45 protein-coding genes and 1 pseudogene (1 of these 46 running past the window's edge) are annotated in these 57,671 nt (G+C 73.2%); 14 read left to right on the forward strand and 32 right to left on the reverse strand.

Going from position 1 to position 57,671, the window contains the following annotated elements:
• Window positions 1-158: 158 nt before the first annotated feature.
• The 7 genes from ACFYUZ_RS20720 to ACFYUZ_RS20750 all read right to left on the reverse strand — a co-directional run bounded on the left by ACFYUZ_RS20720 (window position 159) and on the right by ACFYUZ_RS20750 (window position 8,606).
• Entirely contained in the window at window positions 159-1,241 is a 1,083-nt protein-coding gene (locus ACFYUZ_RS20720) for an aldose epimerase family protein (RefSeq protein WP_389311271.1), read from the reverse strand.
• Window positions 1,242-1,335: 94 nt separating this feature from the next.
• Window positions 1,336-2,343 (reverse strand): galactofuranose ABC transporter, permease protein YjfF, encoded by a 1,008-nt coding sequence (gene yjfF / locus ACFYUZ_RS20725; protein ID WP_389311273.1) that lies wholly within the window; start codon window positions 2,341-2,343, stop codon window positions 1,336-1,338.
• Window positions 2,340-3,461, reverse strand: a complete 1,122-nt coding sequence (locus tag ACFYUZ_RS20730; RefSeq protein WP_389311275.1) for an ABC transporter permease — start codon at window positions 3,459-3,461, stop codon at window positions 2,340-2,342. Before ACFYUZ_RS20730 ends, yjfF begins: the two co-directional genes overlap by 4 nt.
• The gene (locus tag ACFYUZ_RS20735) at window positions 3,458-5,020 is read right to left on the reverse strand and encodes a sugar ABC transporter ATP-binding protein (RefSeq protein WP_389311277.1); all 1,563 of its coding nucleotides are present in this window, start codon (window positions 5,018-5,020) and stop codon (window positions 3,458-3,460) included. Before ACFYUZ_RS20735 ends, ACFYUZ_RS20730 begins: the two co-directional genes overlap by 4 nt.
• Window positions 5,021-5,087: 67 nt before the next feature.
• Entirely contained in the window at window positions 5,088-6,089 is a 1,002-nt protein-coding gene (locus ACFYUZ_RS20740; RefSeq protein ID WP_389311279.1) for an ABC transporter substrate-binding protein, read from the reverse strand.
• Window positions 6,090-6,821: 732 nt separating this feature from the next.
• Window positions 6,822-7,343, reverse strand: a complete 522-nt coding sequence (locus ACFYUZ_RS20745; RefSeq protein WP_389311281.1) for a universal stress protein — start codon at window positions 7,341-7,343, stop codon at window positions 6,822-6,824.
• Window positions 7,344-7,346: 3 nt separating this feature from the next.
• Complete coding sequence (locus ACFYUZ_RS20750) at window positions 7,347-8,606, reverse strand: SLC13 family permease (RefSeq protein WP_389311658.1); 1,260 nt, start codon at window positions 8,604-8,606, stop codon at window positions 7,347-7,349.
• Window positions 8,607-8,988: 382 nt separating this feature from the next.
• On the opposite strand from ACFYUZ_RS20750, the gene ACFYUZ_RS20755 reads away from it, so the two are divergent.
• The 4 genes from ACFYUZ_RS20755 to ACFYUZ_RS20770 all read left to right on the forward strand — a co-directional run bounded on the left by ACFYUZ_RS20755 (window position 8,989) and on the right by ACFYUZ_RS20770 (window position 15,196).
• The gene (locus ACFYUZ_RS20755; protein ID WP_389311283.1) at window positions 8,989-11,136 is read left to right on the forward strand and encodes a glycoside hydrolase family 9 protein; all 2,148 of its coding nucleotides are present in this window, start codon (window positions 8,989-8,991) and stop codon (window positions 11,134-11,136) included.
• A gap of 265 nt (window positions 11,137-11,401) precedes the next feature.
• Window positions 11,402-12,286, forward strand: coding sequence for an alpha/beta fold hydrolase (locus ACFYUZ_RS20760; RefSeq protein WP_389311285.1), 885 nt, complete (start codon window positions 11,402-11,404; stop codon window positions 12,284-12,286).
• Window positions 12,287-12,522: 236 nt separating this feature from the next.
• Window positions 12,523-13,257, forward strand: a complete 735-nt coding sequence (locus ACFYUZ_RS20765) for a D-Ala-D-Ala carboxypeptidase family metallohydrolase (protein WP_389311287.1) — start codon at window positions 12,523-12,525, stop codon at window positions 13,255-13,257.
• 187 nt (window positions 13,258-13,444) lie between these two features.
• Window positions 13,445-15,196, forward strand: coding sequence for a glycoside hydrolase domain-containing protein (locus tag ACFYUZ_RS20770; RefSeq protein WP_389311289.1), 1,752 nt, complete (start codon window positions 13,445-13,447; stop codon window positions 15,194-15,196).
• A 126-nt stretch (window positions 15,197-15,322) separates the two neighbouring features.
• On the opposite strand, the gene ACFYUZ_RS20775 is transcribed toward ACFYUZ_RS20770, so the two are convergent.
• The 4 genes from ACFYUZ_RS20775 to ACFYUZ_RS20790 form a co-directional block, all read right to left on the reverse strand.
• A complete protein-coding gene (locus tag ACFYUZ_RS20775) occupies window positions 15,323-16,387 on the reverse strand; it encodes a LacI family DNA-binding transcriptional regulator (protein WP_389311291.1) in 1,065 nt (354 codons plus the stop codon).
• 109 nt (window positions 16,388-16,496) lie between these two features.
• Entirely contained in the window at window positions 16,497-17,330 is an 834-nt protein-coding gene (locus tag ACFYUZ_RS20780) for an ATP-binding cassette domain-containing protein (RefSeq protein ID WP_389311293.1), read from the reverse strand.
• Window positions 17,327-18,322 (reverse strand): ABC transporter permease, encoded by a 996-nt coding sequence (locus ACFYUZ_RS20785; protein ID WP_389311295.1) that lies wholly within the window; start codon window positions 18,320-18,322, stop codon window positions 17,327-17,329. Before ACFYUZ_RS20785 ends, ACFYUZ_RS20780 begins: the two co-directional genes overlap by 4 nt.
• 225 nt (window positions 18,323-18,547) lie before the next feature.
• Window positions 18,548-19,561: a sugar ABC transporter substrate-binding protein gene (locus ACFYUZ_RS20790; RefSeq protein WP_389311297.1), complete on the reverse strand. Its 1,014-nt coding sequence runs from the start codon at window positions 19,559-19,561 to the stop codon at window positions 18,548-18,550.
• 300 nt (window positions 19,562-19,861) lie between these two features.
• Between ACFYUZ_RS20790 and ACFYUZ_RS20795 the strand changes: the two genes are divergently transcribed.
• From ACFYUZ_RS20795 to ACFYUZ_RS20805, 3 genes are all read left to right on the forward strand, one after another.
• The gene (locus ACFYUZ_RS20795; protein ID WP_389311299.1) at window positions 19,862-20,833 is read left to right on the forward strand and encodes a carbohydrate kinase; all 972 of its coding nucleotides are present in this window, start codon (window positions 19,862-19,864) and stop codon (window positions 20,831-20,833) included.
• A gap of 224 nt (window positions 20,834-21,057) precedes the next feature.
• Window positions 21,058-23,613, forward strand: a complete 2,556-nt coding sequence (locus ACFYUZ_RS20800; RefSeq protein WP_389311301.1) for a GH32 C-terminal domain-containing protein — start codon at window positions 21,058-21,060, stop codon at window positions 23,611-23,613.
• Between the two features lie 431 nt (window positions 23,614-24,044).
• Window positions 24,045-24,548 carry a MarR family winged helix-turn-helix transcriptional regulator gene (locus tag ACFYUZ_RS20805; protein ID WP_389311303.1) on the forward strand — a complete coding sequence of 168 codons (504 nt, stop codon included), beginning with the start codon at window positions 24,045-24,047 and terminating at the stop codon, window positions 24,546-24,548.
• A gap of 43 nt (window positions 24,549-24,591) precedes the next feature.
• Here ACFYUZ_RS20805 and ACFYUZ_RS20810 read toward each other — a convergent pair whose 3' ends face one another.
• The 3 genes from ACFYUZ_RS20810 to ACFYUZ_RS20820 all read right to left on the reverse strand — a co-directional run bounded on the left by ACFYUZ_RS20810 (window position 24,592) and on the right by ACFYUZ_RS20820 (window position 27,900).
• Window positions 24,592-25,146: a DM13 domain-containing protein gene (locus ACFYUZ_RS20810; protein ID WP_389311305.1), complete on the reverse strand. Its 555-nt coding sequence runs from the start codon at window positions 25,144-25,146 to the stop codon at window positions 24,592-24,594.
• Window positions 25,147-25,462: 316 nt separating this feature from the next.
• The gene (gene zapE / locus ACFYUZ_RS20815) at window positions 25,463-26,602 is read right to left on the reverse strand and encodes a cell division protein ZapE (RefSeq protein WP_389311307.1); all 1,140 of its coding nucleotides are present in this window, start codon (window positions 26,600-26,602) and stop codon (window positions 25,463-25,465) included.
• A gap of 257 nt (window positions 26,603-26,859) precedes the next feature.
• Complete coding sequence (locus ACFYUZ_RS20820; protein WP_389311309.1) at window positions 26,860-27,900, reverse strand: hypothetical protein; 1,041 nt, start codon at window positions 27,898-27,900, stop codon at window positions 26,860-26,862.
• Between the two features lie 161 nt (window positions 27,901-28,061).
• Here ACFYUZ_RS20820 and ACFYUZ_RS20825 point away from each other — a divergent pair, with 161 nt between their 5' ends.
• The gene (locus ACFYUZ_RS20825) at window positions 28,062-28,868 is read left to right on the forward strand and encodes a hypothetical protein (protein ID WP_389311311.1); all 807 of its coding nucleotides are present in this window, start codon (window positions 28,062-28,064) and stop codon (window positions 28,866-28,868) included.
• A gap of 79 nt (window positions 28,869-28,947) precedes the next feature.
• Window positions 28,948-29,571, forward strand: a complete 624-nt coding sequence (locus ACFYUZ_RS20830; protein WP_389311313.1) for a hypothetical protein — start codon at window positions 28,948-28,950, stop codon at window positions 29,569-29,571.
• 76 nt (window positions 29,572-29,647) lie between these two features.
• Here the strand turns inward: ACFYUZ_RS20830 and ACFYUZ_RS20835 are convergent, their stop codons facing one another.
• Window positions 29,648-30,223: a TetR/AcrR family transcriptional regulator gene (locus tag ACFYUZ_RS20835; protein ID WP_389311315.1), complete on the reverse strand. Its 576-nt coding sequence runs from the start codon at window positions 30,221-30,223 to the stop codon at window positions 29,648-29,650.
• A gap of 128 nt (window positions 30,224-30,351) precedes the next feature.
• Between ACFYUZ_RS20835 and ACFYUZ_RS20840 the strand changes: the two genes are divergently transcribed.
• Window positions 30,352-31,197, forward strand: coding sequence for an SDR family NAD(P)-dependent oxidoreductase (locus ACFYUZ_RS20840; RefSeq protein WP_389311317.1), 846 nt, complete (start codon window positions 30,352-30,354; stop codon window positions 31,195-31,197).
• Window positions 31,198-31,409: 212 nt separating this feature from the next.
• Here the strand turns inward: ACFYUZ_RS20840 and ACFYUZ_RS20845 are convergent, their stop codons facing one another.
• The 7 genes and pseudogenes from ACFYUZ_RS20845 to ACFYUZ_RS20875 form a co-directional block, all read right to left on the reverse strand.
• The gene (locus ACFYUZ_RS20845; RefSeq protein ID WP_389311319.1) at window positions 31,410-34,421 is read right to left on the reverse strand and encodes a M48 family metalloprotease; all 3,012 of its coding nucleotides are present in this window, start codon (window positions 34,419-34,421) and stop codon (window positions 31,410-31,412) included.
• 6 nt (window positions 34,422-34,427) lie between these two features.
• Window positions 34,428-34,976, reverse strand: a complete 549-nt coding sequence (locus ACFYUZ_RS20850) for a hypothetical protein (RefSeq protein WP_389311321.1) — start codon at window positions 34,974-34,976, stop codon at window positions 34,428-34,430.
• Between the two features lie 215 nt (window positions 34,977-35,191).
• Window positions 35,192-35,752 carry a TetR/AcrR family transcriptional regulator gene (locus tag ACFYUZ_RS20855; protein ID WP_389311323.1) on the reverse strand — a complete coding sequence of 187 codons (561 nt, stop codon included), beginning with the start codon at window positions 35,750-35,752 and terminating at the stop codon, window positions 35,192-35,194.
• Window positions 35,753-35,906: 154 nt separating this feature from the next.
• Window positions 35,907-36,448: pseudogene (locus ACFYUZ_RS20860) on the reverse strand (3-hydroxyacyl-CoA dehydrogenase NAD-binding domain-containing protein).
• Entirely contained in the window at window positions 36,445-37,620 is a 1,176-nt protein-coding gene (locus tag ACFYUZ_RS20865) for an acyl-CoA dehydrogenase family protein (protein ID WP_389311324.1), read from the reverse strand. The pseudogene ACFYUZ_RS20860 and the gene ACFYUZ_RS20865 overlap by 4 nt, the downstream one beginning before the upstream one ends.
• 85 nt (window positions 37,621-37,705) lie before the next feature.
• The gene (locus ACFYUZ_RS20870) at window positions 37,706-38,284 is read right to left on the reverse strand and encodes an acetate--CoA ligase family protein (protein ID WP_389311326.1); all 579 of its coding nucleotides are present in this window, start codon (window positions 38,282-38,284) and stop codon (window positions 37,706-37,708) included.
• A 414-nt stretch (window positions 38,285-38,698) separates the two neighbouring features.
• Window positions 38,699-41,374 carry an FAD/NAD(P)-binding protein gene (locus ACFYUZ_RS20875; RefSeq protein WP_389311660.1) on the reverse strand — a complete coding sequence of 892 codons (2,676 nt, stop codon included), beginning with the start codon at window positions 41,372-41,374 and terminating at the stop codon, window positions 38,699-38,701.
• A 222-nt stretch (window positions 41,375-41,596) separates the two neighbouring features.
• On the opposite strand from ACFYUZ_RS20875, the gene ACFYUZ_RS20880 reads away from it, so the two are divergent.
• Complete coding sequence (locus tag ACFYUZ_RS20880) at window positions 41,597-42,058, forward strand: RrF2 family transcriptional regulator (RefSeq protein ID WP_389311328.1); 462 nt, start codon at window positions 41,597-41,599, stop codon at window positions 42,056-42,058.
• 42 nt (window positions 42,059-42,100) lie between these two features.
• Window positions 42,101-42,670, forward strand: coding sequence for a SixA phosphatase family protein (locus ACFYUZ_RS20885; protein WP_389311330.1), 570 nt, complete (start codon window positions 42,101-42,103; stop codon window positions 42,668-42,670).
• A 48-nt stretch (window positions 42,671-42,718) separates the two neighbouring features.
• Here ACFYUZ_RS20885 and ACFYUZ_RS20890 read toward each other — a convergent pair whose 3' ends face one another.
• Window positions 42,719-43,777, reverse strand: a complete 1,059-nt coding sequence (locus ACFYUZ_RS20890) for a hypothetical protein (RefSeq protein ID WP_389311332.1) — start codon at window positions 43,775-43,777, stop codon at window positions 42,719-42,721.
• A gap of 316 nt (window positions 43,778-44,093) precedes the next feature.
• Window positions 44,094-44,639 (reverse strand): patatin-like phospholipase family protein, encoded by a 546-nt coding sequence (locus tag ACFYUZ_RS20895; RefSeq protein WP_389311334.1) that lies wholly within the window; start codon window positions 44,637-44,639, stop codon window positions 44,094-44,096.
• 214 nt (window positions 44,640-44,853) lie between these two features.
• Between ACFYUZ_RS20895 and lanKC the strand changes: the two genes are divergently transcribed.
• Both lanKC and paaI read left to right on the forward strand, forming a co-directional pair.
• Window positions 44,854-47,454, forward strand: coding sequence for a class III lanthionine synthetase LanKC (gene lanKC / locus ACFYUZ_RS20900; protein WP_389311336.1), 2,601 nt, complete (start codon window positions 44,854-44,856; stop codon window positions 47,452-47,454).
• A gap of 371 nt (window positions 47,455-47,825) precedes the next feature.
• On the forward strand, window positions 47,826-48,269 hold the full coding sequence (gene paaI, locus ACFYUZ_RS20905; RefSeq protein WP_389311338.1) for a hydroxyphenylacetyl-CoA thioesterase PaaI: 444 nt from the start codon (window positions 47,826-47,828) through the stop codon (window positions 48,267-48,269).
• Between the two features lie 71 nt (window positions 48,270-48,340).
• Here the strand turns inward: paaI and ACFYUZ_RS20910 are convergent, their stop codons facing one another.
• From ACFYUZ_RS20910 to ACFYUZ_RS20945, 8 genes are all read right to left on the reverse strand, one after another.
• Window positions 48,341-49,597, reverse strand: a complete 1,257-nt coding sequence (locus ACFYUZ_RS20910) for a phenylacetate--CoA ligase family protein (RefSeq protein ID WP_389311340.1) — start codon at window positions 49,595-49,597, stop codon at window positions 48,341-48,343.
• Window positions 49,597-50,496, reverse strand: a complete 900-nt coding sequence (locus tag ACFYUZ_RS20915) for an SDR family NAD(P)-dependent oxidoreductase (RefSeq protein WP_389311342.1) — start codon at window positions 50,494-50,496, stop codon at window positions 49,597-49,599. The genes ACFYUZ_RS20910 and ACFYUZ_RS20915 overlap by 1 nt, the downstream gene beginning before the upstream one ends.
• Entirely contained in the window at window positions 50,493-51,794 is a 1,302-nt protein-coding gene (locus tag ACFYUZ_RS20920; RefSeq protein ID WP_389311344.1) for an MFS transporter, read from the reverse strand. The genes ACFYUZ_RS20915 and ACFYUZ_RS20920 overlap by 4 nt, the downstream gene beginning before the upstream one ends.
• Complete coding sequence (locus tag ACFYUZ_RS20925) at window positions 51,791-53,008, reverse strand: phenylacetate--CoA ligase family protein (protein WP_389311662.1); 1,218 nt, start codon at window positions 53,006-53,008, stop codon at window positions 51,791-51,793. The genes ACFYUZ_RS20920 and ACFYUZ_RS20925 overlap by 4 nt, the downstream gene beginning before the upstream one ends.
• A gap of 5 nt (window positions 53,009-53,013) precedes the next feature.
• The gene (locus tag ACFYUZ_RS20930; protein WP_389311346.1) at window positions 53,014-54,057 is read right to left on the reverse strand and encodes a RimK family alpha-L-glutamate ligase; all 1,044 of its coding nucleotides are present in this window, start codon (window positions 54,055-54,057) and stop codon (window positions 53,014-53,016) included.
• Window positions 54,054-55,484: a KamA family radical SAM protein gene (locus ACFYUZ_RS20935; RefSeq protein WP_389311348.1), complete on the reverse strand. Its 1,431-nt coding sequence runs from the start codon at window positions 55,482-55,484 to the stop codon at window positions 54,054-54,056. The genes ACFYUZ_RS20930 and ACFYUZ_RS20935 overlap by 4 nt, the downstream gene beginning before the upstream one ends.
• A gap of 11 nt (window positions 55,485-55,495) precedes the next feature.
• Entirely contained in the window at window positions 55,496-57,202 is a 1,707-nt protein-coding gene (locus tag ACFYUZ_RS20940) for a class I adenylate-forming enzyme family protein (protein ID WP_389311350.1), read from the reverse strand.
• Window positions 57,203-57,605: 403 nt separating this feature from the next.
• Window positions 57,606-57,671, reverse strand: partial view of a flavin monoamine oxidase family protein gene (locus ACFYUZ_RS20945; RefSeq protein ID WP_389311352.1) — the 3' end only. 1,311 nt of this gene lie beyond the right edge of the window; only the last 66 of its 1,377 coding nucleotides appear in the window; the start codon falls outside the window, past its right edge; its stop codon occupies window positions 57,606-57,608.

Raw genomic sequence — 57,671 nt, forward strand, 5'->3', positions numbered from 1 at the left:
CAGCTGCTCAAAAGGGGCGGGGGGGGGCGGGGGGGGGGCGGTTTCCCGGGCGGCCCCCCCCCCCGGGGGGCGGCGCCCCCCCCCCCCCCCCGGGGGCCGGCCCCGCGGGGGCCCCCCCCCCGGGGGCCACGGCCACGTCGTGTGTACGGGTCGAGGGTTCAGGCGCCGGTACGGAACCGCAGGACCGTCCTCGACCGGAACTCCTCGCCGGGGAGCAGCACCGTCGACGGGTCGTCGGGGCGGTTCGGGGAGTCGGGGAAGTGCTGGGTCTCCAGGGCGATCCCGGCGCCCGCGCGGTACGGCGTACCGCTCTTGCCGAGGACCGTGCCGTCGAACTGCCCCGCGCTGTAGACCTGGATGCCGGGCTCCGTGGTGAGCACCTCCATGCGGCGGCCGGTGGCCGGCGCATGGAGGACGGCGGCGCGGCGGAGGGCGCCGTCGGCGCGCGGGCTCAGGACGAAGTTGTGGTCGTACCCGCCGTCCGTGCCGGGCCGCGCGAGGGCCTCGGCGATCCCGAGCGGCCGACGGAGGTCGAACGCGGTTCCGGCGACGGGGAGATGGTCGCCGGCGGGGATGAGATCCGCGTCGACCGGGGTGTAGTGGGAGGCGTCGACGGCCAGTTCGTGGCCGAGGATGTCGCCGGAGCCCTCTCCCTCCAGGTTGAAGTAGGCGTGGTTGGTGAGGTTGACCAGGGTGGGAGCGTCGGTGACCGCCGCGTACGAGAAGGCGAGTTCGTCCCCGCGGCCGACGAGACAGCTGACGGTGACGTCGAGGTTGCCCGGGAAACCCTGGTCGCCGTCGGGGCTGCGCAGGTGCAGGAGCACGCCGGTCCACTCGGGGGTGTGCACGCTCTCGGCTTCCCAGAGCCGGGTGTCGAAGCCGTCCGTACCGCCGTGCAGGCTGTGGCCGCCCTCCTGCGTGGTCAGCTGGTACGTCTCCGTCCCCAGGGAGAAGCGGCCGTGCGCGATGCGGTTGGCGTAGCGGCCGATGGTGGAGCCGAAGTACCGGGCGGCGGTGGCGGTGAGGGCCGGGTCGCGGGGAGAGAGGACGACGTCGGCCGGGGTGCCGTGGCGGTCGGGCACCCACAGTGCGTGGAGGCGGGCGCCGCGGGTGTGCACCTCCGCCGTGAGTCCGCCGGGGAAGCCGAAGGTCCAGCGCTCCCCCGCGTCCGGGCAGAGTTCGCGGACCGGCGGTCCTCCGGTGAAGGCGGGCGCTGCGGAGGCGGGCGTCGACGGGTTCATGGGAGTTCCTTGTCCGGAGTGGGGTGCGGCCCGGAACGGGGGCAGGGAGTCCCTGCCCCCGTTCCGGGCGCGGTCGTCAGGTGGCCGGGGCGGGTCATTCCGCCGTACGGGCTCCGCCGAAGAGGCGCTGGAGGAGGATGAAGACGAACAGCAGGCCGCCGATGACGATGCGCGTCCACCAGGAGCTGAGCGTGCCCTGGAAGCTGATGATGGTCTGGATCAGGCCGAGGACGGTCACGCCCAGCGCGGTTCCCAGGACGAAGCCGGAGCCTCCCGTGAGCAGCGTCCCGCCGATGACGGCGGCGGCGATGGCGTCGAGTTCCATGCCGACGGCGTGCAGGGCGTAGCCGGACAGCATGTAGAAGGTGAGCAGCAGGCCGCCGAGGGCGGAGCACAGACCGCTCACGGCGTAGACCGCGATCTTGGTGCGTCCCACGGGCAGGCCCATGAGGCGGGCCGAGGACTCGTTGCCGCCCAGGGCGTAGACGGTGCGGCCGAAGCGGGTGTGGTGCAGGACGACGAAGGCGACGGCCAGGACCACCAGGGCGATGACCACGGCGGGCGAGACGAACAGGCCGCCGGGCAGGAGCACCCGGGTCTGCGCGATCCGCGTGGTCGTCGGGTCCGTGAGGGAGATGGACTCGGTGCTGATCATGTAGCAGAGGCCGCGGGCGAGGAACATGCCCGCGAGGGTGACGATGAACGGCTGGATCTCGAAGGCGTGGATGACCCAGCCCATGAGGGCTCCGCCGCCGGCCCCGACGAGCAGGACCACGGGCACCGCGAGGGCGAGCGGCAGGCCGTTCTGTTCGACGAGCCAGGCCGTCAGCATGGTGGAGAGGGCCACCATGGAGCCGACGGACAGGTCGATGCCGCCGGTGAGGATGACGAAGGTCATGCCGATGGCGACGACGAGCAGGAAGCCGTTGTCGATGAGGACGTTGAGCAGGACCTGCGCGGAGAAGAAGCCTTCGTAGTTCAGGGAGCCGACCGAGAACATCGCGACCAGCAGGGTGGCCGTCACGATGAGCGGGAGGCGGGTGGCGTGCCGCGCCGAGAACCGCTGGAGCGGCTTGGTGAGGGAGCCGGGGGTGGTGCTCACGGGTGGACCTCCTGCCGGCGGGCCGTCACGTCGGCGGCGGGGGCCGGCACCGGTGCGACCGGTCCGCGCCTGCCGCGCTTGCGGGAGAGCCGTGCGCGGAACGCGGGCGACTGGACGAGACAGACGACGATGACGACCAGCGCCTTGAACACGAGGGTGGTCTCCGGCGGTACGCCGAGGGTGTAGATCGTGGTCGAGAGGGTCTGGATGATCAGGGCGCCGAGGACCGTGCCGCCGAGGGAGAAGCGGCCGCCGGTGAGGGCGGTGCCGCCGACGACGACGGCGAGGATCGCGTCGAGTTCGATCCAGAGGCCCGCGTTGTTGCCGTCGGCGCTGGACACGTTGGAGCTGATCATCAGGCCGGCCACCGCGGCGCACAGGGCGCTGACGACGTACACGGTGACGAGGAGTCCGGACGCCCGGATGCCGACGAGACGGCTCGCCACCGGGTTGCCGCCCACCGATTCGATGAGCATGCCGAGGGCGGTCCGCCGGGTGACGAGGGATGTCAGGGCGACGAGCGTGGCGGCGAGCAGGACGGCGAAGGGGAGGGTGAGCCAGTAGCCGCCGCCGATCATCTTGTAGGCGGGGCTGGACACGCTGATGATCTGACCGTCGGTGATGAGCTGGGCCACCCCCCGCCCGGCGACCATGAGCACCAGTGTGGCGACGATGGGCTGGACGCCGAGACGGGCGACGAGGAAGCCGTTGAGCAGGCCGATCGCAGCGGCGACGCCGAGCGCGATCACGATCGCGGTGAACACGGTGGAGAGGCTGCCGGGATCGGCCGCCGAGGCGATGTGCTCGCACGCGAGGGCTCCGGCGATGGCGACCGTCGAGCCGACCGAGAGGTCGATGCCCCGGGTCGCGATGACCAGCGTCATGCCGAGCGAGACGAGGATCAGCGGGGCGCCGAACTGGAGGATGTCGACGAGGCTGCCGTACAGGTGCCCGTTCTGGACGCGGACGGCGAGGAAGTCGTGGGTGAGCGCGACGTTTCCGAGCAGCAGGGCGGCGAGGACGGCGGCGGGCCAGAACAGAGGGTGTCCGGTGAGCCGCCGGGTGCCGGGGGCCCGGGCCGGACGCGTACCGGCGCCGGTGTCGTCAGGTGGGGTCATGAGGTGGCTCCGGTGGCGATGGTGCCCAGGATGCGGTCGGGCGTCAGGGTCGTGTCGTTGGGGAGGGTGGCGACGAGGCGGTGGTCGCGCAGGACGCCGACCCGGTGGCTCAGCCGCAGGACTTCCTCCAGCTCGGCGGAGATGTAGAGGACCGCCGTTCCCTCCGCGGCGAGCCGGGTCACCAGGCGCTGGATCTCCGTCTTCGCGCCGATGTCGATGCCCCGGGTGGGTTCGTCCAGGATGAGCAGCTCGGGATCGGTGAGCAGCCACCGGGCGAGGAGCACCTTCTGCTGGTTGCCGCCGCTGAGGTTGCGGACCTGGGCCTCGGGGGCGGCCGGGCGGATGTCGAGGACCTCGATCCACCGGGCGGCGATCTCGTCCTGCCGGGCGCGGGAGAGGGGTTTGGTCCAGCCGCGCGCGGCCTGGAGGGCGAGCACGATGTTCTCGCGGACGGTGAGTTCGCCGATGAGGCCCTCGGCCTTGCGGTTCTCCGAACAGAAGGCGATCTTGCGGGCGATGGCGGTGCGCGGGGAGCGCAGCGCGGTGGGTTCGCCGTGGATCCGCAGCTCTCCCTCGTCGGCGTGGTCGGCGCCGAAGAGGAGCCGGGCCGCCTCCGTGCGTCCCGAGCCGAGGAGTCCGGCGAGGCCGATGACCTCGCCGCGGTGGATGTCGAGGTCGTACGGCTGGACTGACCCGGCCCTGCCGAGTCCGGCGGCGCTCAGGAAGGGGACGTCCGTCCGGTCGCCGGTGGTGGCGGTGCCGGTCTGGGAGGTCTCGGCGAGCTCGTCCAGGGTGCGGAGTTCGCCGCCGACCATGCGGTGGACGAGGGTGACGGGGGTCAGCTCGTCGATCCGGTACTCGCCTTCGAGGCGGCCGTTGCGCAGGACGGTGACCCGGTCGCACAGGTCGAAGACCTGGTCGAGGAAGTGGGTCACGAAGAGGATCGCGACGCCCCGGTCGCGGAGCCGGCGTACGAGCGTGAAGAGCTGGGCGACCTCGTCGCGGTCGAGGCTGGAGGTGGGCTCGTCGAGGACGAGGACCTTCGCCTGGACGTCCACGGCGCGCACGATCGCGACGAGCTGCTGCACGGCGATCGAGTGCGCGCTCAGCGGCGCGCGGACGTCGAGGTCGAGTTCGAGCTCGGTGATGAGCCGCTCGGCGCGCGCGTGGAGGGCCTTCCAGTGGACGAGTCCCAGGCGCCGGGGTTCACGGCCGATGAGGATGTTCTCGGCGACGGAGAGGTTGGGGCACAGGTTCACCTCCTGGTAGACCGTGCTGATTCCGGCGTGCTGGGCCTCCAGGGGTTCGGAGAACCGCCGCTGGTCCCCGTCGATGGTGACGGTTCCCGCGTCGGGCGGATGGACCCCGGTGAGCACCTTGATGAGGGTGGACTTGCCGGCGCCGTTCTCGCCCATGAGCGCGTGGACCTCGCCCGGGAAGAGGCGCAGGTCCACGCCGTCGAGGGCGAGGACGCCGGGGAACGCCTTGCGGATGCCGCGGGCCTCCAGGACCGGCCGGTCGGTGCGGGTGGGTGTGCGGGGGGTGGGTGGGGCTGCCATCCGCCCTCCTCTCCTGAGGGGTCCGGGGGCGGCGCGAGGGCCGCCCCCGGTGCGTGCGGGCGGTGGGTCAGTACTGGCGGCCGGGCAGGGCGGCGGCGGCCTGGTCCTGCGTGAAGACGCCCTCCTCGGTCTCGACCCGTCGCGGCACGTCCTCGCCGGCCGCGACCTTCTTGGCGAGTTCCATCAGCTGGTCGCCGAGGAGCGGGTTGCACTCGACCACCACGTTGATCTTCTTCTCCTGCATGGCGACGAAGGCGTCCTTGATGCCGTCGACGGAGATCACCTTGATGTCGGTGCCCGGCTTCCTGCCCGCCTCCTCGATGGCCTGGATGGCGCCCAGGGCCATGTCGTCGTTGTGGGCGTACAGGACGTCGATGTCCTCGTGGGACTTGAGGAAGGCCTGCATGACCTCCTTGCCCTTGGCGCGGGTGAAGTCCCCGGTCTGGGAGGCGACGACCTTGAACTTGGGGTCGCCCTTGATCGCCTCGGCGAAGCCCGCCTTGCGGTCGTTGGCGGGGGCGGAGCCGGTCGTGCCCTGGAGCTCGACGACGTTGACCGGGTCGGAGGTTCCCTCGTACTCCTTCACGAGCCACTTGCCGGCCTCCTGCCCCTCCTTGACGAAGTCGGAGCCGAGGAAGGTCCGGTAGAGGGAGGTGTCCTGCGAGTCGACGGCGCGGTCGGTGAGGATCACCGGGATGCCGGCGTTCCTGGCCTCCTTCAGGACGGTGTCCCAGCCGGACTCCACCACCGGCGAGAAGGCGATCACGTCCACCTTCTGCTGGATGAAGGTGCGGATCGCCTTGATCTGGTTCTCCTGCTTCTGCTGCGCGTCGGAGAACTTCAGCGTGATGCCGGCCTTCTCGGCCGCCTCGCGTACGGACTTGGTGTTGGCGGTGCGCCAGCCGCTCTCGGCTCCTACCTGGGCGAACCCGAGCACCAGCTTGCCGTCGGAGGAGCCCTTGCCGGTGCCGCCGGTGGTGCCGGTGGTCGCGGGCTCGGTGGTGCAGGCGGTCAGCACACCGCCGGCCAGGGCGGCGGCGGCGATGACGCGGAGGGCTCTGTGGGCCATGTCGTGGTTCCTCTCGGGACGTGCGTCGTACCAGGCGGAGCCCCGAAGGAGACGGGCCCCGTGAAGGCGTGGCTGCGCAGGGGTGGTTGAGCCGGGCGGGGCAGGACGAAGCGCGGCCCCGACGCTCGGTGAGCCGGCGAACGCGACACATTGTGAGCGCTAACAGACTTGTAACTCAAGGGCTCGTACGGCTGTTACCCGTTCTTGACGCACGGGAGCGAATCGGCCGGTGGAGCACGGGAAGACCCGGGAAGCCAGGAGGGTGCCCAGTGGCCGGGGGCTCCTCGACCCTCCGAACGGCCCGCCCGGATCGAGGCATCCCTGCCTCACCCACAGTCCCGATGCGCCCTGACGTCGAGGATCGACCTAAAAGTTGTGAGCGTTAACACCCGTAGCTGTCCTTCCGTGCACGCGAGCCGGAGGAGGCGTCGACTTGCGTCGCGCTCACGCGCCCCCGCCGGAGGGCCGGCACCGTCACCGCGGCGGGAGGGGGCGCGGCCGCCGTTGTCCGCGAGGCGTGCCCGCTGCCCGGTTCACGGGCGGCCTCATCGGATCCGGTGCCCTCGGCCCGTCCACCCGGGCGTTCCGGTCCCTGTCGACGTCCTCGACACCGGGCCGCGGCGAGCGTCCCCCGTCCGCGTCGGCCACGGGAAGCCTCTCGCCCGTGGGCCGGATGCGCACGGGATCGGGTCGCGCGGCCGGCCACGCCGGTGGCCGGCGGTTCGTCGCCCGTCAGCCGGTGCGGGGCGGAGGAGGGGGCGGCATGGTGGGCAGCCCCGGCGGCGGTTCGGGCCACACGAGCAGCACCGGACAGGGGGCGTGGTCCACGACGAAGCGTGCGGCGGGGCCGAGGCTGTGCGGTCCGAGGTGGGTGCGGTCGCCGTCCCTGGCCAGGATCAGCAGGTCGCCGCCCTCGGCCGCGGCGACGACCTCGCGTTCGACGCGGCCGGTGCGTTCGGTACGCGTGCAGGGGCGGTCGAGGCGGTCGGCGGCGTCCTGGAGCAGCTGCCGCGCGGAGGCGGCGGCGAGGTGTTCCAGTCGCGTGCCGGGGTCCCTCCCCCAGCCTTCGGCCGGGCGGTGCCCCGCGGGGTGGCCGCGGCCGAGGAGCCCGGCGAAGGCGCCGTGTGCGGCGCCCGGGACGTCGGCGGGGGTGACGTGCAGGAGGACGACGTCGGCGTCCGCCGGGGTGTGCGCGCGGGCGGCGTCCACGCAGGCGCGCCAGGTGCCCTCGACGATCCAGACGACCACGGCCATGGGTCAGCCTCCTCCGATGACGGTCAGCGAGAGCCACAGTGACAGTACGGCGGCGACCAGGCTCGTGGGCACCGCGTACACGCCGAGCCGGGTGAACTCCTTCAGCTCCACCTCGCCGTCGTGGGCGTGGACGATGCGCCGCCACAGCAGGGTGGCCAGCGAGCCGGCGTAGGTGAGGTTGGGGCCGATGTTCACCCCGAGCAGGACGGCGAGGACGGCACCGGGCCCCGACGGGGCGGTCAGCGGCAGGAGGACCAGGACCGCGGGCAGGTTGTTGATGACGTTCGCGAGGACGGCGGCCAGTCCGGCGAGGGCGAGAAGTTCCGGCAGGCCGGTGCCGTCGGGGATCAGGTGTCCCAGGGCCTCGTCGAGACCGTTGTCCACCACTGCCAGGACCACGACCCCGAGGGCCAGGACGAAGGCGAGGAAGGGCACGGAGGCGGCGCGGACCAGCGCGCGGGGAGTGGTGCGGCGACGGACGAGGGCCCGTACGGCGAGGGCGAGCGCCCCTCCCAGGGCGGCCCACGCCGGGTCGACGCCGACCACCGAGGTCAGTACGAAGCCCGCGAGCGTGCATCCCACGGTCACCAGGGCGAACAGCGGCAGCGGCGGCGGTTCGACGGCGGCGGGGGCCTGTGCTCCCGCGTCCAGGTCGGTGGCGAAGAAGCGCCGGAAGACCAGGTACTCGACGGCGATCGCGGCTGCCCACGGCAGGGCCATCAGGGCGGCGAACCGGGTGAAGGTGAGCCCGCTGGCCGCGAAGGCCAGGAGGTTGGTGAGGTTGGAGACGGGAAGCAGCAGGGAGGCCGTGTTCGACAGGTGGGTGCAGGCGTACACATGCGGCTTCGGGCGGGCGCCGATGCGGGCCGCGGTGGCGAAGACCACCGGGGTCAGGAGCACGACCGTGGCGTCCAGGCTGAGGACGGCGGTGATCGCCGATGCCGCCAGGAACACCTGGGCGAGCAGCCGGCGCGGCCGGCCCGCCGCCGTGCGCGCCATCCACGCCCCGCAGGCCTGGAACAGCCCCTCGTCGTCGCAGAGCTGGGCCAGCACCAGTACGGCCGCCAGGAAGCCGATCACCGGCCCGAGCCGTTCCGCCTCGGCCAGGGCGTCGTCGAGGGAGATGGCCCCGGTGACGATCACCAGGGCCGCGGCCGGGACGGCCACGACCGCCTCCGGCCACCCGAAGGGGCGGATGACCGCACAGGCCAGCACGAGGACGAGCAGGGCCACGGACAGGGCCTCCGCGAGCTGGGGGTTCAGAATCGGGTCCTTCCGTCGCGGCGGTCGACCGCCTGCACCATTGCGCCGAACGCTACCCGCACGAGCGTCGCGTCCCGGGGACCGGCCGGGCGGCCGGCTTCGCGCCGCCCCCGTCCCTCCCGTTGACGGTGGGGGGCGGGCCTCACTAATGTGCGCTCAGATCCCCCTCCCTCGACCGGTGTTCGACGCCCCCTCGCTTGGGAGCGCTCCCACCCAGGAGGGGGAGAGGGTCTGCTTGACATGCTCACCTCATTAAGGCGCGGTCCTCCGGCGGTGTCCCGGCCGGGCGGAGGGGACCGCCTCCGGCTTCCCGACGGACGGGCCTGCTCACGCGGACCGACTCGCCCTGCTGATTCCCCCCGACGACACACAGGAGCCGCACATGCCACCCTCGCGTTCGTCACGCCTCTCCGCCGCCCTGCTGACGGGCACCCTCCTCCTGGGCGGCCTCGCGTCCTCGCCGGCCGCCGCGGACGTCCCCGCCGCCACCGCGGCGACCACGGCCGTACGCGTCAACCAGGTCGGCTACCTGCCCGACGGGCCCAAGCGCGCCACCGTCGTCACCACGGCGACGCAGGCGCTCCCCTGGCAGCTGCGGAACGCGTCCGGTGCCCTGGTCGCCTCCGGATCGACCGTCCCGCACGGCGCGGACACCCCCTCCGGGCAGTCCGTCCAGGTGGCCGACTTCTCCTCGTACCGGAACACGGGCTCGGGATACGTCCTGTCCGTGGACGGCGGCAGCAGCGCACCCTTCGACATCCGCGCGGACCTCTACGACACCTTGCGTTCCGACTCGATGGCGTTCTTCCACCACCAGCGCAGCGGCATCGCGATCGACGCCTCCCTGGTGGGTTCCGCCTACGCGCGCCCGGCCGGACACCTCGGCACCGCGCCCAACCAGGGCGACACGGCCGTGCCGTGCCAGGCCGCCGTGTGCGACTACACGCAGGACGTCAGGGGCGGCTGGTACGACGCGGGCGACCACGGCAAGTACGTGGTCAACGGCGGCATCTCCGCCTGGCTGGTCGTCAACTCCTTCGAGCGGGCCAAGCGGGCCGGCGGGGAGGCCGCGCTGGGCGACTCGACCCTGCGCGTCCCCGAACGCGGCAACGGAATACCCGACGTCCTCGACGAGGCGCGGTGGGAGCTCGACTTCCTGATGCGCATGCAGGTGCCCGAGGGGAGGCCGTACGCGGGCATGGCCTTCCACAAGGTCCACGACGCGGCCTGGACCGGCATGCCGCTGCGTCCCGACCAGGACCCGCAGCCCCGCGAACTGCACCGGCCGTCCACGGCGGCGACCCTCAACCTGGCGGCGGCCGCCGCGCAGTGCGCCCGGGTCTTCCGTCCGTACGACTCCGCGTACGCCGACCGGTGCCTGTCGGCCGCCCGCCGGGCCTGGACCGCCGCGCGGACCGACCCCGCCCTGTACGCGCCGGGCTCGGACGGCACGGGCGGCGGAGCCTACGACGACACGCGGGTCACCGACGAGTTCTACTGGGCGGCCGCCGAGCTGTACGCGACGACCGGCGAGAGCGCCTACCGGGACGCGGCCACCTCCTCGCCCTGGCACACCTCCGCCGACGCGTTCAGCCCGTACGGCTTCGGCTGGGCGGACACCGCCGCGCTCGGCCGGCTCGTCCTGGCCACCGTCCCCAACGGCCTGCCCGCGTCCGACCTGGCCCGGATCAGGGCCTCGGTGACGGCGGCCGCCGACGGCCACCTGTCCAGGATGGCCGCCCAGGGCTTCGCCGTGCCCGTCCCGGCGGACGGGTACTTCTGGGGCTCGAACGGCGAAGTCGCCGGCGACGCGATCGTCATGGCCGTCGCCGGCGAGCTGACGGGCGACGGGCGCTACCGAGCCGGCGCGCTGGAGACCATGGACTACCTGCTCGGCCGCAACGCCCTCGGCGTGTCGTACGTGACCGGCCACGGCGAGAGGTCCTCGCAGAACCAGCACCACCGCTTCTGGGCCCACCAGTTGGACGCCTCCCTGCCCCACCCTCCGGCCGGGTCGCTCGCGGGCGGTCCCAACAGCGCGCTCCAGGACCCGGTCGCGCAGGAGGAACTGACCGGCTGCGCGCCCGCCGCCTGCTACATCGACGACATCGGCTCGTACTCCACCAACGAGGTGGCGATCAACTGGAACGCCCCGCTGGCCTGGCTCGCCGCCTACGCCGCCGAGCGGACCTCCACCGGCGGCGAACCGCCCACCGCCGCCTGCACGGTGACGTACGCGGTGAACAACGTCTGGAACACCGGCTTCACCGCGACCGTCACCGTCAAGAACACCGGTCCGACGGCCGTGGACGGCTGGCAGCTGGCCTGGGCGTACCCGGGCGGCCAGCGCGTCACGAGCGCCTGGAACGCCACCGTCACCCAGAGCGGCACCGCCGTCAGCGCCCGCGACGCCGGCTGGAACCGGGCGATCGCCCCCGGTACGAGCGTGAACTTCGGTGTGCAGGGCACCCACACAGGCTCGAACCCCTCCCCCGCGGGCTTCACTCTCAACGGGAACGCCTGCGTCTGATCCGCGGCCGGCCGGGGCCGGGGGGATGCTTCCGCCCGGTCCCGGCCGGCGGCCTTGCCGTGCTCGTCGGCGGAGGCACCCGCCGGGGAGGGCCGGCCATCGGCGGTGCGGTCCTCACCGGCCGCGGCCGGTGGCTGCCGGCCCGGGGCCCAGGCCTTGAACCCGTGCCCGGTCTCGGGACACGCTTCGTGCCGACCGTCTCCAGGGCCGCGGGCGGTCTCGCCGCGCCGGCCAGGAGGAGACCGAACAGATGGGAGAGGTCCGCATGACCACGCGCACTCCGGAGGAACTCGCCGTCCCCGTACGAGGAGGCGACCTCGCCGTGACCCGCTGGCCGGGCGACGGGCCCGCGGTCGTCGCCGTGCACGGCATCACGGGCAACAGCCTGATCTTCGGTGCCGTCGCCGAGCGGCTCGGCGACATCGACCTGTACGCCCCGGACCTGCGCGGCCGGGCCCACAGCGCCGGTCTGCCGGCTCCCTACGGCATCCAGGCCCACGCCGAGGACGTCCTCGCCCTCCTCGATCACCTGGGCCTGCGTCAGGCACTGCTCCTCGGCCACTCCCTGGGGGGCTTCACCACCGCGGTGGCCGCCGCGCGGCACCCGGAGCGCTTCCCGCGCGTGGTCCTCGTCGACGGTGGCCTCGGATTCCCGATTCCGGGCGGCGCGAACCTCGACGAGGTGATCGAGTCGGTCATCGGCCCGGCGATGCGCCGGCTCAGGACGACCTTCCCGGACGGGGAGGCGTACCGCGCGCTCTTCCGTGAGCACCCGGCCTTCACGGCCCACTGGGGCCCGCACGTCGAGGCGTACGTGGACCGCGACGTGGCCGGCGAGCCGCCCGAGATACGCAGCAGCTGCGTGCTGGACGCGATCCGTGCCGACGGCGCGGGCCCCATCGGCGACCCCGAGACGCTGGCCGCCATCCACCGGCCGGAGGTGCGCGGCACCATGCTCTGGGCGGAGCGAGGAGTGATGAACGAGCCTCAGGGGCTCTACGACGAGGGGCGTCTGGCCGCGGGCGACCTCTCCCCTGACCGGATCACCACCCGCCGGGTCGACGACACCAACCACTACACGATCCTGTTCGCGGAGCACGCGACGGCGGCCATCGCGGAGGCGGTGTACGCCGAGCTGAAGCAGATGTAGCACCGGACCCGATGTGACACACCGGGCCGAGCGCGCGTCCGATTCCGCGGAACGGCGCACGTCCGGCCCGGTGCGCGACCGGCGTCACCATGACCGGCTGCGTGCGGACGGGTGGTTCCGAAGGTCTGGTCCTGTGGCGGACGGTGACGTTGTGGACACGCAGCGCTCACAGGCCTCACACTCGCCTCAGCCCCTCGGCGGGGAATCGGAACTCAGGAACTCAGGACGGAGACGCGATGCTTCGGCGCACGATCCAACTCACCCTCTCGATTGTCATGGTCATGGTGGCAATGCTGGGTGGGATGCTGTCCACGGCCGGTTCCGCCCAGGCCGACGAGTGCTACACCTGGGGCCGCACCCTGTCCGAGGGCATGTCGGGCTCCGACGTGACGCAGCTGCAGATCCGCGTGGCCGGACATGCCGCGTACGGCGAGGTCATCGCCGCCGACGGCTCCTTCGGCCCGGCCACCAAGGCCGCGGTGACCCGCTTTCAGCAGGCGTACGGGCTGCCCGCGGACGGCGTCGCCGGTCCCCAGACGTTCAGCAGGATCTACGCCCTGCAGGACCCGGACTGCACCCCTGTCCACTTCACCTACGCCGAGCTGAACAAGTGCAACTCCGACTGGTCCGGTGGAGCGGTCGGCGCCGCGACGGCCAAGGCCAACGCCCTACGGACGATGTGGAAGCTGGAGGCCATGCGCCACGCCCTGGGTGACGTGCCGCTGACCGTGACCAGCGGATTCCGCTCGCACGCCTGCAACAGCGCGGTGGGCGGCGCCTCGAACAGCCGGCACCTGTACGGTGACGCCGCCGACCTGACCGGCAGCCCGTCGCTGTGCACGCTGGCGCAGCGGGCCCGCCACCACGGTTTCGGCGGAATCTTCGGCCCCGGCTACCCCGACCACAACGACCACACCCACGTGGACGGACGCACCAGCCGCTCCTGGTCCGCGCCCGACTGCGGCGTCTGACCCGCACGCACGACACGGACGCCGGGCCCTCCCCTGACCGGCTCCGGCCCCGGGGAGAGCTCGCACCGCCCGCGGGGCGCACGGCCGGCAAGGCTCAGGCCCCGCGGACGGGCACCGCTCATCCCTGCCCCGAGCAGACCCGCCCCACCCCTCTCTCCCCCTCCCCGCATCGAGTAGGAGTGCCCTGATGTCCTCCCGCATCCCCTGGCGCGTCCGTGCCGGAACGGCCGCGCTGGCGGTGCTCGCCGGATCCGGCGCGCTCGCCGTGCCCGGATCCGCCTCGGCCGCCTCCCCGCCCGGGGCCGGCCGACAGGCCGTCAGCTACCACGGCTACCGCATCGAGGTCCCCGCCGACTGGCAGGTCGTCGATCTGGCCGAGAGTCCGCGGGCCTGTATCCGATTCGACCGGCCCGCCGTCTACCTGGGCGAGCCCGCCGAGCAGAGCGACTGCCCCGCACACCTCGTGGGCCGTACGGCGGGCATCGTCGTGGAGCCCCTCACCGCCCGTTCCGCCGGGCAGGCGACGGCGGCGACCGCGAGGACCCCGCGCGGCAGGGCCACCGCCCCGACCGCCGTGTCCAGCAACGACACCATCCAGATCGCGGTCGAGGACGCCGGTGTGCTCGTCACCGCCGCCCACACCCCGGCGACCGAGCACCTGGTGCGGGGCGTCCTGGCCTCGGCGGAGCTCACCCCGGGTGCCAGGCGCACCGAGCTGCCCCGCACCGCCCAGCGGCCCGACGCCACTCCCCTGACCGCGGCCGGGCCGCAACCCGGCAGCTACCTGGGCAAGGGCTTCGACACCTGCGCCGCGCCGTCCCAGGCCGCCATGAACGCCTGGCAGGCCGGCTCGCCGTACAGTGCGGTCGGCGTCTACATCAGCGGCTCCTTCCGCGGCTGCGCGCAGCCGAACCTGACCGCGAGCTGGGTGACCGCTCAGACCGGCAACGGATGGCGGCTGATCCCCATCGACGTCGGCCGCCAGGCCCCGTGCACCAGCTTCTCGCTGAAGATGTCCACCGACCCCGCCACGGCCAAGTCCCAGGGCGTCGCCGCGGCGGCGGCCGCCCTCACCGCCGCGGCGAACCTCGGCATCCCGGCGGGCAGCGCCGTCTACAGCGACATCGAGGGGTACGCCTCCACGGCCTCCTGCAAGGCGTCCGTCCTGTCGTACCTGTCCGGCTGGACCGAGCGGCTGCACAGCGGCGGCTATCTGTCGGGCTTCTACTCCAGCGCGTCCTCCGGCATCAAGGACGCCGCCAGCGAGTACGGCAACAGCGCCTACACGCGGGTCGACGACATCTTCTACGCCTGGTGGAACGGCGCCGCCGACACCAACACCGGTTCCTACGTTCCGTCCGCCTACTGGGCCGGCCACCAGCGCGTCCACCAGTACGCGGGCGAGGTCACCGAGTCCTACGGCGGCTACTCGATCAACATCGACCGCGACTACCTGGACGTGGGCACCGGCACACCGCCCGCGCCCACCTGCACAGGGACGAACCTCGACTTCACCGCGTACCCCACCGTCCAGAGCGGCTCGACCGGTGACCGGGTCAAGGCGGCCCAGTGCCTGCTCAAGGCCGCCGGATACGACCCGGGCGCCCCGGACGGGATCTTCGGCGCCTCCACGACCACCGCCACCGAGGACTTCCAGACCGGCACGGGACTCACCGCCGACGGAGCGATCGGGCCGAAGACCTGGACCGCCCTGCTGTCCCGCGGATCCACCCCCACCGTCCAGAACGGCTCGACGGGAGAAGCCGTCACCCGACTCCAGCGCGCCCTGACCGCCGCGCTCGGCCGGACGGTGGCCGTCGACGGCGCCTTCGGCCCGGGGACCGACCAGGCCGTGCGCGACTACCAGTCCTCACGCGCCCTGACGGTCGACGGCATCGTCGGCGCCGGCACCTGGGGCGCCCTCCAGTCGGGGAGGTGAGCGGGGCGGGGCCGTCCACTCGGTGGCGAGGTCGCGGATGACGTCGGCGGCCTCGCCCGCGCCGCCCGGACGACCTCGCCGCGGCGGTGTCCGAGGTCCGGCGGTCCGACCGTGTGCGCACCCGGCTCATCGGCGCGCCGGGCGAAGATCCCGTCCGGCCGGTGCCTGCCCGGCGGGGCGCGGCGGCAGTTCGCTGGAGCCGCGGACCACCAGACGGGTGGGGACCATGACGGTCCGGGCGCGGGAGCGGTCGCCGTCCAGGCGGGCGAGGGCGGTCCTGGCCGCCGCCTCGCCTATGGCCGCGGGGTCCTGGGCCACGACGGTCAGGGCCGGTTCGAGGACTTCGGCGAGCGGCAGGTCGTCGAAGGTCACCAGCGCGACGTCCTTGCGTCCCGCGCGGGTGAGCTGGGCGATGACTCCGAGGGCCGTCATGTTGTTCGCCGCGAACAGGGCGGTGGGGGGATGCGGCAGGTCGAGGAGGGCGGTGGTCTCGGCGGCGGCTCCGTCCTGGCTGTGGGCGCCGGTCACCAGGGTCCGGTCGTAGGGCAGGTCGGCCTCGGCGAGCGCCTCGCGGTAGCCGGCGAGCCGCTCGCGCCGGGTGTAGAGCTTGGCGGGAAGGTCTCCGACGAAGCCGATCCGGCGGTGGCCGCGGGCGATGAGGTGGGAGACGCCCGCGTGGACGCCGGCCCGGTTGGAGCTGACCACGCAGTCGGCGGACAGCCCGACGCCCGGCCGGTCGAGGAACACCACCGGCAGACCGGCCGCGCGCGCCGCCTTGAGATGGCCGTGATCGGCTCCGAACGCGGGGACGACCATCAGCATGCTGACGCGCCGGGCGAGGAAGGTCTGGATCAACGCCCTTTCCCGCTCCGGGTCTTCGTCCGACGAGCCCATGAGCAGGGTGAGCCCCCGGCTGCGCACGAGGTCCTCTATGCCGCCGGCGACGGTTCCGAAGAAGGGGTTGCCGAGGTCGGGCACGACCAGGCCGACGGTGGTGTCGGGGCCTCCGACGCGGATGTTGCGGGCCATCAGGTTCGGCTGGAAGCCGAGCTTGGCGACCGCGGCGTGCACGCGTTCGCGGGTCTGCGGGGAACTCGGCCCGTCCTCGTTGAGCACCCGGGACACCGTCTTGGCGCTGACGCCCACTTCTCTGGCGACATCGGCCAGGGTGGGGCGGCGGTTCGCGGCCATGTTCCACCGTTCCTGTGCGTTCGTCGGGCCCGGCCCCTGCCCGGGGCCGGGCCCGCTGTCCTGACTGTGCGGCGCCCCTGTGGTCGGCGCGCGTTGCCCCGGCGGCGACTCAGTGGGCGGACACGCCTGCCGCCTGGGCGGCATCCGCGTCGGCAACGACGGTACCTCCATCGTCGCTCACCCTGAGCGCCCCCGTCATGATGGCGACGACCTCCGCCATGGAATGGTCGGACGGCTTGATCAGCGCCTCGCGGCGGCCGAGCCGGTGGATGTGGATGCGGTCGGCGATCTCGAAGACGTGCGGCATGTTGTGGCTGATCAGGACCACGGGCATGCCCTTGTCGCGGACTCGGCGGATCAGGTCGAGGACCTGCCCCGACTCCTTGACGCCCAGCGCGGCGGTGGGCTCGTCCATCACGACGACGCTCTTGGCCCAGGCGACGGAACGCGCGACCGCCACGGCCTGGCGCTGACCGCCGGAGAGCGTCTCCACCGGCTGGGTCAGCGACCGCAGTCCGATCTTGAGGTCGGCCATGTGGGCGGCCGCCTCCTGGCGCATGCGCTTCTTGTCGAGCATGCGCAGCGCGCTGCCGAGGAAGCCCGGCCGGCGCAGTTCGCGCCCGAGGAACATGTTGGAGGCGATGTCCATGGAGGCGGCGACGGCCAGGTCCTGGTAGACGGTCTCGATGCCGTGCTGCCGGGCGCTCTGGGGCCCGGTGAACCTGACGGGTTCGCCGTTCAGCCGGATCTCGCCCTCGTCGGGGGTGAGCGCGCCGGTGAGGGCTTTGATCAGGCTCGTCTTGCCGGCGCCGTTGTCGCCGATGACGGCGAGGACCTCGCCGGGCAGCAGGTCGAAATCGGCGCCGTCGATGGCGGTGACATGGCCGTACCGCTTGACCAGGCCGCGGGCCTGCAGCACGGGCGTGACGTCGGCAGTGCTCATCGTGCCTTCCTCCGGGAGATCTGGTCGACGGTCACGGCCAGGATCACCAGTACGCCGGTGATCAGGGTCTGGTAGACGGAGGCGACGCCCATCAGCTGGAGGCCGTTGCGGAACACACCGACGATGAGGACGCCGATGAAGGTGCCGAGGACGGAGCCGCGTCCGCCGAAGAGGCTGGTGCCGCCGAGGACGACGGCGGTGATGCTGTCCAGGTTGTCGGTCTGTCCGGCCTGCGGGTCGCCGACGCCGGTGCGGGAGATCAGGAGCAGCGCGGCGATCCCGTAGACGACTCCGGCCAGGGCGTAGAGGCCGATCGTCAGCCGGGAGGTGCGGATGCCGTTGAGGCGGGCGGCCTCGGAGCTGTTGCCGAGCGCGTACACGTGCCGGCCCCAGGACGTGCCGCTCAGCGCGTAGGCGAAGAGCAGGAACAGGGCGATCGTCACGAGCGAGCCGTAGGTGATGTCGGTGTTGCCGAGCGGGAACGTCTCGCCGAGGGCGGTCAGCGGCGTCGGGAGGTCGGTGATCGTCTGCTCGGCCGAGTAGACGTGGGTGAGGGCGAACGCCACGTTCAGCATGCCGAGGGTGACGATGAAGGGCGGGAGCGGGATCATCTGCACCAGCAGGCCGTTGACCAGGCCGAAGCCCGCGCAGACGACCAGTCCGAGGGTGATCGCGGCGAGGGGTGGCAGGCCGCCCTCGGCAGCCGTCTTGGCGATGACGATGCTGCCGAACGCCATGACGGCGCCACACGAGAGGTCGATGCCGGCGGTGAGGATGATCAAGGTCTGACCGATGGCCAGTGTGCCCACGACCATGACCTGCTGGACGATCAGCGAGAAGTTGCCGCCGGAGAGGAACTGCTCGGTCGTCAGGGAGAAGAAGGCACAGGCCGCCAGCAGGGCGAGGAGTGGGCCCGTGGTCGGTGTGGCGAGCAGCCGGCGGACCGCGGTCGGTCCTTTCAGCTGGTCGTAGGGCAGGGGTGTGGCAGTCATGGTGGTCCTTGCCGGTGGATGGGTGGTCGGCGGAGCGGGGTTCGTCAGGGGCCGCGTGCCGGAGGGCTGTCCGCCGCGGGCGTGCCGCGAGGGTGCTCCCCGAAGGGCACGGACGGACCGGCCCCGGGGAGGGGAGGTCGGGTGCGGGGCGTGGGGCCGCGGGTCCGTCCGGCCTCGGAGCGACCGGACGGGAGAGGCTTCCGCGGCGTGCCCTGACGCCGGGGGTCAGCCCCAGCACTTCTCCAGGCCGTACGCGGTGTCCTCGGCGTCGACACCCGGCTCGGCCGCGTCGGTGATGAGCGTGACGCCGGTGTCGGTGTAGCCGGAGGTCTTCTTGCCGCCCTTGGCGAAGTCGGCAACCGCCTTGACGCCCTGCGACGCCATCTCGAGCGGGTACTGCTGCGAGGTCGCCGCGATCTTGCCCTCCTTGACGGCCTTCGTGCCGGTGCAGCCGCCGTCGACGGAGACGACCAGCACCTTCTTCTCCAGGCCCTTCGCCTTCAGCGCGGTGTAGGCGCCCAGCGCGGCCGGCTCGTTGATCGTGTAGACGACGTTGATGTCCGGTGACTTCTGGAGGCAGTTCTCCATCGCCGTCTGCCCCTTGGCCTGGTCGCCGCCGGTGTCCTGCATGCACACGACCGACGGGGCGCCCTCCGCGACGCCGAAGCCCTTGAGGAAGCCCTGGTGGCGCTGCACACCCACCGCGACGCCGGGCGCGAGGTCCAAGGTGGCGATCTTCGCCTCCTTGCCGGCCATGGCGGCCTTGGCGTACCGGCCGATCAGCTCGCCCGCCTTGACGTTGTCGGTGGCGAAGAGGGCGTCGGTGGCGTCCTGCGGATCGGTCGGACTGTCGAGCGCGATGACCAGGATGCCCTTGGCACGCGCCTTCTCGAGGGCGGGGACGATCGCCTTGGAGTCGTTGGGCGTGATGAGGATGCCCTTCACCCCGGAGTTGACCATGTTCTCGATCGCGGTGACCTGACCCGCGTTGTCGCCGTCGAACTTGCCCGCCGCGCTGACGAGTTCGACGCCGTTGTCCTTCGCGGCCCGCTCGGCGCCCTCCTTCATCTTCACGAAGAACGGGTTCGTGTCCGTCTTGGTGATCAGCCCGACCTTGGTCCCACCGCCTCCGGTCCCGCCCTGCGCACCGGAGCCGCAAGCCGTCAGGGCCAGCGCCGAGACGGCGGCGAGAGCGGTGAACCCGGTGGAGGCGCGGAGGACGCGGTTTCTGCGAAGCATGACTGATCTCCTGCTGGACGAGGGCGGAACGGCCGCGCGGTTCGAAGAGCCGCGGCGCAAGGGGACTGCTGTGGTCGAACACATGGGAGGTGATGTCATCGTTGACAGATGTCATCGTTGACACTGCTTGCGGAGGATGATGAACTCCGTCACCCGGAAACGTCAATGCCTTGTCGCCGTCACAAATCGGCAACGCCGTCGCCCGCACCGCCTCACATCGAGAGCAGCGCTCTCCGTGAGTTTCCTCAAGGCCCCCCGCACCGCAGCCTTCTCGCGCTGCCCACCTGGAGAGAACGAGTCATGCGCCTGCCTCTGGTCACCGTCCTCGGAGAATGCGTCGCGGACGCCTTCACCGTCCCCGCCTCCACGCCGGGCGAGCTCGCCCTGCGGGTCCTGCCGGGCGGCGGTCCGGCGAACACGGCGGTGGCGCTCGCCCGCCTGGGCACTCCCGCCCGCTTCCTGGCGCGGCTGTCCGGCGACGCCTTCGGCCGCCTGTTCCGCGATCACCTCGAGGCGTCGGGCGTCGATCTCACGTCCGCCGTCCACGCGCCCGAGCCCAGCACCCTGGCCGTCGCCGAACTCGACGCCCAGGGCCAGGCCACGTACTCCTTCCACGCCCAGGGCACCGCGGACTGGCAGTGGACGGCGGACGAACTCGCCGCGACGGACCTCGCCTCCACGGCCTGCCTGCACTCGGGCTCCCTGGCCCTGGTGCGCGAGCCCGGCGGCACGGCCGTGGAGGAGTTCCTCGCCCGCGCCTCCACCACGGCCACGATCTCCATCGATCCGAACGTCCGACCGCTGCTCGTGGGGCCCGAGGTCTACCGCGAACGCCTGCCGCGCTGGTGCGCCCTCGCGGACGTCCTCCGGCTGAGCGAGGACGACCTGGAACTGCTGCTTCCCGGGTACACGATCGAGCGAGCCTGCGACGCCTGGCACGCGGCGGGCGCCCCGCTCGTCGTGATCACCCGCGGGGAGCGCGGCGCGGTCGCCTCGCTGGACGGCGAGCGGGTCGCCGTGCCGGCGCCCCCGACCGACGTGGTCGACACCGTCGGCGCGGGCGACTCCTTCACGGCGGGGCTCCTGCACCACCTCGGCGCCAGGGGTCACCTCGGTGGACGGCTGACGGACCTGCGGGCCGACGACGTCTTCGACGCCTGCGCCTTCGCCTCCCGGGTGGCGGCGCTGACCTGCGGCGTCATCGGGCCGAACCCGCCGTGGGCCGGCCAGTTGCGGCCGGCGGCACCCGCGATCGGACGCGCCGCCGGCTGAACGGCCGGCCGGACCGGCGGCCGGGACGAACTCGGGCCAAGCCATTGACGCGCCGCCCGCAGCCCGCACATCATCACTCCCCAGCGGATGTCATCGCTGTCACATGTCATCGATGACATTCGCTTCCCGGGTCGCCCCCACCGCCCGGCACTGCGAATCCCCCGGCGTCGCACCACCGCGGCGGACGCGGGCACGACGCCGCCGCCCACAGTGCAGGAGAAACCATGAGCCGAGTCCCCGCACGCCGTCGTGCCCCGCTGCGCCTCGTCGCCGCGGCCGCCGCGACCTGCGCACTCGCCGTCACCGCCGTCGCCCCGCAGGCGGCGGCGGAGGACAGCCGGCCGTACACGGAGCCGTACCGCCCGCAGTTCCACTTCAGCCCCGCGAAGAACTGGATGAACGACCCCAACGGTCTGGTCTGGTTCCAGGGCGAGTACCACCTCTTCTACCAGTACAACCCCGACGGCAACACCTGGGGCGACATGTCCTGGGGCCACGCCGTCAGCAAGGACCTGGTGCACTGGCAGGAGCTGCCCCTCGCCCTCTCGCACGACGACGAGGAGATGGTCTTCTCCGGCAGCGCCGTCGTCGACCACGACAACACCACGGGGTTCGGGACCGAGGAGAACCCCGCAATGGTGGCCGTCTACACCAGCCACCACAAGGACGACGGCAAGCAGGCCCAGTCCCTGGCGTACAGCACCGACCGCGGCCGCACCTGGACCAAGTACTCCGGCAACCCGGTGCTCGACATCGGGTCGAAGGAGTTCCGCGACCCCAAGGTCCAGTGGTACGCGCCCACCAAGAGCTGGCTGATGACGGTGTCGCTGTCCACCGAGCACAAGGTCAGGTTCTACTCCTCCAAGGACCTGAAGAGCTGGACGCATCTGAGCGACTTCGGCCCGCGGAACGCGGTGGGCGGCGTCTGGGAGTGCCCGGACCTGTTCCCGCTCCCCGTCGACGGCGACCCCAAGCGCGTCAAGTGGGTGCTCGTCGTCAACATCAACCCCGGTGGCATCGCCGGTGGTTCGGCCGCCCAGTACTTCGTGGGCGACTTCGACGGCGAACGGTTCACGCCCGACCGCGACGGCTCCTACACGCCGCCGCCCGGAGTGGTGATTCAGGACTTCGAGGCCGCCGACTACGGCACCTGGCAGACGACCGGCACGGCCTTCGGCGACGGGCCGGTCCCCGCCCCCGCCCCCGGGACGTCGGGCACGAGCGGCTTCGAGGGCCAGGGACTCGTCGACAGTTTCCACAGCGGCGACGTCGAGACCGGCACCCTCACCTCTCCGCCCTTCACCGTGACCGGCCCCTACCTCAACTTCAAGGTGGCCGGCGGCCGTCACCCGCACGTCCCCGGATCGGTGAGGGGCGACTCCCCCGCCCCCGCGGGAGAGGTCCTCGCCGACTTCGAGCAGGACACGTACGGCTCCTGGACGACCACGGGCACCGCCTTCGGCGACGGCCCCGCAGCCGGCACCCTGCCCGGGCAGCACGAGGTGTCCGGACACGAGGGCGGCGGGCTCGTGAACACGTTCCTGGGCGGCGACGCGACCACGGGCACCCTCACCTCACCCGAGTTCACCCTCACCGCGAAGCATCTCAACCTCCTCATCGGCGGCGGCAATCACCCCTCCGGATCCGACGCGCCCACCGCCGTCCGGCTCGTCGTCGACGGCAGGACGGTGCGCAGCGCCACCGGCACCGACTCGGAGTCGCTCAACTGGGTCTCCTGGGACCTCGGCGACCTCGCCGGCCGGACCGCCCGCATCGAGGTCGTCGACGAGAACACCGGCGGCTGGGGGCACATCCTGCTCGACCAGGTCATGCTGTCGGACACTCCGGCGCGCCCCCGCTCGACCGAGACGACGGTCGATCTCCTCGTCGACGGCGAGGTCGTCCGGAGTGCGACCGGCGCGGACAGCGGCAGCCTGGACTGGGCGTCCTTCGACCTCCGCGCCTACCGGGGCAGGCAGGCCACCCTCCAGATCGTCGACATGAACACAGCCGGCTGGGGTCATGTCATGGCCGACCACTTCGTCGTCGCCGACCAGCCCGCCGTCTCGACCCTTCAGCGGGCCGACTGGGTCGACCACGGCAAGGACTACTACGCGGCCGTCTCCTGGGAGGGCAGCCCGGACGGCAGGCGCCGCATGATCGGTTGGATGAACAACTGGCAGTACGGAAACGGCGTTCCGACCTCCCCCTGGCGCAGCGCGCAGAGCGTTCCGCGCGAGATGGCGCTGCGCACCGTGAACGGCCGGCTCCGGCTCACCCAGCGGCCCGTCTCCGGCGTGGAGTCGCTCCACGGCCCCTCGGTCGGCGTGCGCGACATCAGGGTCGCGGACGGTTCCGTGCCGCTGGCCGCGGGCCGGGCCGACGGCAAGGCCCTCGACATCCGGGCCACGTTCAGCCTCGGTGACGCCGAGCGTTTCGGGTTCAAGGTCCGCACGGGCGGGGGCCAGGAGACCGTCATCGGCTACGACAGGGAGACCGGGGAGCTGTACGTCGACCGGACGCGTTCGGGCGCGGTGGACTTCCACAGCGACTTCCCCGGCGTGCAGCGCGCACCGCTGGCGGCCAGGAACGGCAAGGTCGAGCTCCGGATCCTGGTCGACTGGTCCTCGGTCGAGGTGTTCGGCGGCGAAGGCGAGGCCGTGATCACGGACCAGATCTTCCCCGATCCGGACAGCGACGGCGTCCGGCTCTTCGCCGAAGGCGGCTCCGCCCGCCTGGACAGCGCCAGGGTCTGGCAGGTGCGGTCGTACCGCGACTGACCGCCCGTGCAGGGCCGTCGACGGCGCGGAGGCGGGATGTCGATCCCTGGAGGCCCGCCTCCGCACCGTTCCGGCCTGCCGGTGTCGCCTCCGGGGGACAGGAGATCGGTGGTGTTCGGCGCGATCTCGGTGATCTCGGCCGAGACCGCCTCGTGGGCGACGAACGGATCCGCCGCCACCCGTTCCCCCACTTCGGCGGGGGTCGGGCTCAGCGCGTGGGGCGCGGTGTCGGGCCGTGCACGGGGCGCTCGCCGCGTCAGGCGTGGAGTGGGTCGACCTCCCGCCGCACGGACTCGCCGTCGTGGAAGGCCGTTGGACAGGGTCGCCACGCCCTGGCTGAAGGCCAGGACACGCATCGCGAGTGCGGGCGGGTCGCGGTGAACACCGCACCCCGGTGATGCTGCGCACCGGCGGAAGGTAGCCTCGCGATCATGGAATTATCGACTGGATCCACCACCGACCAGGCGCCGGCGAACCCGGCCGCCACCGATGACATGCTGGCCTCCCAGCCGGTGGGCTACTGGTGCGGCCTGACCCAGACGGCCGTCACCCGGCATCTGCGGGACGCCATGGCCAGGATCGACGTGACGCAGCCGCAGTACTGGGTGCTCAACCGCGTGAACGGCGGACCCGTGGCGCCGAGCCGCGAGGAGGTCGTCGCACAGCTGACGCACCTCGCCGACGGGCCCCACGAGATCGGCAGGGTCGTCGACCAGCTGCTCCACCGCGCGTGGCTCCGGATCGACGGCGAACAGCGTCTGCACCTCACCGGCGCCGGGGAGGCCGCCAGAGTACGGCTCCGTGAGCTGGCGACCGAGGTGCGCGCCGTGGTCCACCAGGGCATCGGCGACGAGGAGTACGTGGCCGCGCTCAAGGTGCTGCGCAGGATGGTGGCCAACGTCGAGGGCCACGGGGGCCCTGGCGATCCGTCCTGATTCCGCTCCGGAGGCCGGCGGCGCGCACCTGCCGTACCGGTGTTCAGGTACGGGTGAGCGCCGCGGCTCCGAAGGAGACGTCGAACCGGTCGCACCAGATGCTGACGCTCGGGTACGTCGACCAGTCGAACCCGGAGGGCAGAGGGTAGTTCTGGTCGCCCTTGTTGCCCTTCAGCTGGGCGAGGTTCACGTACTTCCCGTCGTCGAAGACGCCCCAGCCCGCCTTGCCCTCCTTCACGGGCGCGTCGCTCAGCCAGACGCGCAGGTCCGGGCCGTTGCTCGTGTCCAGTCCTTCGAGCCGGAGCGTGTGGGTGCCGTCCGGGAGCCGGAGGATCTTCGCCCTGCCGGTCGTGGCGTGCTCGTGACCGACGAAGCCGCCTTGCGCGACGACGACCGGGCCGGACGGTGCGGGAGTCACCGACGGGGAGGAAGGCCCACCCGTCGCCGGCCCGCCGGGAGGCACGCTCGCGGAGGGCAGCGCCTCGTTCACCGTCTCGTCCACCCACAGCGCCCAGGGCTCGAACCACAGCGACCCGGCCACCGCCAGACCCGCGACCGCCACCGCGGCCCGCCACCGCTTCCTCGTGACGCTCTCCATGACGCCTTCCCTCCCCGCACCTCGTGTTCGTCTTCGTCCGCCATCCAAGGTGATCCGCTCCTCGCCGAACAGTCCCGGCCCGATGACGAAAGGCTTACGTCGTCGGGCCGGGACGTGACCGGGGAGCGGGGTTCGTCGGTGGTCACGCCGAAGGCGGTGCCGTCCGAGCCGAAGCACCGCTTCATATCGCCGACGTCGACGCGGTCGTCGTCCGCCCCGTCGCCGTTCCGGGCGTCCATCATCCGGGTCATCCTGCCGACGACGGTGGCGTCGAGGAGGTCGAACTCGGTTTCCGCCTTCGGGGGAACGGGCGGACTCACGGCGACTGCACGGACCCGGAGACGCCGCCCGCAGGGCTCGGCCGCGGCGTCGGCGGGTCCACCCGGTCCGTCCGCCGGAGCATGGCGAGGCGGCTGGCCGTGCGGTCCAGGTCGCGGGTGAGGGCCCGGCCGGCGGGGAGGGCGGTCAGGGGGTCGGCGCCGATGAGGACGAGCCGGACGTCACGGTCGCAGGCGACGTCGACGAGGTTCGCGAACCGCTGCCGTCCGTCCGCGGAGGCCTCGGCCAGCGGCGGCAGGCCGTCCAGGACCAGAGTGGGGAACCGTTCGGCGAGGGCCAGGTAGTCGGGCACGCCCGTCGCGGCCTCGCACAGGGCGTCGAAAGCGAACCAGACGAGGTCTCCGCGTACCGCGCGGGCCGGCAGCTCCCGCAGGTGGGCCTGGACGGCGGCGGCCTCCGCGGGCTCCGGGACGGTGAGGCCGAGCGCCTCCAGGCGGGTGTCGTCCGGAGGCAGACACAGGCCCGTCGCGAACCGGCGCCCCCCGTCCGCCGCCGCGGGCGCCTCGACACGGCGGAAGTCCACCGGACCCGTGACGTCCAGGACGTCCATCCGCTCCTCTATGAGCCGGATGGTCGGCTCGAAGAGGTGGTGGTAGAGCGGATCCGGCATCAGCCCGGCAGGCGGGTAGTTCGAGGTGGTGACCAGGGTGATCCGGCGGTCCAGCAGCGTGCGGAACAGGCGCGCGATCAGCATCGCGTCGCCCGCGTCGTGGGCGTGGAACTCGTCGAAGACCAGGACCCGGCTGTCGCCGATCAGTTCGTCGAGGGCGCTGTCGACGGCGCTCCGCCCGTCGTGGCGGGCGCCCGGCCCGGTCACCCCGTCGTGCAGCCGGCGGAAGAAGTCGTGGAAGTGCAGGCGGCGTTTGCGCGGGGTGGACAGCCCCTCGTAGAAGGTGTCCACGAGCCAGGACTTGCCCCGGCCCACCGGGCCCCAGACGTAGAGGTCGCGCGGCGGCCTGGGGAAGGTCCAGGCCGGGCGGGCGAGTTCGGCCGCCATGTGGACCAGCCGTTCGACCGCGGCCTCCTGCGCGGGGGCGACCGAGAAGCCGCGTCGTGCCGCGGCCTCGTGGAAATGGCGGCGCATGGCCTGGGCGTGCTGGGACACCGGTCGGTTCATCCGTTCGTACGCTGGGGTTCGGTCATGGTGCTGGAAGGGGGATCAGGCGGGTCCGGGGGCCGTCGCCGCTCCGGGACGCCGAGAAAGGATCATGATCGCACCACGGACCGCCGCGCGGACAGGCCTGCCCCCTGACGGCGAAGGACGGACGTCCGGGCGCGCCCCGCTCCGCCTCGTCGGCCGTTCGACACCGGCGGCCGGCGGAGGGGGCACCCCACGCTGTGCCACGGCCGCGTCAGGAGGACTCCCGGACCGGGTCAGCGGGACGCTTCACGATGTCTGCGCAACCGGGGGGCGCGTATCGCGGACAGCCGGACCAGGGTGTACTCGAAGGCCCGGCGATGGGGCGTCAGCGGGTACCAGGGGTACGGGGGCAGGGGGTAGTCGTCGCGCAGGACGCCCTCCGGGAGGACTCCGGTCGCGGGCATCGGCGAGGTCTCGCCCGGGTGGACGAGGTACGCCCAGACCCCGCTGTCCAGCGGCACCACGGCCCCCTCGTCGCCGGGTGGGCGCCAGGGCTCGCCCGTGAGGGGGTGGCGGGGGACGAGGAGGACGTCGGGACGGGGCCGGGGCGTGCGGATCCCCGGTCCTGCCAGTCCCACGGACCGGGCATCGGGCCCGGCCGGGAGGCACCGGCCCACGGCGTGACCGAACAGCTCGGTGACGGGGCCGGCGGGGAGGACCACCGGGCGGTCCTCGGTGACCGCCACGAGGTGGGCCAGGGCGACTCCGAGCGCCGCCTCCCAGCGGCGGCTCCACCACCCGTCCGTCTCGAAGGGCGGGACGCGGTGTTCGGGGCGGGCCAGATCGTCCCAATCGGGAGGCGGAACGGCCGGGAGCCCCGAGGGACGGCGTACGACCGCGTCGGGCTCCAGCCACACCGCCTGCCACATTCCGCAGTCGTCCATGCGGGTGGCCACTGCTCGCCCGCACCCCTCGCACGCCAGGTTGGGGCCGTCCCGGCCGTCCACGCCCTGGCAGTATCCCTCGCACTTCTCGGGGATCAGGGCCATGGACCGGGAGTCGCCGGGGGCGATGACGATCCTGTTCCGCGCGCCGAAGGACACGGAGTACACCGGCGCGTACACCCCCTGCCGGGCGGCCGCGTCCTCACCGACGTCCTCCCACAACCGCCAGGGCGGTCCGGTGGGCCGCGGGTCGACGGCGTACGTCGCGGGCTCCATCAGCGGAGGGTGGAGTTCCTCCCAGCCTCCGTGGTGGGTGTGGACGGGGAGGGCGACCCGGGACACCGGCGCCGTCAGCTCCGTGCCGCAACCGGCACACGCGAACACGTCCAAACAAGCTCCCCCTCGCCCCGGTTCCCCGGGGATTGTGCCTCCCCCGCGGCGGAGGATCCACCGGATTCCGGTGGGCTCCGGGGTGCTTCCTCACTGGACGTCGTGGCTTCCGGCCGGTGACCAGTAGGTTCGTGCCACGAGGCGGAGCGAGGGAGGCTGCGGTGTCCGGCTTCGTCTACATCGATCACGAGGCCCCGGGCCATCTGAAGGCAGCGGTCTCGGGGGCGCGGGTGACGCTGCCGTCGTTCGAGCCGCCGTGGCTCGTCGTGGACCACGTGCTGGAGCGCGTGCTCGTCGTCCGGTGGCCGGGACGGCTCTTCCGGGTCGAGGTGGTGCCTCCGGCGACGGACGAGGAGCGGGCCGCCATGGCGCGTGCTGCCGAGAACCTGCGTCCTGACGCCGGTTACACCCGCGCCGTCTCCGTCGACCTGGTGGAGGAGCTCTCTCCGTCGGTGCTGTTCGGCCGCCACGGGGACGCCGTGTGCCGTGTGCTCGATGCAGGACGCGACCTGGACGAGGAGCGCGCGCGACGGCTCGCGGGCGCCCGCCCTCCCGCATCCGACCGTGCGTACAGCGCCGCGTGGGACCGGTGGCTCGCCGAGCAGCCGAAGGGAGCGCGCCACCACGGCCGGGATCACGGGTCGACGCCGGCCGTCTCCGGTGTGGGGCCGTCCACTTCACCGATCGGGCACGGATTCTCCGTCCTGTGCCACACGGTCCGCACGAGCGCGAAGCTCCACGGCGGCGCGGGGGCGTACGCCGTCGACGAGGACGGCGACGAGGTCCTGGCGGACCCGTGGCACACGGCCCTCGGCGCGCTCCTCGACGCGGCCATGGCCTTCGGCGCGCCGCGATGCGTGGACGGCGAAGGCGCCACCGTGCTCAAGGCGGCCTGGAACTCGGTCTTCGGGCCGGTGATGCCGGTGGCCGAGGGTGGAATGCGGGGCATGCGCCTCTCCCGACCCTGACCTCGACCGCGGGGGTGTCCGGGGGCGCCTCAGGGCCGTCCCCGATGTGTCCGGTGCGATCCGCGAACATGATCGTTCCATGACGAACACGACACGCCGGTGGACCTGGTTCACCATCGCTCCGCTGTGCATGACGGCCTACGGAGTCGTCCGCCTCGCCGACGGCACCCACGGCCCTGGCGCCTCCTGGACTCTCGGACATCTCGCGCTGCTGGCGTCCGTGTCGGCCTTCGTGCCGGTGACGTGGCGCCTGAGAGGCTGGGCGACGGCGGGGCGCGGGGCGGCCGCAGGCCTGTTCGCCGGTACCGCGGCCGCCGCGGGACTGCTCGGGGCGGCCGCGGCGGCCGCGCAGACGGTGATCGACCTGGTGGTGGGGTTCCTGTGCACGGACCGGCAGGCCATGGACATCATGTTCGACGAGGTCAGGAGCCACCCGGGCGTCACGCCCGCCGTCTACACGATCGGTCCGCCGCTCTTCCACGTGGGCCTGGTCCTGCTCACGGTCCAGCTGGCGGCGATCCGGCGCATCGCGGTCTGGCGTCCGATCGTGGTGGTCGTGGGCATCGCCGTCACCGCGACGAGTCTGGATCTCCTGCCCCTGGGCGGCCTGTTGCTGCTGTCGGCGCTGGCACCCCTTGAGCGTCAGCGGCGGCTCGCCCCGCCGGACGCGGCCCGAAGCGTGTCACCACGGGCTTCGGCGTGACGCCGCCCTCGGCGCGGCGGCTACGGGGCGCCGACGCCGAGCGGGGCTCGACGGGGCCGTCGGCGAGCGGCGAGGGCTACTTGTCCGTCCCGTAGCGCAGCCCGTCGAGGATCAGGTCGAGCAGGCGGCCGGAGCGTTCGCGCTGAGCGGGCGATCCGGTGATCAGCGCGACACCGGCGAGGCTCAGGCCGACGTCGAAGGGGTCGACGTCCGAGCGCAGGAGGCCGGCCTCGGCTCCGGCGTGCAGGAGGGAGCCGATCGCCGCGCCGAGCTTGTCGAGGGTCTCGGCGAAGGGGTCCGCACCGGACGCGACCGCGGCCCGCAGGGCATCCGCCATGCCCTCCTTGGCGGCCAGATAGTCGATGAAGCCGTCCATCCACCGGCGCAGCGCCCGGTCCGGCGGAAGGTCGGCCAGCAACTCGGCGGCGCTGTCGCAGACCCGGGCCAGCTCGTTGCGGTAGGCCGCCTCGACCAGGGCCTCGCGGGTGGGGAAGTGGCGGTAGAGCGTGGCCGAGCCGACGCCGGCGGCCTTGGCGATGGCGTCGATCGGGACGTCCGCGCCCTTCTCGGCGAACGCGCGCACGGCCGTTTCGAGGATGCGTTCCCGGTTGCGGCGGGCATCCGCGCGCAACACGCTCGGTGGGGTGGTCAAGGCTGCTCCCTTCGTCGGGATCCAGTCTATCTGGACAACCGGGGAGTTCCCCGGTTAGCCTCCCGAACAAATGGGGAGTTCCCCGGTTACTGGCCGGCGCTCCGTGAGACAGGCAAGGAGACCCCTTCATGGCCAGCGAGAAGACCGTTCTGATCACCGGCACCTCCTCCGGCATCGGCCTGGCCGCCGCCGTGGCCGCCGCCCAGGCCGGCTGGACCACCATCGCCACCATGCGCGACACCGGAAAGGCCGAGACCCTGCTCAAGGCCGCAGCCGAGCACGCGGTCGCCGACCGCGTCCAGATCAAGCGCCTGGACGTCGCCGACGGCGACAGCATCGTCGCGTGCCTCGACGAGGTGATCGCGGAGCACGGCCGCCTCGACGCACTGGTCAACAACGCCGGCGCCGCCCGGGTCGGCACCGTCGAGCAGATGAGCCTCGACGACGTCCGCGCCACCATGGAGGTGAACTTCTTCGGCGTCGTCGCCGCCACCCGCGCCGCACTGCCCCACCTGCGCGCCTCCCGGGGCCGGGTGATCACCGTCACGAGTGTGGGCGGAGTCGTCGGTCAGCCCTTCAACGAGGCCTACTGTGCGGCCAAGTTCGCCGTCGAGGGCTTCATGCAGTCGCTCGCCCCCGTGGCCGACACCGTGGGCGTCGGTGTCACCGTGGTCGAACCGGGCGCGGTGGCCAGCGAGTTCGTCTCCAACCTCGGCCTGGACATCCCCACCCTGCTGGCCTCGGCCGGCCCCTACACCCCGGCCCTAGAGGCGTACATCGCGCGCACCCAGAAGTCCTTCGGGAACGCCCAGACGCCGTTCGAGGCCGCAGCTCCGATCATCGAGGCCCTGACCGCGGACCACCCCCCGTTCCGCGTCCAGACCTCCGCCTGGGCCCGCGAGTTCGTCGCCACCACGCTCGCCGACCTCGACGGCTCCGCCGTCCAGACCCTCACCCGCGCCTGGCTCCACTGAAGCGCTCCGCGTCAGCCGTCCGGGGCTCGGCGCGCGCGGCGGCATGGTGGCCTCGTCCTCGTGGGCGAGGCCGGCGGCCTGGAGCGTCCGGTACGCGACCCGGGGCGGTGGTTCCCGGCGGCGTGGTCGATCGTCGACGGCACGGACACGGCTTCTCCCCCGGCCGTGGCGGGGAGGGGGGTCGTCCACGGCACGGCCCTCCGAGCGCAAGGTCACCAGCCCGGAGCCCGCGCGGGCCGGGTGGAGTTCAGATAGGTCCGGTAGCCTCCCTCGCGCAATATCGTTTCGACCCTCTTCTTGGCGATCCCCGCGTTCCGCCCGGCGGCGAGCAGCTCCTTCATCGCGCTGACGAACAGAGGGCGGTCCTGCTCCTCGAAGGCACGCTCGCAGTCCGTGCTGCCCTTTTCCGCCCGCGTGCCGAGGGCCTGCCAGGCGGACTGCGCCGTACCGTCGGGGGCCCGGAAGTAGTGGGTGTTCACCCAGTCGGCGATCCTGCCGTAGTCGGCGCAGACGGGCCGGAGTCGCGTCAGGGACGCCGGCCGGACGTCTTCGGCCTCCACCGCGCGCAGGAGGGTGGCCCGCAGATACGTGTCGTCGGCCCGTGCGTGCTCCAGGAGGTACCGGCCGCCCAGCCGGTGCCAGGCATGTACCTGCCGGGCCCTGATGTCGTCGGACACCCTCACGTCGGTGACCTGGAGCCATCGCCGTGCCGTCTGCTGGGTGGTCACGGAGTCGGGGACCAGCGTGTGGAAGTTCGCCATGGCGAGGGGCTCAGCCACGGCGAGCACCACCGCGGCACACGCCGCGGCGGCACCCGCCGACGCCACCGGTCGCGCCTTGCGGCGATCGCCTCGTACGGTCCGCCTGCCGGTCCCCGCGCGCTTCCCCCTCAGGGGGCTCGGCGTACCCCGCACGTCCGGCCTTCCCCGGCGTGCGTGCCCCACCAGTGATCCCGCAGCGGCCACCAGAAGCGCGATGATCGCGGCGATCGTGAGGACGCCGTTGACCAGACGCGGCAGCGTCCACAGCATGGTGTCCCAGACCGGACGCCACGAGCAGCTGCTCTCCAGGGTGTTCAGCGGCCCGAGGCAGCCGTCCGAGGAGACGAGCAGCGCCATCCCCACGGCCCCCAGTACCGCCGCCGACTCGGCCGCGATGAGGGCGCCCACCAGACGATGTCCTCGACCGCAGCGTGCCGCCGCGACGACGGCGGCCGCCCCCGCCGGTGCCAGCAGGGCGATGAACAGCCCCACCAGATAGAACGTCTCGTGGAGCGCCGTCCCCTGGCCCGCGTCGAACGGCGGTGCGGGCAGCAGGGCCTGTACGCCGACCACGGCCGCCCAGCACGAGGCCCCGCCCAGCACGCCGGGCCCCAGGGCCCGGAGCGGTGACGGCGGCGGCTCTCCCGCCAGGACGAGCCGATCGCTCCCGTCGGGCAGGGCGCCGGCCGCCCAAGGGGGCACGCCCGGCGCCCGGGCCGGCACCCAGCCCGCCAGCGGCACCACCCACAGGGCCGCCAGTGCGGCGGGCACCAGCGGTGTCGCGACGAACCCGCCCAGCATCGGCCAGATCGTCGCCACGGCGGAGGAGACGGCCGCATGGTCCTCCGCCGTGGCCCCGGTTCCGGCAGGTCCGCCGGAACCGGGGAACGCGTCCAGGACCGCCTGCCTCATGCCGCTGTCGCTGTAGGCCGCTCCGGCCGCCCAGGTCGCCCCGTCCATGGTCCACCAGGCGAACCAGGCGGCCAGCACCAGCACGGCTGCCCCCAGCCCGAGCAGCAGCGGCAGGCGGAGGGAGCGCCCACGCCATGCGCCGACCCACAGCCGGGCGCACTGGGTGACCCACCAGGCGAACGCGATCCCCGCGCACACGACGAGGAGCAGCAGGGCGGGCCGTCGCGGCATCCACTCCGCGCGGGAGACTCCGTATCCGATGAGCAGTTGGCCGACGCCTGCACCGGCCCCGAGCCACAGCCCCGTCCGCGCTCCCGACGGGATCGGGCCGCCGGTCAGGACGGCGTAGGCCACCGCCCGCCACAGCGCGATCCCGACCACCCCGGCGACCAGCACGGCCGGGACCAGCGAGACCAGCTGGACTCGCCACAGGCTGTACAGGTCGTACGTCGACAGATAGGTCAGCAGGTAGACGTTGACCATCATCACCGCGGCCCCGGTGAGGAAGACCGGCAGGGCCCGGGCCCCGAACAGCGGTGCGGGATCCGCCAGCGCGCCGTGGCGTTCCTCCCACCGCGGATGGGTCCCCCACAGTTCCCGCAGCGAGCCGAACGCCCGCCGCGGCCTGCCGCCGTCTGCCGGACGGGGCGGCCCGGCGTTCCACTCGCGCGGATCCGCGCCCCAGCGAACCGCCGCCAGATCCGCGTAGATCTCGCGGCTGCGCAGCACGTCCGACCGCGCCAGGTAGATGAGCGCGACCATGAGGGCGGGCAACAGCAGCCGGCGGATCAGCAGGGGGACATCGGTGGGCTCGCCCCAGGAGGTGAGGAAACCGTGCAGGTACCTGCCCGCCCAGAGCAGGTAGGGAACGATGATCAGCGCGAGAAAGGCCCGCCAGACGGCGACCGTGCCGTATGCGACGGTGACGTCCCGGTTGGCGATGTGGGCGAACTCGTGCAGCACCACCGCCCGGAAGCGTCCCGGCTCGCCTCCACGGCAGGCGAGCAGGCCGCCGAACAGGCAGACGGTCGGCCGGCGGTTGCGACCGAAGACCACGGCACTGGCGTCGACGGCGGTCCGGTCCACGACCACCCGGGGAAGCCGGGTCAGGCCCGCGGTGACGGCCAGCTCGGTCAGCAGTGACCGGATCTCGCCGTCAGGGTCCGCCGCCTCCAGCGGAACCACGCCTCTTCTCCAGGCCTTCCAGGCAGGCAGCAGGACGAACAGCAGGGCGGCGAGGGCGGCCAGCAGGACCGGCCAGCCGAAGACCAGCCACGTGGCGGGCGGCGGGGCGTACCTGGCCATGCACGCCCGATAGGGCACGTTCTGGCTCAGGGCGTTGATCACCGAGACCATGTCGGTACGGTCCGGATCCGTGCCCATGGCGAGGAGGCACCCCGTGGCGTCGGTGTCGCTCAGGGACTTGACGACGGGCAGCATCATCGCCCCGCCCGCGGCGAGCAGCAGGACGACGAGGAGGGCGAACCTGACGGTGGTCCCCGCCCCCGTCACCCGTTCGTCGACCCGGGACCGGGGGGTCGTCACACCCATGACGCGCTAGTCTGCGGCCGGGGCGCCGATGGCGGGGGAGTCCGGGCCGCCGGCACCCGGATCCGAGGGTCCGGCCGGTTCGCTCGGTTCGGACAGAAGCAGCCCGGTCACGACCGCATTCGCCAGGTCTTCGGCGCGCCGGGCGGAAAGGCCGCGCTGCCCGGCGGTCTCCAGCACCATGCTCCGCACCTCGCCGAGCTGTTCCCGGGTGAGCGGGGGCACGGTGGCCGACGGACCGTTTCGGCGGAACAGCCGGCCCAGAGCCTCGGACGATCTCCTCCATACGCCGTCCGCGGCCATCTCGCCGTAGCGCCGGGCCGCCTGGTCCAGGGCCACCCAGATCACCGGGGTGACCAACACGGCCGCCTCGCCCACGCCGAAGCCCAGCGGGTCCCGCCGCTGTCCATGGGCCTGCACGCGCCGCACGGCGGTGGCGTCGTCCAGCTCCAGGAGGCCTTCCAGAAGGGGAAGCTCGTCCGGTGCCAGCCCGACGACCACCTCACGGACCAGGTCGCGGACCGGGCGTCCCGCGGACGGCTGCGCCTCTGAACCCATGTGACCTTCACCCCCCAGAGCTCGACGCTCCGCACGACGAACGGATTACGGCCGATGACCACTGTGGCACGAAAGCCCCGGACTCGACAGGAGGGCGGCCCCGCCGAAGAGGCCCGCCTTCCCAGAGGTACGGGAAGAGGTGCCCGGCCCTGCCTCCGCCCCGTCAGGCGCCCGGCCCGGGCAGTCCCTTCGGGACCGGCCGCTTCGCCGCCGGGTCAGGTCTCCCAGGTCTCGGGGAAGGTGGGAGAGATGCCCAGCGACGGGGCGATGGCCGACCAGATCGTCGACCGGGCCGTGGACAGGTCGACACGGGGGTCGGCGAGCATCACGCGAATGCCCAGGCCGTCGCAGAGCGCCAGGATCAGCGTGCTGATCGCGGCGACGTCGCAGGGGGCGAACTCGCCCGAGGCGACGCCGCGTTCCACCGCGTCGGCGACCCAGGCGTGGAGCTGGTCGTACAGGTCGACGGCGAGGTGCCGGGCCGCGTCGTCGCGCTGTGCGCGCACCCACATCTCCTGCCACAGCTTCCAGTCCTGGCGCAGCTCCTCGTCCGTGGGCAGCATGGTGCGCACGATGCGTGCGAGCAGGACTCCGGCCGGCACGTCGGCGTCACCGCCGTCGAGGTCCGTGCCGGTCTGGGCGAACGAGTGCGTCATCGCCTCGGCGAAGAGCTTCTCGCGGGTGTCGAAGTGGTAGTGGAGCAGTGCCTTCGACACCCCCGCCTGCTCGGCGACCTTGCGCATGCTGACGTTCTCGAACCCGATGTCCGCGATCACCTCGCACGCGGCCCTGAGGATCGCTCCCGTGTCTCGAGTGCGCGCTCGGCCTTGGTCACGTCGGCAACCCCGCTTTCGGTGTCGGCATCGGCATCGGTCCCTGTCCCGGTCCGGTCCTTGTTCCCGGCCCGGTTCCGGTCTCCGTCCCGGACCATCATCCCCGCTCGTCCTGCCCCGCCAGGCGTCCCGGGTACGGGTGGAAGCCCCGGCCCGTCTTCCGGCCGAGCCGCCCCGCCTCCACCATCCGGGCCAGGAGCGGCGGCGGGGCGTACAGCGGCTCGCGGTACTCCGCGTACATCGACCGCACGATGGCCTGCACCGTGTCCAGACCGATCAGGTCGGCCAGGGCGAGCGGGCCGAGCGGATGGGCGCAGCCCGAGGCCATGGCCCGGGCGAAGACCTCGGTCTTCGCCCGCTCGTCCTCCGCCACCGCCTCGACGACCAGGTCGCGGTCGGCGAGCCGCGCCATGTCGGTGGTCACCGCGATCCGGCCGGCCGCGGCCCGCTGTTCGGCCACGGTCGGCCGACCGCCGCGGCCCGTTCCAGCGAGCGGGTGACCCGCCGCAGCCCGGCCTCCGCGGCCGCCGGTCCGGTCTCCACCACCACGACGTCGCGGCCGGCGCGGGCGCAGACCTCGGCGATGCCGGAGCCCATGAGCCCGCAGCCCACGACCCCCACCCGGGCGAGGTCGCTCACGGGGTCACCGGCAGTTGCAGGACACCCGTCCCGCGCTTGACGAGTTCGCCCGCGACGATGAGCCGCTGGATCTCGGAGGTGCCCTCCCAGATCCGGTCGACGCGCAGCTCGCGGTAGAGGCGCTCGACGGGGTACGACCGGTCGTAGCCGCGCCCGCCGAAGATCTGCAGGCACCGGTCGACCACCCGGCCGGACGCCTCGCTCGCCGCGAGCTTGGCGATCGCGGCCTTCGCGTGCAGGGTCTTGCGGTCGGTCCGGCCCTCGCCGACCTCCCAGGCGACCTGATGGGTGTAGGCGCGGTTGACGGCGATGTCGACGGCGCAGTCGGCGAGCATGCCCTGGACCAGCTGGAAGTCGGCGATGCGGGAGCCGAACCGACGGCGCCCGACGGCCCGGTCACGGGCCAGTTCCAGGGCCCGCTCGGCCGCGCCGACGGTCCGGGCGGCGATCATCAGCCGCTCGTCGGTGAACCACTCCTTCGTCAGTTCGTAGCCGTTGCCGACGCCACCGAGCACGTCCTCGTCGGGCACGAAGACGTCGGTGAACCGGAACTCGGGGTGCCCGTTCACCGCGGAGTGCATGAAGCGGGGCACCCGCGTCATCTCGACCCCCGGCGCCCGCTTGTCGACGAAGAACAGCGTCGCCGCGCGGCCCGGCCCGGCATCGGCCTGCACCAGCAGGAAGTCGGCGATGTCGCCGCAGGTGACGAACCACTTCTCGCCGTTCAGAAGCCAGCCGCCCGCCGTGCGGGTCGCGGTGCTCGTGCCCGAGCCGGGGTCGGATCCGGCCCCGGGCTCGGTGACGGCGAAGGCGTCGAAGCGCTCGCCGCGGATCACCGGCAGCAGGTACTTCTCGCGTTGTGCCTCGGTGCCGTACGCGAGGACGTTGGCGGGCCGCCAGGGGATGTCCCACAGGCAGTTGGTGACCTTGCCGAACTCCTCCTCGACGATCACCTGGTCAAGCAGGGAGAGTCCGGCGCCGCCCCACTCGGCGGGCATGTTGACGGCGTAGACGCCGGCGTCGATCGCGGCCCGGGTCAGCTCCCGCACGGTGTCGGCCGGCAGCGGGCCGCCCGCTTCCTCGGACTGCTCCTCGTACCGCATCAGGAGCCGCGTGCAGGCCGCGGCGCGCGCCTTGAGCTCGGTCTGCTCGGGGGTGTAGCGGAAGTCCATGGTGCGGGTCTCCTCCAGGGCGGAAAGGGTGTGCGGGAAGGGTCCACGGGCGGGAAGGGGGAGGCGTCGCGAGCAGGAGCGGGGGTCAGCCGAGGACGGCTCGCGCATCCAGCGCGAGGGCGCCGTCCGGGCGTACCAGCGGCGGGTTGACCTCCAGCTCGGCGATCTCCGGGTGGGCCGCGGCGACCTCGGTGACGCGGGCGACGACAGCGGCGGCCGCCGTCACGTCCACGGCGGGGCGGCCGCGCACGCCGTCGAGCAGGGCGGCGGTCCGCAGCCCCCGCAGCAGCCTCTCGGCGGAACCGGCGGCCACGGGAGCGAGGGCGAAGGCCACGTCCCGCAGGGTCTCGGTGAGCACCCCGCCGAGGCCGACCACCGCCACCGGGCCGAACCTGGGGTCGCGTTGGACGCCGACGATCAGTTCGACGCCGTCCGAGAGGTCCGCCATGGCCTCGACCGAGTACGACGGGGCGCCGAGGCGGGCGCGCATCCGCCGGTACGCGGCCAGCAGCGCGTCCCGGTCGGCGAGCCGCAGCGCCACCCCGCCGGCGTCGGACTTGTGCAGGACGTGGAGGGCCTTCAGGACGTACGGCCCCTCGAACGAGGCGGCAGCGGCGAGCAGCCCGGCCTCGTCGGTGATCTCCCTGGCCGGTGGGAAGGGCACTCCGGCCGTGGCGAGCAGCGCCCGGACACCGTGGTACGAGGGATTCCCCAGGGGTGCCGCGGCCGGCGGCGCGGCACCCCGGCCGGAGCGCCCGCCGCGCGGCCGGTCAGCGCGGCGAGGGCGCGGGCCGTGTCCTCGGTGGCGGCGAACACCGGGCCGGCCTCCGCGAGCGCCCGGCAGCTGGGCGACTCCGGGTACATGGACTGCACGACCAGCGGCTTCGGCGCGCCGGCGCCGGACCAGCGGCTGCTGCGCGTCCGGTCCGGCTGCCCGCCCCACGGCCTCGTCGGCCGTACCGACGCGCTCCGACGAGCCTCGGACACCGGGCGGAACGACCTCGGCCACCGGCACGCCACGCAGCCACGAGTCCGCCGCCGTCGTTCGACGGGAGGTGCGAGACCCGCTGCCCGCCCGTCAGAGGCTCAGTCCGGCCAGCCTGCGCCGGTCGAGCGGGGACGCGCGACGATCGAGGCGTTGTTCGAGGAGGTGGCGGGCGGTGTCGCGGTGCCCCGCCTCCACCAGCGCGTACAGCAGGGTCTCCTCGACGACCTCGCGCTGTGCCGCGCTGCCTCCCACGCGGCGCAGCGAGGGCAGCAGTCCGCGCAGTTCCCGCACCGCGGTGGCCCATTCCTCCTCCAGGACCGCTTCCAGCGCGCTGCACAGCGGGACGACGACCTCCCGCTGCACCGGGTCCGCGCCGGCCGCGTGTGTGCGCAGGCGGCGGAGTGCGGGGAGGTCGCCGGCGGCGGCGAGGGCGACGGCGCCGTGCAGGGCCGTGAACGCGGTCGGGGGACGTTCGACCAGATCGCGGGCGACCGCGTCGAGCACGCCGTCGACGGGGACGCGACCGCTCCAGTTCCGGGACATGCGGGCCCGCCACAGCAGGGAGCCGGAGTCGACGAGGGCCCGCACCCCGTTCACCTGGGCCGGGGCGAGCTGGGCGAACCAGCGGCGGCGCACCGCCGCGGAGTCGTCGAGGGCCAGTTCGTGGAGCGCCACGTGCCAGGAGAAGTGCGCCCGGTGCACGGCGCCCCGCCCCTGGCCGCCGATCCAGCCGTCGAGCCAGTCCCGGCCGGTGAGGTGCGCGCCGGACTCGTAGTGGACGTGGGCGAGGGCGTGCACGGCGTGGCCGGAGGCGGGTCGCGCGGCGAGCGCTGCCCGAGCGAGCTCGCCGGCCTCCTCGATCCTTCCCTGCTCCTGCCGGACGAAGGAGAGGAGCGAGGTGTGGAACCAGTGCCCTCCGTAGGCGGACGCGGTCCGCTCCACCAGGCCGAGGGCCAGTGTGCCGTCGAGATCCGCGACGCCGGAGAAGGCGATGGTGGGGACGGCGACGCCGAGCGCGAACGCGTCGGCGGGGAAGCGGCCGAGGTGGTCGACGAGCGCCGTGTCGCCGTCGCCCACGGCGCCCGCGCGGACTTCGTGCTCCCTGATGCGGCGTGTGACGACGTCGACGAACGACCGCTCCCGTTCGTCGCCGCGTTCCCGCACGCTGCGCTGGGCGTCCGCCAGCTCCCGGGCGACGTCGACGTCCGCTCCGCCCTCATGGCCGAGCAGGGCGAGGGCGGCGTGCCCGAGCGCGAACCCGGGGTCGAGTTCGGTGGCGCGTGCGAACGCCTCGGCCGCCTTCGCCCGTACGGTGAGCACCCGGGCGAGTCCGCAGCGGAAGGACGCCGCGGCCGCGGCGTGGGTGGACAGCGGCAGCCCGAACTGGTCGGTGGGCCGGCGGCGTCCCGACCGGGGGGCGCTGGTGAGCGGGGTGAGTACGGCCTCCGCGATCTCCTTGGCCTGGTGACGGATCTCGGGGATCGCGGTCGTCTCCCACAGCTCGCCCCGGCGGGGCGCGCCCAGGGTGAACAGCGGCCGTTCCGGGCGGCCTCGGGCGTCGAGCAGTCTGCCGCCGTCGGTGGACACACCGATGCCCAGCGGTCCGGGTGCGGCGAGGCCGTCGGACAGCAGCCCGCTCCACAATGGGTCGCCGCCGGCGTCGGCCCGCAGCCCCGGCCCCGTACAGTCCACCACCCATGCCACGCGCAGCTCTCGGCCGTCGGCGAGGGAGACGATCAGGCCGCCGTCCTCCCGCGGTGCCGCGGAGGCGACCCGGCCGGCGTGGACGCGGAGCCTGCGGGCGGCGCGCGCCCGGGCGACGGTCTCGGCGGTGGAGGGTGCCATGCGATGCCGGTGCACGTTCCACAGGGTGGCGTCACGGCCGAGGAACTCGGCCCGCTCGTCGTCGGTGAGGCCCCGCCAGAGCCGTACGATCTCGGGCCGCAGCCCGTCGAGCGCGGGTCGCCAGTCGCCGTGGGCGCGGCGCGTGGCGGCGAAGTGCCGCGTCAGCTCCCTGCGGAGGCGGTGGAACGGGAGGGCGGCGAGACCCGGCGGCGGCGGTACGGGGGGCAGCGGGGCGACCGCGTGCGGCTGGGGAAGCAGCCCGCCGCGGGACACGGCGTGCACCGTGCGGCCGGGACGGTCGAGGACGAGCGCGAGATCGACGGCGGTGAGACCGGTGCCGACGAGGAGGACGTCGTCCGACTCGCCGACGGCGTCGAGCGCGCCCGGCGCCCAGGGGCGGGGGACGAACCGGTCGGAGGCGACCAGCTCGGCCGGGGCCCAGCCGGACCGGCCCGCCGCGGGCCCGGTGGCGAGGACCACGCTGTCCGCCGCCACCGTGCCGCCGTCGGCGAGCGTGAGCTCCAGACGGCCCCCGGCCGCGTCGGCGCACCCCACCGCCCTGGTGCGCAGCCGCCGTACGGAGACCGTGCCGTGTGCCGTGATGACGGCCCGGCCGAGCGTGTCGGCGAGATACGAGCCGTAGCGGTACCGGGAGGCGAAGTCCGCCGCGGTGACGGTGGACTCTCCGTGGCGGCAGAGCCAGCGCCGGAAGTGGCCCGGGTCGTCCGGGTAGCAGCTCATGCCACCGACGGGCACGTTGAGCCGGTGCTCGGGGACCTCGGTGGCGTACGCGGTGCCCCGGCCCGCCTCCGGCGCGGGGTCGACGAGGACCAGATCGAGCGGGACACGGCGTCGGGCCGCCCCTTCGCACAGCTGGACGGCGACGAGCGCACCGGCCGCGCCCGCGCCGACGACCGCCACGGTCGGTCGGGGGCGGGCGGACTCGGTGGACGGCGAGGACACGACAGGCACCACGGAAACCTCCGACCAGGGCGGGTACTGCACGGCCGATGTGCACTATGTCGATGAACAAAGTGGAATGGCAACGCCGCTTCCGGACAACCGTCGCAACTCGGAGTGCTGTTGACCGCCCGTCAGCACCGCCGCATGTCGGGTTCCCGCTCCTCGTGAGACATTGGGTCCGTGAGGATCTCAGCACGAACGGACTACGCCGTCCGGGCCATGGCCGAGTTGGCCCGCTCCCCGGACCGGCCCCTCAAGGCCGAGGACATCGCCGGGCGCCAGGACATCCCCGTCCGCTTCCTCTTCGTCGTGCTGAGCGACTTGCGGCAGGCGCGTCTGGTGCGCGGCGTGCGCGGCCCCGACGGTGGTTACTCCCTCACCCGGCCGCCCGCGGAGATCACCCTCGCCGACGTCATCCGCGCGATGGACGGACCACTCGTCAGTGTGCGGGACCTGAAGCTGACGGGGCTGGAGTACCGGGGTGCGGCGGCTCCCCTGCCGGATGTGTGGCGTGCCGTGCGGACGAGTCTGCGCCAGGTCCTGGAGAGCACGACCCTCGCGGATCTGGCGACGGGCACCCTGCCCGAGCTGGTACGGGACCGGGCCCGCGACTACAACGACGACGTGCGGACGTACCCGTAGCGTCCGTGGCCGTTCGGCGGCCCACGGCTTACGCTCGAGGACGTGCCGCCCTCCACCGACACCCCTGAGCGCGCCGGATCCGCCGACGGTCGGCCGCGCCGGCTGTTCGTCCTGCGGCACGCCAAGAGCGCCTGGCCGGAGGGCGTCGCCGACCAGGACCGTCCCCTCGGCCCGCGCGGGCTGCGCGACGCCCCGGCCGCCGGGGGCTTCCTGGCGGAGCGCGGCGTGCTGCCCGACCTCGCCCTGTGCTCTCCGGCCCGGCGCGCCCGCCGGACCTGGGAGCTGGTCGCCGCGGAGCTGGACGGCCCCGTGCCGACCCGCCACGACCCTCGGCTGTACGGGGCGGACGCCCCGGAACTGCTCGATGTCCTCCACGGCGTGCCCGACGAGGTCGTCACCCTGCTCCTGGTCGGGCACAACCCGGGCCTGGAGGACCTGGTCCTGCTGCTCGCGGGCAGGGCGGTCGGGGACGCCCTGGACCGTGTACGGACCAAGTTCCCGACCTCCGCGATCGCCGTCCTGACCTGGTCCGGCACCTGGACGGACCTCCGTCCCGGCGAGGCGCTCCTGACGGACCTGGCGATTCCCCGCGGAGCCCGCCGCTCGTCCTGAGCGGGGCGCATCGGCGCCCCGCCGCGACGGCGTCCGCCCGGGAGGCGCTCAGCCGGTCGGCAGGCCCAGCCCGTAGTAGGTGACGTGGTAGCCGTCCACGTACCCCGCCTCGCCGCCGACGATCAGGTCGGTGGGATCGCTCGCGCCCGCCGCCCTGGCCGTGGCCACGAGCATCTCGGCGAGTGCGCGGCCCTTCGGCTCGCCGGGGCCGCCCGCGTCCACACGCCAGACCGGATCGTCGTCGCCGAAGACCGATGCCGTGTGCGGGAACTCGGCGACCGTGCCCCAACCGAGGGCGGCCGGCTCGACGTCGTCCGGGGCGAAGCAGGCGATCGAGAGCCGGTCGCCGCACACCACGTCGAAGAGGAGGGGCGCGCTTCGGCCGTTGCGCCCGTAGAACGGCATCCCGAGCCGGATCCCCAGGGCGGTGGTCTCGGCGGGCAGCGCTCCCAGGAACTCTCCCAGCGACCGGGTGACGGTCTCCCAGCTGCGGGCGGTCCAGCCCCCCGGAAAACCGAGGCCGACGTTGGCCCGGTCACGGTTGCTGCCGAAGAAGCCGCTGATCGCCTGCTCCTCGCCGTGGCCCTGACGCCAGAACCAGTTCTCCGCGGGGTCGGTGGGCTGCAGCACCAGCTCCGGCCCCGACTTCCCGGCGCGCAGTTCGAGCGTGTCGGGCCTGCCGCGCCAGCGCAGGAAGGGAGCGCCCCAGAGCGGCTGGCTGTCGTAGAAGGGGCCCATGTCACCGTGCGAGCCCATGACGGACGGCTCGCCCAGTGCGGCGGTCACTTCCTCCTTCGCGGCGCGGAAGGCCGCCGCCTGCGCCGCGGCGTCCGGCGCGGTGTCCGCCACGGGGACCGCGAGCTCCACGTACGACTCGCCGTCGACGTGACGCTTCTCGTAGTCGCCGACCGGACGCAGACGGGCATCGCCCGCGGCCCGCCCGGTGATCAGCACAGGAGCGTCCGACGTGCCGCCCCAGGCCCACCCCAGCTCGGCCGCCACGGCCCTCACGCCCTCCGGCGTCCAGCCGTCGGTGTCTGCCGCGAGGAGCCGCCGGGCGAGCTCCCCCACGGACTCCTCTGCCGTGCTTCCCAGTTGTGCGTTCATCGTGCCATCGTGCCGCATCCCGGGCCGGGTCCCCGCAAGGGGTGGGCCGGCCGTCGGCGGGAAGCCGGGTGCGGACCGCTCTGACGGCCTCGGGGCGCCCGGCCGGTCGCCTGAGCTCGCGCACCGGCGCCGTGCCGGCGATGCCGGGATCGCGGCGACGAGAGCGGTCCGTCGGTCCCCTTCGGGCCGGCCTGGGGAAGGGTCGCGGAAGTGCCGGCCTGTGCGGCGGCGGTGACGGAGTCCTTGGGGCTGATCTGCTTCGATCGGGAGAACCGGGCGCCCTCGCCAGATCGACCAGCGGTGGTGCCCGGGCGGTTCACCCGTCTCGGAAGGGTTCGCTCGGCTCGCGGACCGCTCCAGACGGCGAGCAGCCGCTCGTGCTCGTCAGCGGCCTGCGCGAATCCCGCCTGGAAGGAAGGGGCCCATGCCGCGAGGCCGCTCGGGTCGGTGCCGAAGGCACGGACCGAGGTCTCGTCCGGAGCAACGGTGAGCAAGGTCTGCTCGCCCGGGACGACCTGCGCCTGTCGGTGCGGCTCCCGCGGGAACTGACGGGCCGGCGGTTCGACGACGAGGAGCGTGCGGGCGCCCCGGGCCAGGTCCGCGTTGCTCCCCCGCGCAGTGCGCCGTCCATGTGGTGCCGGTCACCGACCGCGATCGGTGGCGCCGTGCCGGGGAAAGCACTGCTCGCGGCGACCGCGTGGGCCAGCGGCAAGCCGCTGTCGCGGTCCCAGACCACGGGGCCGCCGCTCACCGCGTCCACGGCCGTCATCAGAAGACGACGTTCCGGCCAGGCGTCGCTGCCGATCAGCTCGCGACGAACGGCGAGCAGCGCCTGCTGCGCGTGCGGGTCGGCCGTGTCCATCGCGATCCGTCCCAGTGGATACCGACCTCGGCGTGCACGATCCGCCCGGCCTCGCCTTCGAGCCGGAAGAGCTCGGCGGCGCCGAACGCGCCCGATGCCGGTCGCGTACCGCCGCCCGGACCGCCTCCGTACCTGCCGGTCCACCTGCCGGTCCCGGCGTCCGGCGCGCGAGACCGTGGGGGCGGCCCACCACCACCCCCTGTGAGGAGATCCCGTGCTCGAAGGCTTCGGCGAGGCGCTCGCGGACCGGGAGTACTACCTGCCGCCGGCCGGCGTGGCCGACCCCGGGCCGCGCTTCGCTCCTGGCGAGGTGCCGCCGGGCCTGCGCGGTTCCGCCCAGGGCATCTGGACGGTCTGGGGCGGTCCGCGGTCCGGGCTCGCCGAGCAGGGCTGGAAGATCCACGTGTCGGCACGCCTCGACCGGGCGCAGCACGTGCTCGACACGGTCGCCGGGATCTGCTTCTCCGAAGGCGTGCCGTTCAAGCACCTGAGCGCGCGGCTCTTCTTCCTGTTCCTCCATCACAAGCACGCCGTACGCGCCCAGGCGGGCAAGTTCTGCGCCGTCTACCCGCCGGACACGGCGACCGCCCGCCGACTCCTCGAACGTCTGCGCGACGCGCTCGACGGGGAGGAGGGGCCGTACGTCCTCACCGACCGGCGCTTCCGCGACTCGCGCACGGTCCACTACCGCTACGGCTCCTTCGACGGCGCCCGCAGCCGGCTCCGGGCCGACGGCACCCGGGAGGGGCTGATCCGCGACGGCTCCGGCCGTGAGGTCGTGGACTCGCGGCTGCCCGCCTTCCACCTGCCCGCGGGGATCACGGACCCCTTCGTCGAGCAGGAGGAGCAGCCGCACGCGGGCCCGATCCTGGTCCGCGACTACGAGGTGACCCGCGCGGTGCGCCTGAGCAACGCCGGCGGCGCCTACCAGGCCCGCGACCGGCGGACCGGCCGCACCGTCTTCCTCAAGGAGGCCCGCGCCCACAACGGTCTGGTCTTCGACGGGACCGACGCGCGGCAGCGGCTGCGGCACGAGTACGACGTGCTGCGCGAGCTGCACGCGGCGGCCCCCGGGGTGGGACCGGAGCCGCTGGACCACTTCACGGAGTGGGAGCACGACTTCCTCGTCACCGAGCACGTCGCGGGGCAGCCGCTGGTGGGCTGGCTGAGCCGGTCCTCCCCGCTGGCCCGAGCCGACCGCACGGCCGAGTCCGTCGCCGCGTACTACGGGGCGTGCCGGCGGCTGCTGGCCGCGCTGGACGCCTCGCTCGAGCGGCTGCACGCCGCCGGCTTCCGGTTCGGTGACCTCAGCCTGGGCAATGTCCTGGTGACGCCGTCGGGCGGGGTCCGTCTCGTGGACTTCGAGGCGGCCTCGGCGCTGTCCGCCGCCCCGTCCGGGATGGGCACCCCGGGGTTCACGCCGCCGCCCGGCCTGCGCCGGGCCGACACCGATCCGCTGCTGCAGGACCGGTACGGCACGTCGGCGGTCGCGCTCGCCTTCGTGGCGCCCTTCAACGAGATCGCGGAGCACGCGCCCGCCAACCTCGCACTGCTGCGCCGCGACCTGGCGGACGTGGCCCCGCCGCAGGACCTGTGGCAGCGGGCGACCGCCTTCCATCTGACGGGCGATCGGGCGCGGGACCAGGACGGTCCCGGCCGCCCGCCCTCCCCCGCCGAGCTGGACGCCGATCCGCGCGGCTGCCTCACCCGGCTGGCCGAGGAGGTGGCCGCGGGTCTCCTGGAGACGGCTGACGCCGACCGGCCGGAGTGGGCCTTCCCGCCCTCGCCCGAGGCGTTCCGCACCAACAACGTGTGCCTGGCCTACGGCACGGCCGGGGTGGTGCACGCCCTGCACCGCGCCGGGGCCACGGTGCCGGAGGAGATCCGCGAACGGCTGCGCCGCGACACGCTGGCGCTGCGCGACGCGCTGCCCCCCGGACTGCTCGTCGGCTCGGCCGGCGTCGCCCGGGTGCTGGCCGGCCTCGGCCGGCTGGACGAGGCCGTCGACCTGCTCCGGGACGCCGACGGCCACCCTCTCACCGCCTCCTGCGCCACGCTGGCCGGCGGACGGGCCGGGGTCGGCCTCGGCTGGCTCGCGCTGCACCGGCTGACCGGGGAGAGCAGCCACCTGGAGAGGGCCGCCGCGGCGGGGGAAGGCCTGCTGCGCACCCCCGACCTGCCGGCCGCCCTCGGCGAGCACGACGCCCGCGGCCTGCTGCACGGCCGCTCGGGGCTCGCCCTCTTCCTCCACCGCCTGGCCCGCGACACCGGCGAGGACCGCTTCCTGGAGGCGGGCCGCCTGCTGCTCCACCAGGAGCTGGACCGGACCTTTCCACTGGACGACGGCGCCCTGTCCCTCTCGGACGACGCGCGGCTCACCCGTGCCATGCCGTACCTGGCCACGGGCGCGGCCGGTCTCGCGGCGGTGGTCACCCGTTACGCGGCCACCGCGCCGGACGAGCGCTGTGCCGCGGCACTGCCGCGGCTGGTCTCCGGCATCCGGGTCTCCTGCGCCACGAAGGAGGCGGGCCTCTACCGGGGACTGGCCGGACTGGCCTGGTTCCTGACCGGGCACGCCGAGCTCACCGGCACGGACGCCGCCCGCGGGGACGCCGTGCGCGCCGCGACCGGCCTGCTGAAGTACGCCGTCCCGTACCGGCGCGGTGTCCGCTTCCTCGGAGCGGGCTCGCAGCGGTTCACCGCCGACCTGTCCAGTGGCGGGGCCGGTGTCCTGCTGGTCCTGCACCGCCTGCTCGCCGGCCCGCTCCTGACGGAGCCCCACCACGCCCGTCCCCGGCTCCCGGTGGCCGCCTGACGTCACCGGACGGGCCTCCCCCGAACCCCCGGGCACGACGGCGAACACCTCCGTGCCCGGGTACGCAGTGACCGACCGATACGACCCCGACAGGAAAGAGGAGATCATCCATGAGCCAGATCCTCGCGCTCCAGACCCTGGACACCGAGCAGGAGGCCGACGCCTTCGCCCCCTGCTTCAGCGTCGCCTGGAGCATCAGCGACATCTTCCCCGACCCGATGTAAGGAGCCGGCACCCGCACGGGCCGGGACCGGTGCCCTGCCACCGGTCCCGGCGCCTCCCGCCGTTGACAGCCGTCGGGCCCGGTCGGTCTAATGCGGACGCGTAGCCATCGGGCCCGTCCGGTCCGGTCACGAGGGAGGGGCGCAGTCGTGGGCGTGCACACCGGCGTGCCGGATGACGCACCGGCCGGGATCGCTGAGCTGTACGAGCGGGACCGCACCTGTCGGACCCTGGGCATCGCCCTGGAGGAGGTCGCGCCGGGCCGGGCGTTGATGCGCATGCGGGTGGGCGAGGACATGGTGAACGGCCATGGCATGGCCCACGGAGGGTTTCTCTTCCTCTTCGCCGACGCGGCGTTCGCCTACGCCTGCAACGGCTACGGGCCGGTCACCGTGGCGCAGTCCGCGCAGGTCACCTTCCTGCTGCCGGCCGCGGTGGACGACGAACTGCTCGCCGAGGCCGTGGAGCGGACGCGCTCGGGACGCAGCGGGATCTACGACGTGACGGTCCGCCGGACGGACGGGACGGTCGTGGCGGAGTTCCGCGGACAGAGCGTGATGCTCGCCGGCAGGGCGCAGCCACAGCGCGGGTGACGACCGCGCGGGTGCCGGGCGGACGTCCGGCACCCGCGCGCCTCGTGTGCGACTGTCGAGCGCCCGTCCGGTCAGTCGGCCGGGCGCTCGTCCACCACCTGCCTGAGCTTGCCCGTCCGCGGGTTGGTGGCCAGCTCGGAACGCGGCACCCACTCGATGCCCAGTTCGTGGATGGCGCCGTCCGCGACCTCCGCGGGGAAGAGCGGCCGGGCCGCGTAGACCGCCTCGACGAGCCGGGCGCCCAGGTCCGCCGGGGGCTCTTCCACGTACCCCAGGCGCAGGATCAGACCGTCCCGTCCGTCCCAGCGGCGCTGCACCATCTGCATGCCGGCGATGTACCGGTCCGGGTCCGCCTCCACGAGCACCGCGCGGACGTCCTCGATCGGCATCGAGACCGTGCCCACCCGTCCGCCCTCCATGGACCGGCCGAGGAGACGGAACCGCCGGCACTGCGGGTCGACCCACTCGCCGCGGTCGCCGGTCGGGAACCTGATGACCGGCATGAGGGTGCGGAACAGGTTGGTGACCATGACGCGGCCCGGCACCCCCGGTGTGGTGATCGGCTCGGCGGTGACGTCGTCGACGAGTTCCACCACCGTCCGGTGCGGGAACGCCTCGTGCACCCGTACGTCCTCCCCGGGGACCGGCCGCCCGACGAGTCCCGCGTCGATGGAGGCGTAACCGACCGAGGCGACGGCCGCCTTGGGGAAGGCCCGCAGCAGGATGGGACGCAGGTCGGTGAAGAGCAGGTCGCCGCCGAAGAGCAGCAGTTCCACCGAGTCGGCGGTCCGGCCCCTGCGGACGAGGCACTCCGCCACGGCGGCCAGCTTCATCGGGACGCCGGCGAGGACGTTCACGCCGAAGTCGTCGATGAGGTCGGCGACGAATTCGTTGGGGGCCCCGGCTCCGACGGGCAGGCGGACGTTCTCCACGGGGGCCGCGTGCAGGGCGTGTTCGATGTAGAGCATCCCTCCGTACAGTTCGCCGGCCCAGAAGAGGTTGGCCACCCGGTGCCCCGGCTTCAGTCCGGCCTCCACGATGCCGGCGCCGAACGCGGTGACCGAGTCGGCGTGCTCCGACCGCGACCAGACGGACAGCTTGGGCACGCCGGTGGTGCCGCCGGTCCGGTAGACCCCGGCGTCGGTCAGCGGGCCGGTCAGCACCCTGTTGTCCGGCCAGGTGTTGGCCGCCCAGAACTCCGCGTGGTCGATGACGGGGAGCTGGGTGAGGTGCGAGACCGTCCGCGGCACGTCCCGGTACGCCTCCGCGTAGAAGGGCGAGTGGGTGCGGACGAAGTCGACCAGTTCTTGAAGGGATTTGGCGGGCACTACCTCTCCTGCTCTGTGTCGTCGGATTCCCGCCCGCGCCCGATCCACGTGCGTGCGAGTTCCCGCACGACGGAGCCGTCACGGTCGGTCAGCTTGTTCTCCAGGTAGGCGGCCGCCCAGGGGTTGGTGGGAACGCGGAAGGCCGGTCGCCCGGCCCGCAGCGTCCGCACCACGACCTCCGCCACCTCGGACGCGTCCTGCCCGGCGCCCTCCCAGCCGTGGTGGACGACCCAGTCGATGTAGTCGGCGAAGGTCGGGCCGTAGGGACCGGAGGCGGCCTCGATGGTCTTGCGGTTGACGTCGGGGAAGATCCCGAAGGAGGTGCCCCTGACGAAACCGGGGACCACGACGGACACCTTCACCCCGTGCGCCTCCGCCACCGGGGCCAGGCTCTCCATGAACCCCTCGACGGCGAACTTGGCCGCGCAGTAGGCCTCGTTGAAGGGCTGCCCGACGACTCCGTGGACGCTGCCGATGGTGACGAGACGCCCCCGGGCGGCCCGGAGCAGCGGCATCGCGGCCCGGCTCACCTCGACCACGCCGAAGAAGTTCACCTCCAGGTTGGCCCGCAGCGCTTCCGTGGTGGACATCTCCAGGGTCGGGTCGAAGTTGGAGATGCCAGCGTTGTTGACCACGGCGTCCAGTCGTCCGTACGTCTGGTGCACGCCGTCGACGCAGCGGGCGACGGAGTCGGGGTCGGTGACGTCCAGTCCGCGGATGTCCAGGGAGACGCCGGCCCGGTCCGCCGCCTCCCGCAGCGCCCCGGCACGGCCGGGCTCGCGCAGGGTGGCGACCGTGGTGAAGCCGGCCCGTGCCGCGGCGACCGCCGTGGCCAGTCCGATGCCCGAGGACGTTCCGGTGATCAGCACGACCCGGGGTTCCCGCCCCGCCGCGGTCATGAGGTGCCCTCGGCCAGAGCCGGTTCGGCGTTCCCGCCGTCCGCCTCCGGTGTCCGTCGTCCTTCGGCCGCGTCCAGCAGGCGCTGGATCCGCAGCGCCGGCAGGAAGGAGCAGGCCGCGAGCAGCGTCCCCCCGGCCATGGTGACCCGGGCCGCGTCCAGGATGCCGAGCGGGCCGGTGAGCAGGCTGACCGCCAGGCCTCCTGCCAGGGCGGCGAGAGGGATCACACCCCAGGTCGCGGTACGGAAGGCCGCGTGCATCACCCCTTGGTTCCGGGCGGACATCCGGGACTGCCGGATGGGCGCGCTGCTCACGTTGATGAAGGACATGAAGAAGCCGTAGCAGCCCATGGTCACGGCGATCACGGCGCCGGCCGGGAGGGCGGGCGCGGCGAGCACGCCGAGGCCCACCAGACAGTGCAGGAGCAGCGCCCAGGCCAGCATCCGCCCCGTCCCCAGCCGTTCGCCGGCCTTCGGCGCCAGGGCCGCGCCGGCCAGGGCGCCCACCGCCGCCACGGACATGGCGGCGCCGAAGACGCCGACGGAGACGCCGAGTCCCTGGTAGGCGAGGATCGGGAGCACGGTGACGAAGACGGGACCGCCGCAGTTGAGCGTCACGGCCGCCACCACCACCCGGCGCAGCACCGGGTCGGCCCAGTTCAGCCGGAAGCCCGCCGTCAGCCGCTCCCACACCGATCCCTCGGCGGTGGTCCGCTCGCCCCAGGGCCGCATGGAGCGGATGCACAGGGCGGAGATCAGGTAGCTGGCGGCGTCGACGAGCAGGGCGGCGACGCCCAGGGCGCTGTAGAGGCCGGCGGCCAGGGACGGGCCGGAGACCTCGGAGACCGAGCGGCTGCCTTCCAGCCGGGAGTAGGCGCGGACCAGGTGGTCCTTCGGCACCACGGCGGGGACGGCGACCAGGTAGCCGACGGTGAAGAAGATCGTGGCGCCGCTGATCACCGCCACGCAGGCGAACAGCAGGGGGGTGGAGAGCCAGCCCTGCCAGTACGCCAGGGGAATGACGGCCACCGCCGCCAGCCGGGCGAGGTCGCAGACGAGCAGGGTGCGGCGGTTGTCCCACCGGTCCACCAGGACTCCGGCCAGCGGACCGAGGAGGGGGATGCCCAGGTACTGCGCCATGGCCACGATGCCCACCTGGAACGCGGAGGCGTCCAGGGCGAAGATCATCACGGTCGGCACCACGAAGACGGTGATGCGGTCACCGACGGTGCTCACCGACTGGCCGATCCAGAAACGGTTGAACTCGGAGCCCAGGGACACCGGCCGCGAGAGCTTCACCGCTCCTCCAGCACCACGAGGCCGGAGGTCTTGCCGGTCCGGTCGTTGCTGATCAGCTCCGTGACGGGGCGCACGCGGAAGTTCTCCGGGTCGTGCTGGAAGGCGGTGCTCAGGGTGAAGGTCTCCGTCAGGAGTTCCTTGCGCAGGTGCTCGACGTCCACGGTCGCACCCGGGGCGGTGAGCAGCAGCACCTCCACGGATCCGGCACGCCCGCCGGTCTCGGAGATCACCACCTGGGCGCGCGAGACGCCCGCCTCCCGCTCCACGCGCGCGATCACCTCGTCGACGTGCAGGCCCAGGCCCCGGACCTGGACCACGCTGTCGCGGCGGCCGAGCACCCGCATGGCCGATCCGGGCCGGCCGCACGGGCACGTCACCAGGCGTCCCGCGTCCCCGGTGCGGTAGCGCAGCACCGGGTTGAGCACCTCCGGGTCGAGGGCGGTGAAGTCCAGGAGCTGGTCCTCGCCCACATGGACCAGTTGGTGGGGCAGGACGTGGAACGTGTCCGCGGGGCAGTCGGGCGTGTTGGTCCCGACCACCCAGGTCTCGGTGCTGCCGAACATGCCCCAGCGCCGGGCCGCCGGTGCGACCGCGGCCATGTCCTCCTCCAGCTGCGGCTGCCACGCCTCGCCGAGCCAGAGCACCTTGCGCAGGTCCGGCAGTTCCAGACCGGCGGCCCGGGCGCGGGCGAACCAGAGCCTCAGCACGCTCGGGGTGCCGCCGATCGCCGTCACCCCGCGTGCCGCGAAGAAGGCCAGCCACTCGGCGTACTCGTCCGTGGTGACCGAGCCCAGCGCGATCACCTGGCAGCGGGAGAGGTCGGCCAGGGCGGCGACCAGGAAGTGCGCGCCCCACATGCGGCCGGCGCCCCAGGCGTTGACGAAGACGTCCTCGCGGTCCAGCGGCTGCCAGTGGGCGTGCACCCCGGACATGTAGAAGCCGGTGGGCGCGTGGCCCAGTTTGGGCGCGCCGGTGCTGCCACCGCTCTGGAAGAGCCAGGTGGCGCCGTGCTCGGCGCGCGGTTGCAGGTGCGCGAGGGCGACGTTGAGGTCGTCCTTGAGCAGCGGCGGGAGCGCGGCGACGTCGTCGAGGGTGCGGATGTCCTCGGAGCCGCGGTAGCGCGGGGCCAGTTCCGGCACCTGCCGCAGGCGTTCCAGTGTCCTGCGGGCGACCGGCAGCCGCGACTCGGCCGCCTCCGGGGTGAGCGAGAACATCGTGGTCAACTCGTTTCCTTCGGTGGGGTGAACGGGGACGCGCCGCCGTCGGCGTCGGCGAGGTGCCTGGCGTGGGCGTCCCGGTAGGCGGCGAAGCGGGCCCGGGTGATGTCCCGTTGGACCGTCCCGTCCGGATCTCCGGGGACGCGGGGTATGACGCCGTCGGGCTCCAGCTCGGAGAACCAGAACCGCTGTCCGTCGTGGAGGAAGTCCAGGCAGAAGAACGGGATGCGCAGCCGCTCGGCGAAATAGGCGGTGGCCTTGGCCAGTTCCTCGGGGACCGGGGTGAACTCCATGGTGCCGCCGTGGCTCATGTTGGCGACTGCCGAGCCGGCTTGCGGGGTCCGCTTCAGGACCGTGTGGGGCACGCCGTCGATCACGTACACCCGGTGGTCGACCGTGCCGTCGCCGAGGTACGGCTGGACCACGAGCGTGGTGTCGCCGCCCTGCGCGAGGCTGGCCAGGCCCCGGATGTCCTCCCTGCCGCGCGCCAGGTTGACGCCCCCGCCGCCGCACCAGCCCGCCGGTTTGACGATGGCCGGATACGTCATGTTCGCCAGGGCCACCTCGTACAGGTGCCGGCTCACGTCCCGTCCCGTGCCGATGCGGACGGTGGGGATCGGGGGGACCGGGGATCCGCCGAGGTGGAGGAGGGTGGCGAGCTTGTCGTTGCCGATCAGCGAGGTCTCGGGAGGGAACGGCAGGTAGAAGCCGGCCTGTTGCAGCACCGTGCACAGGGCGTACTGGTTGAAGACGTCCATCTGCTGGTACGGCAGCGAGTAGAGCGCGGTGATGAAGAGCGTGTCCCGGGGCGTGACGGGCTCGCCTTCCACGTAGACCCGGGGGCGCCCGGGGTCCGTGCAGTCCACCGTCACCGCGTCGGGGGAATGCCGGGTCCAGCTCATGCCCAGGTCCTCGGCGGCCTCGGCGTACAGGTCCCAGAACACGGCGTGCCACGTCTCCGCCGTCCGGGTCGACTCCCGGTCGGGGAAGATCCAGCACATCCGGCGCAGCGGGCCGGCGGCGGGACGGTCCGGGGAGGGGTTCACGGGGTGGCCTCCGGTGCGGTGGGTCGGGGGTGGGGGGTGCCGGTCCGTCCGTCCTGGGCGGGGGCTCGTGCGGCCCACCAGCGACGGCCGGACTCGGGAAGGGTGTCCAGCGGGTCGTAGTAGGGGTGGCGCCGGGCCAGCGCGTCGTCCGGGTCCGCGTCGGGCGACTGCCGGACCTCGAGCCCGGTGCGGTAGTTCTTCGTCCAGTACGAGATGCCGCGTTCGCGGTCGTAGGCGACGGCCTGGTGCACCCAGCGCTTGCCGACGTGCGGTACGTCGCACACGATCCGCGGGGTGGCGTAGCCGGGGAGGTATCCCATGATCGCCTCCTGGAGCCCCTGGGCCTGGTGGAGGGAGGTCCGCCAGTGCTCGGCGTGGGGTATCACGTCGCAGAGGTAGAAGTAGTACGGGAGGATGCCCGCTTCGCCCTGGAGCGTGAAGCAGAGGTCGAGCAGGTCCTCGGGGGTGGCGTTGACCCCGCGCATCAGCACCCCCTGGTTGCGGACGTCCCGGACGCCCGCGTCGAGGAGGGCCCGGGCGGCCTCGGCGACCAGGGGGGTGACGGACTGCGCGTGGTTGGCGTGGGTGTGCACCGCGAGGTTGACCGCCCGTCGGGCGGCGACCGAGGCGACCCGTCCCACGCCTTCGACGACCTCGGGCTTGAGCCAGTGCTGGGGCAGGCCGACCACGGCCTTGCTGGCCAGGCGAATGTCACGGACCGATCCCAGGTCGAGGAGCCGCATGAGGAAGGCCTCCAGCTGGGGCCAGGGCACGTTGGCGACGTCTCCGCCGGACACCACCACGTCGCGCACGCTGGGGGTCCGTTTGAGGTAGTCCAGCATCTGCTCCTGCCGGTCCCGCGGGCGGAGCGCGAGCCTGGCCTTGGTGACCTGGGGGGTGGAGGTGCCGACGAGGTCCATCCGGGTGCAGTGCCCGCAGTACTGCGGGCAGGTGGCGACCAGCTCGGCGAGGACCTTGTTCGGATAGCGGTGGGTGAGGCCCTCCACCACCCACATGTCGGCCTCGTGCAGCGAGTCCCGCCCCGCCTTCGGGTGGCTCGGCCAGCGCGGGTGCCGGTCCGAGCGCACCGGGAGCATGTACCGGCGGATCGGGTCGGCGAGGAACGCCTCGGTGAACGCCCCCGGTTCCAGGGCGGCCCGGGGTGCCATGGTGTTGAGCATCTGCGGGGTGATCAGCATCGCCATCGTGGCGAACTCCGCCCGGTCGGCGGCGAGGTCGCCGTAGAAGTCGTCGGTGAGCAGGCCACCGACGACCTCCTTGAGCCGGCGCGGGTTCTTCACGCAGTGCGCCCTCTGCCACTGGGCGTCGCGCCACTCGTGTTCCGTGACGCGGCGCCAGCCCGGCAGCCGTCGCCAGTCCGGCTCGGTCAGCGGGGTCCGCGCGTACTGGTACGGCTGCGGGATCATGCGGGGTCCGCCTAACGGCCGGTCAGGAAGGTGGCGAAGCGGGTCCGGAGCTCTCGCTTGAGCACCTTTCCGGTGGGGCCGAGCGGGAAGTCCTCCGGCGTGCGCGCGATGCTCACCGCGGCCAGCGGCGTCAGTCCGGCGGCGGTCAGGGCCTTGTTGGCCGCCTCCTGGACCTCCTCCGCGGTGCTCGCGGCGGCTTCCGCCTGCAACCGCACGACTGCCAGGGGGAGTTGGCCTGCGCCCGTCCCGGCGGGGACGCCGATCACCGAGCAGTCCTGCACCAGCGTGGCGCAGTCGGCGAGCAGCACCTCCTCGATCGGCAGGCTGTACGCCGGACCGTCCACGGTGTCGATGACGTCCACCGTACGGTCGAGGTGGTAGAACCGCCCCTCGGCGTCACGCCTGGCCACGTCGCCGGTGAGCCAGTAGCCGTTCCGTTCGAACGTGCTGGTGAGCCTGTCGTCGTTCCAGTATCCGGGGGTGCGGGAGGGCGTGATCACACCGAGCAGCCCCACCGTGCCGTCGGGGACCTCCTCGCCGTCCTCGTCGAGCACCGCGGCCTTCTCCACCACCTCCAGGGGTCTGCCGACACAGCGGTCGTCGCGCCCGCTCTCCGGCGTGGTCATCTGCCCGAAGAGGGCCATGCCCATCTCGGACGAGCCCAGGCCGTCGATGAACTGCGAGCCGGGCAGGGGCGGCTGCTCCTCCTTCTCGCTGGGCAGCAGCCAGGGCCTGATGAGGCCGGCGGGCCGCTCGCCGAGCTGCACCAGCCGGCGGATGTGCCCGTAGTGGGCGCTGTCGCCGGTGTTGAACCAGGAGTGCACCTTCGCCGCGCCCTTGACCGGGAGTTCGCCGGTGGCCAACTCCACGAAGGTGCGGGGGAAGGAGGCGACCATGGTGGGCCGGAAGGCCTCCATCACCGGCTCGACGACCGTACGCCGCCAGTCGGACATCACCACGGTCGGCAGGCCGAGCAGGGTGGCGGTGAGGAAGTAGCTGAGTCCGCCCGCGTGGGTGTGCGGCATGAGCGACATCAGCCGGTCGTCGTTCTCGGCGGGGAAGCGCACCATGCGCGGCTGCTTGCCCTCCCAGAACTGGCGGTGCGCCAGCTTGGTGGACTTCGGCGTCCCGGTGGTCCCGGAGGAGTGGATGAGCGCGACCACGTCGTCGGCGGCGTGCCGGTACGGGTAGACCTCGGGGAGCCCGGCGGACGCGGCGTCGAACGCCTGGAGTTCGGCCGCCATGGCGATGAAGCGGGGACGGCGGTGGGGGGTCTGGCGGTAGGCGGCGGCGAGCCGCGTGGGGTCGTCCGCGACCACTCCCACGACGCCCACGTGGTTCAGGTAGCGCACCATCACCTCGTGCGGCATGGCGTCGTTGACGAGGGCGGGGACGGCTCCCAGCGCGGCGAGCGCGAGGAAGTGGAGCAGGGGCTCCAGGCCTTCGCGGACCACCACGCCGACCGGGTCGCCGGGCCGGACGCCGTTGGCCCGGTACCACGTGGCGTAGTGGTCGCGCAGGGCGGCGATGTCGAGCAGGCTGTGGCCGCGCAGTTCGACCGCGCCCCGGTGGTCGACGCGGTGGGTGTAGGCGTACGGGACCGCGCGGTTCGGGTTGACGGCGATGGCGTGGTCGAGGAAGTTGCCGGCTCCGAGCAGGGGCTCGGTCATCAGCCCTTGTCTGGCCGCGAGAGGGGCGATGGACGTGTGGTCGCTCATGAGGGTCTCCCGTTGGGCGTCGCCGGGACGGACCCTGGTGGGGCCGGGCCCGGCGACTGTTCGAAGGCTTGCTGTTCTCGGCGGAACCTGTGGTTCGGCTTGCCTTTTCGTGCGGTCGTGAGGTGCGGCGCACGGCCCGGTCGCGGGCGCGTCGTGACGCGTCGCGATCGGCTCGCGGGAAGGAGGTCGGCGGGTCGGGGCGGCGGCGACGCGACCGCCGGCAGGGGTGACCGGCGGCGGCTCGGAGCACGCGTGCGTTCGGGACCCGGGGCCCGGCGGGGTGACGGGCCCCCACGGAACGGTTGCCGGAAGGCGGTTGCCGGAAGGGCGGAGACGGACGGGCGGACGGTTCACCGGCGGCGGGGTACGGTCCGCAGCCGTACCGCGGCCCCGTGCCCCCGCTCTACCGGCGGGCGAGGACCTCCGCCGCCACCCGGCGGCCGGAACGGATCGCCCCCTCCATCAGTCC

This window comes from Streptomyces sp. NPDC004266 (genome assembly GCF_042874095.1).
Taxonomy (GTDB): domain Bacteria; phylum Actinomycetota; class Actinomycetes; order Streptomycetales; family Streptomycetaceae; genus Streptomyces.

Excerpts from the sequence above, each read along its gene's own strand:
- ACFYUZ_RS20720 (WP_389311271.1), bottom strand. The coding sequence starts at position 1,241 with ATGAACCCGTCGACGCCCGCCTCCGCAGCGCCCGCCTTCACCGGAGGA.
- ACFYUZ_RS20730 (WP_389311275.1), bottom strand. The coding sequence starts at position 3,461 with ATGACCCCACCTGACGACACCGGCGCCGGTACGCGTCCGGCCCGGGCC.
- ACFYUZ_RS20735 (WP_389311277.1), bottom strand. The coding sequence starts at position 5,020 with ATGGCAGCCCCACCCACCCCCCGCACACCCACCCGCACCGACCGGCCG.
- ACFYUZ_RS20740 (WP_389311279.1), bottom strand. The coding sequence starts at position 6,089 with ATGGCCCACAGAGCCCTCCGCGTCATCGCCGCCGCCGCCCTGGCCGGC.
- ACFYUZ_RS20745 (WP_389311281.1), bottom strand. The coding sequence starts at position 7,343 with ATGGCCGTGGTCGTCTGGATCGTCGAGGGCACCTGGCGCGCCTGCGTG.
- ACFYUZ_RS20755 (WP_389311283.1), top strand. The coding sequence starts at position 8,989 with ATGCCACCCTCGCGTTCGTCACGCCTCTCCGCCGCCCTGCTGACGGGC.
- ACFYUZ_RS20760 (WP_389311285.1), top strand. The coding sequence starts at position 11,402 with ATGACCACGCGCACTCCGGAGGAACTCGCCGTCCCCGTACGAGGAGGC.
- ACFYUZ_RS20765 (WP_389311287.1), top strand. The coding sequence starts at position 12,523 with ATGCTTCGGCGCACGATCCAACTCACCCTCTCGATTGTCATGGTCATG.
- ACFYUZ_RS20770 (WP_389311289.1), top strand. The coding sequence starts at position 13,445 with ATGTCCTCCCGCATCCCCTGGCGCGTCCGTGCCGGAACGGCCGCGCTG.
- ACFYUZ_RS20775 (WP_389311291.1), bottom strand. The coding sequence starts at position 16,387 with ATGGCCGCGAACCGCCGCCCCACCCTGGCCGATGTCGCCAGAGAAGTG.
- ACFYUZ_RS20780 (WP_389311293.1), bottom strand. The coding sequence starts at position 17,330 with ATGAGCACTGCCGACGTCACGCCCGTGCTGCAGGCCCGCGGCCTGGTC.
- ACFYUZ_RS20785 (WP_389311295.1), bottom strand. The coding sequence starts at position 18,322 with ATGACTGCCACACCCCTGCCCTACGACCAGCTGAAAGGACCGACCGCG.
- ACFYUZ_RS20790 (WP_389311297.1), bottom strand. The coding sequence starts at position 19,561 with ATGCTTCGCAGAAACCGCGTCCTCCGCGCCTCCACCGGGTTCACCGCT.
- ACFYUZ_RS20795 (WP_389311299.1), top strand. The coding sequence starts at position 19,862 with ATGCGCCTGCCTCTGGTCACCGTCCTCGGAGAATGCGTCGCGGACGCC.
- ACFYUZ_RS20800 (WP_389311301.1), top strand. The coding sequence starts at position 21,058 with ATGAGCCGAGTCCCCGCACGCCGTCGTGCCCCGCTGCGCCTCGTCGCC.
- ACFYUZ_RS20805 (WP_389311303.1), top strand. The coding sequence starts at position 24,045 with ATGGAATTATCGACTGGATCCACCACCGACCAGGCGCCGGCGAACCCG.
- ACFYUZ_RS20810 (WP_389311305.1), bottom strand. The coding sequence starts at position 25,146 with ATGGAGAGCGTCACGAGGAAGCGGTGGCGGGCCGCGGTGGCGGTCGCG.
- zapE (WP_389311307.1), bottom strand. The coding sequence starts at position 26,602 with ATGAACCGACCGGTGTCCCAGCACGCCCAGGCCATGCGCCGCCATTTC.
- ACFYUZ_RS20830 (WP_389311313.1), top strand. The coding sequence starts at position 28,948 with ATGACGAACACGACACGCCGGTGGACCTGGTTCACCATCGCTCCGCTG.
- ACFYUZ_RS20840 (WP_389311317.1), top strand. The coding sequence starts at position 30,352 with ATGGCCAGCGAGAAGACCGTTCTGATCACCGGCACCTCCTCCGGCATC.
- ACFYUZ_RS20845 (WP_389311319.1), bottom strand. The coding sequence starts at position 34,421 with ATGGGTGTGACGACCCCCCGGTCCCGGGTCGACGAACGGGTGACGGGG.
- ACFYUZ_RS20850 (WP_389311321.1), bottom strand. The coding sequence starts at position 34,976 with ATGGGTTCAGAGGCGCAGCCGTCCGCGGGACGCCCGGTCCGCGACCTG.
- ACFYUZ_RS20865 (WP_389311324.1), bottom strand. The coding sequence starts at position 37,620 with ATGGACTTCCGCTACACCCCCGAGCAGACCGAGCTCAAGGCGCGCGCC.
- ACFYUZ_RS20890 (WP_389311332.1), bottom strand. The coding sequence starts at position 43,777 with ATGAACGCACAACTGGGAAGCACGGCAGAGGAGTCCGTGGGGGAGCTC.
- ACFYUZ_RS20895 (WP_389311334.1), bottom strand. The coding sequence starts at position 44,639 with ATGGACACGGCCGACCCGCACGCGCAGCAGGCGCTGCTCGCCGTTCGT.
- ACFYUZ_RS20915 (WP_389311342.1), bottom strand. The coding sequence starts at position 50,496 with ATGACCGCGGCGGGGCGGGAACCCCGGGTCGTGCTGATCACCGGAACG.
- ACFYUZ_RS20925 (WP_389311662.1), bottom strand. The coding sequence starts at position 53,008 with ATGTTCTCGCTCACCCCGGAGGCGGCCGAGTCGCGGCTGCCGGTCGCC.
- ACFYUZ_RS20935 (WP_389311348.1), bottom strand. The coding sequence starts at position 55,484 with ATGATCCCGCAGCCGTACCAGTACGCGCGGACCCCGCTGACCGAGCCG.
- ACFYUZ_RS20940 (WP_389311350.1), bottom strand. The coding sequence starts at position 57,202 with ATGAGCGACCACACGTCCATCGCCCCTCTCGCGGCCAGACAAGGGCTG.